We start from the raw sequence: 49,864 nt of genomic DNA, 5'->3' as shown, positions 1-49,864 counted from the left end.
CCGCGCCGCCGAATGGACCCCCCGCATGGACCCCCACACCCGCGACCGCGAATACAACAACTGGCTCAAAGCAGTCCAGCGCACCATGGGCTGGACCGAGGACACCCGGGCCGCGGACCCGCGGTGACCTCGGCGCCGTGCCGGAGCGCCGCGCACCGGGGGCAGCGCGTGCGCGGCGCGTAACATCGGTCCACGGCGGCGCCCCACGTCCTCGCGTCGACCACGGTTCGCGAGACGAGAGAGACCGAGCATGCCGCAGCCGGACGCCGCCCTGCCCGCCGACCGGACGACGGACGCCGGTCCGACCACCTCGGCCCGCTGGACGTTCATCCGCACCGAGAGCGGCAGCGCCACCTTCCTCGTCGCCGCCGCCGTCATCGCCCTCGTCTGGGCGAACGCCGCACCCGGCAGCTACGCGGACCTCTGGCACACCCACCTGTCGGTGGAGCTGGGCGACCGCAGTCTCGGCATGGACCTGCGCGAGTGGGTCAACACCGGGTTGATGACGCTGTTCTTCCTGGTCGTCGGGTTGGAGGCGCGGCGCGAGTTCGACATGGGGGAGCTGCGGGAACGGCACCGGATGACGCTGCCGTTCGTCGCCGGTGTGGCCGGGATGCTCGTACCGGTGCTCATCTACCTGGGCATCAACGCCGGCGACTCCTCCGCCTCCGGGTGGGGTGTCGCGATGTCCACCGACACCGCCTTCGCCCTCGGCGTGCTGGCCCTCCTCGGCAAGCGGTTCCCGCGGCGCCTCTACACCTTCGTCCTCACCATCACCGTCGTCGACGACTTCGTCGCCCTGGCCGTCATCGCCCTCGTGTACAGCAGCTCCGTCGTGTGGCCCGCGCTGCTCGCCGGCGTGGTGTTCTTCGCGGTGATCCTGGTCCTGCGCACCGCCGGCAGCAGGCGCGGCGCCGTCTACGCACTGCTCGGCGTCGCGATGTGGGTCGCCTTCGTCGAGTCCGGCATCGACCCGGTCGTCGTCGGGCTGCTCATCGGGCTCGCCACGTACGCCTATCCCGCGCCGCGCAGCGAGCTGGAGCGGGCCAGCGGGCTGTTCCGCTCGTTCCGGGAGCAGCCCACCTCGGAGCTGGAGCGGGAGGCGCGGCAGGGCATCGCCTCGGCGATCTCCCCGAACGAGCGGCTGCAGCGGATCTACCACCCGTGGAGCAGCTATCTGATCGTGCCGCTGTTCGCCCTGGCCAACACCGGTATCCAGCTCGACGGCGGGCTGCTGTCTCGCGCCTTCACCTCGCCCGTGACGCTGGGCATCCTGGCGGCGTACGTGCTCGGCAAGCCGATCGGCATCGTCGGCGCCACCGCGCTGACGGCGCGGCTGAGCCGCGGCCGGACGCGCCCGCCGGTCGGCTGGGCGGCGGTCGCCGGCGGCGGCACGATCGCCGGCGTCGGGTTCACGGTCGCGCTGCTGATCGCCACGAAGGCGTTCCACGGCGAGCAGCTCGCCCAGGCGAAGATCGGGATCCTCACCGCCGTCGTCTGCTCGGGTGCCGTGACCGCGCTCGTCGCCTTCGCCACCGCCCGGCTGCCGAAGGCGCGGCGCGTCCGCGCGCTCCTGGGCACGACGCCCGTCGTCGTGGACCTCGCGCTGCCCGTCGACCACGAGCGCGACCACATCCGCGGCCCGCTGGAGGCGCCCGTCACGGTCGTCGAGTACGGCGACTTCGAGTGCCCGTACTGCGGCAGGGCCGAGCCCGTCGTACGCGAACTCCTCGCCGACTTCGGCGACGTCCGCTACGTCTGGCGGCACCTGCCGCTGACCGACGTGCACCCGCGGGCCCAACTCGCCGCCGAGGCCGCGGAGGCGGCGGCAGAGCAGGACGCGTTCTGGCCCATGCACGACCGGCTGCTCGCCGCACAGGACCGGCTGACGCCGCGGGACCTGCTGGAGCACGCGGCGGACCTGGGGCTGGACGTCGCGCGGTTCCGCCGGTCGCTGCAGGCCGGCAGCGGCGCGGGCCGGGTCACCGCGGACACGGAGTCCGCCGACCTCAGCGGGGTCGCGGGGACGCCGACCTTCTTCGTCAACGGGCGCCGCCACCACGGCGCGTACGACATCGCCAGTCTCTCGGCCGCGGTACGGGCGGCGCGGGCGCGGGCGATGCTGGCGGAGGAGGACGCGGAGGAAGAGGAGTGACCGCCGGGCGCCGAGCGCCCCGGCGACCCGGTCGGCAAGCGAGGCCGCGCCCCGCCGGTACGCGGGGCGCGGCGTCCGGCACGGGCGGGGCGCGGAAGTGGGGGACCGGAGGCGGCGGGCGTCAGGTTCCGCCGCCCCCGGAGACTGCGGTGAGCAGCGCCAGCGGCGTGGCAGCCGCCCACGCCTGCGGGGAGCAGGCGTGTGGATACGGTACGGGTGCCGGGTGGTCGCTGCGTGCGTAACCGGCCAGCACCTCCGGCAGCCGCCAGCCGTGCGCCTCCGCGGTGGCCAGGAGCCCCCGGGTCAGCGTGCGGACCTCCGCGCCGAGCCCGTAGCGGGCCAGGCCGAGGGCGATGACGGCGTTGTCATGCGGCCAGCAGCTCCCGCGATGGTACGACAGCGGGTGGTAGGGCCGTTGACCGGCCGCCAGCGTACGCACGGCCCAGCCGGAGAAGAAGTCGCCGGCGAGCAGCCGCCGCCCGGTGCGCTCCCCGCGGTCCCGGTCCAGGATCCCGGACCACAGCAGGTGGCCGGCGTCCGAGGCGAGCGCGTCCGCCTGCCGCCCGCGGCCGTCGAGCGCCAGCGCCGGGAAGTCCTGGGCGGGAAGCCAGAAGTCGCGGTGGAAGCGGTCGCGCAACCCGGCGGCGAGGGCGTCGAGGCGGTCGGCGTAGGCCGCGTCGCCCCAGACGCCGCGGGCGAGCCGCGCGGTGCGGACGAGGGCGTCGTACGCGTAGCCCTGCGCCTCGGCGACGGCGATCGGCCCCTCGGCCTGGGTGCCGTCCGCGAAGCAGATCGCGCCCGCGGAGTCCTTCCAGTTCTGGTTGACCAGACCGCCGGGATCGGGCGTGTAGACCAGCCACCCCCGCTCGGCCAGCCCGCCGTCGCCCACCATCCACTCCACGGCGGCCCGCGCCTGCGGCTCCAGCCGCGCGGCGAGCGCGGTGTCCGCGGTGGCCCCGGCGTACGCCTGGAGCAGGACGAGGAAGAGGGGGGTGACGTCGACGGAGCCGTAGTAACGCCCGTACGGCACCTGCCGGAAGGCGGCCAGCTCACCGTGGCGCACCTCGTGCGCGAGGCGTCCCGGCTGCTCGGCGGAGAAGGCGTCGTGCCGGGTGCCCTGGGTGGCGGCGAGGGCGAGGAGGGTGTCGTGGGCGAGGGCGGGACGGTAGGGCAGCGCGAAGAGGGAGGTCAGCAGGGAGTCGCGGCCGAAGAGCGTGAGGAACCACGGAATCCCCGCGCCCGGCACGCGGAGTTCTTCGCCGCGGGGCCCGGCGGCGGGCACGCGCAGCAGCGCGAGGTCGGCGAGCCCCTGCGCGCAGGCGCGCCCGAGCGCGGCGCGCTCGGCGGGGGAGAGGGCGGCGGTGTCCGCTTCCACCGGCGGGTGGGCGAACGCGTCGGTGGCGGCACGGAGTCCGGCGGCGGCCTGCGCCGGGGTCGCCGCGTCCGCGACGGCCGGTGCGCCGTGCGGACGGGCCTCGACGCGCAGCACCAGCTCCGCGGCGCCGTGCGGCGGGAGGGTCAGCGTCCACCCGAGCCGCCGGGCGGTGCCGGTGCCGTGCTCCGCGGGCGTCACCTCGGCCGGCGGCGGGTCGCACCTCACCGTCGTACGGGACAGCCATCCCTCGCCGCGGCGGTACGTGAACTCCACGCCGTCCGGCCGCTCCCCGGCCTCCCGGGCCGCCTCCGGCAGGCGGGGGTACGTGCGGCCGTCCGACCGCAGCTCGAACTGGTCCGCGAAGTCCGCGTCCGCCAGCAGCTCAAGCCGGGCCGTCACCGGGTCCGGGCTGTTGCTGACCAGGCGGAGGCGTTCGAGCAGGAGGCCGGAGGCCACGGCCTGTTCGCGGAAGACCGTGTACGGGGCCGGGGCGTCGCGGCCGGCCGGCGGGGTGAGGACGCTCGTGGCCGGGACCGCGCTGTCGCGGGCCGGGGTGAGGACCGCGGGTTCCGCGCCGTCGACGGTCAGCCGCCAGCGGCTCAGGTGCCGGGCGTCGTGGCGGAACAGCCCGTCGGGGGACGCACCGCGGCTGCCGGTGACGCCGCCGCCCCGGGTGAGCGCCGCGAACGTACCGTCGCGTGCGAGCAGGACGCGTCCGTCGCTCATCGCGCGCCCGCCTCCGGCCACTGTCCGCCGGCCGACGCCAGGTCCAGCGCCAGCGCCGCCGTCCAACTGAAGCCCCGCGCGCCCCTGGCCGCGCCCGTCAGGGGGTCCACGTACTCCGCGAACCCCGACGCCGCCGCCCCGGTGAGCACCGCGTGCCGCAGCGCGTCCGCCGTCGCGGCGGCGCCGTGCCCGCGCAGGCCGCGCTCCAGCAGCCAGGCCGTGTTGAACCACGCCGGGCCGCGCCAGTACCGGGTGCGGTCGAACGCCCCGCCCTGAAGGTCGTACGACGCGACCAGCGGCAGCTCCCCGAGCCGGAAGTGCGCGCCCGCCAGGGTGTCCCGCAGCGTCCGCGCCACCGCGGGCGGCAGCCCGGAGGCGAGCAGCGGGGTCAGCCCGGCGACGCCGTACTCCTCGACGGCCCGGTCCGCCCGCAGGTCGCGGCTGCGGAAGATGCCCGCGTCCGCGTCCCACAGCCGGGCCACCAGCGCCTCCGTCAGCCGCGCGGCCCGCTCCCGGTGGCCGCCCGGGTCGGCGCCCAGCTCCGCCGCGATCTCCGCCATCGCCTCCTCCGAGGCGATCAGCAGCGCGTTCACGCACGGGTCCTCGACGGCGAAGCCGTGCCGCACCCCCGCGTCCGCGTAGCCCGCGTCGCGGTAGTCGGCGGCGAGCCGTACGTACCGCCCGTAGTCGAGGTCGGTCGGCCGGTCCGCCGGATCGCCGTGGTCGAGGTCGGCGCGGCGGAACGACGCCGCAGGGGCCGGCTCGATCCGGGCCAGCGGGCCGTCCCAGCAGGGGCTGTTGTCCATCCCGGACTCCCACGGGTGGACGATCGCGGCCAGCCCGGCGCCGCCCAGGTCGCGGTCCTCGGTGAGGTAGCGGTGCCAGGCGAGCAGCCGCGGGTACACGCGGGCCAGGAAGCCGCGGCGCGCGGAGGCCGCCGGGTCCGCCCGGTGCACCAGCAGCGCCGCGAGCGCGTGCACCGGCGGCTGCACGATGCCGGAGGTCTGGGTGTGCGCCGGGGCGCCGGCCCGGGCCCCCGCGCCCGGACCGGCGGCCCCGCCCCCGGCGCCGGCGGGGGAGCCCGCCGAGCGCCAGAAGTCCGGGCCGGGGAAGTAGGCGGCGTGCGGCACGGCCGGGTTGAAGACGATGTGCGGGATGCGGCCGTCGCCCCACTGGGCGCCGAGCAGCATCTCCAGTTCCCGCTGTGCCCGCCGCGGCGACAGGTGCCGCAGCCCGATCGCGACGAACGCCGAGTCCCAGCTCCACTGGTGCGGGTACAGCGTGCGCGAGGGCACGGTGGAGGTCCCGGTCCAGTTGCCCAGCAGCACCGCCGCCGCGGACCGCCACGGATCGTCCGCGCGTACGGGCCAGGACCCCCCGGCGCCCGTCCCGTCGCCCGGCGCCGCCGTCAGCGCCGTGGCGCCCCGCCCCTCCGCGGCCGCCGCCGTCATGCGCCGGCCCTGCGCAGGAACCCGGGCACGGCGGCGACGGCCGCCGCCGGGTCGCCGGTCAGCCGGCACTCGGCGGCGAGCCAGCCGGTGTAGCCGGCGGCACGGAGCGCGCCGAGCCAGGCGGGCCAGTCGAGATGGCCGGCGCCCGGCTGGAAGCGGTTGGAGTCGGAGACCTGCGCGTGCCCGATCCAGGGGGCGTTGTCGAGGATCGCGGCGGCGGGGTCGGTCTCCTCGATGTTCATGTGGTAGCTGTCGATGCCGATGCGCACGCTGTCCAGGCCGGCGGCGCGGATGAGTTCGGTGGCCTGCGCCAGCCGGTTGACCATGTGGTCCTCGTAGCGGTTCAGCGGCTCCAGGAAGAGCGCGACGCCCTCGCGGCGCGCGTGCTCGCCCAGTTCGGCCAGCCCGTCGAGCAGCACGGCGCGGTCGCCCGCCTCGTCGCGCGGCGGGGTGAAGGGCGGCAGCCGGCGGGAGAACATCCCGTACGACGCGGGCGTCTGCGCGCCGACGCCGCCGATCTCGGCGATCACCGAGAGCTGCGACTTCATCTGCGCCACCGCGTCGCGGCGCCGCCCGGCGTCGAAGTCGCCGAAGAAGTGCAGCATTTCCACGCAGACGGTGGGCATGACGACGCCGTCGGCGAGCGCGCGCTTCAGCTCGGGCAGCCGGGCGGCGAAGCGCAGGTCGCCCTGGGCGCGCAGCTCGATGCCGTCGTAGCCGGCGGCCTGCGCGAACTCCCACTTCTGCTGGAGGGTGTCGCCGGGCAGCAGTTGTTCCTGGGCCGCGAGGGAGAACATGGCGGGGCGGTCGGCCTTTCTGCCGGGGGGTGTGCGCGGGTGCGCGGAGCGGGGTGCGGGGTCGGGCACGGCGGTCTCAGAACTCCAGCACGACCTGGAGGGCGGCTTCTGGCCGCTCGTCGAGCAGGGCGTACGCGTCCGCCGCGTCCGCCGCCGGCACCACGTGGCTGACCAGCGGCAGCACCTCGACGCGGCCGTCGGCGACGAGCCGCAGGAACGTCTGCTGCAGCCGCTGCTGGTCCCACCGCCCGGCCAGCTCCGGCGGGACGCCGCCGATCTGGGAGCAGACGAGCCGGACCCGGTTGTGGTGGAACTCGTCGCCGAGCCGGAGCCCCACCGCGTCGCCCTGGTAGAAGCCGGCGGCCACCACCCGGCCGTCGGCGACGACGGAGCGGACGGCCTCGTGCAGCGCCGCGTACGCACCGCTGATCTCGATGGCCACGTCGGCGCCCCGTCCCTCGGTCGCCGCCCTGATCTCCTCGGCGACGGCGTCGGTGCGGGCGTTGAGCGTACGGGCCGCGCCGTGCTCCGCGGCCCGCTCCAGCCGGGTGCCGAGGGCGTCCACGGCGGTCACGGTGCCGCCGTTGAGCGCGGCGAGCCGGGTGGCGAGCAGCCCGATGACGCCCTGCCCGAAGACGGCGACGTCCTCGCCGACGTGGATGCCCGCGGCGAGGACCGCGTTGTATGCAATCGCTCCGACCCTGGCGAAGGACCCGGCGAGCGGGTCCAGCCCGGCGGGCAGCGTGTGCCCGGCCATCCGCTCCGCGGGGACGACGCCCTCGCTGCGGTGGCCCCAGATGCCCCAGACCAGGTCGCCTGCCGCGGGCAGGCCGGGGGTGCCGGCCAGTTCGGGGGAGACCTCGGTGACCTCGCCGACCTCGGAGTAGCCCCAGCCGGCGACCGGATACGAAAGCCCCGCCGCGTCCTCGCGGAACAGCCGGGCCGCCGGGTCCCAGGAGCGGGTCAGATACGGGTTCGTGCCCCGGTAGGCGGTGAGTTCGGTACCGGCGGAGATGCCGGAGTACCGGGTGCGGACCCGCAGGTGGCCCGGGGGCAGCGGGGCGCTCTCGTGCTCGGCGACCTCGACCTGGCGGGGGGCGGTGAACTGGACGACGCGTTCCACGGTGGGTGCTCCGGTTGGGCATATCGGGGGCACGGCTGTTAACGACTTGCGTCGAAGATATCTCAGACTTATGTCTTGTCAACATGAAAAAGTAGTGGTGAGATGCAGTCCGCCAACGCTTAAGTCGATCCAAGGAACAGTCAAAGGATCAGAACATGCGCACGTGGACCCGGCGGTCGCGGATCTCGGCCCTGCTCGCGGGCACCCTCGCCATGGGTGTGCTCGCCGGCTGCGCCACCGGCGCCTCCGGTCCGGGCAAGCCCGACCGGAAGATCACCGTGTGGTCGGAGGAGAGCCTGACCGACCGCATCGCCAGCACCCAGAAGGTCATCGACCGCTTCGAGGACGAAACCGGCGTCCAGGTCGAGCTGGTCGGCGTGGACGAGAACCAGCTCCCGCAGCTCATCATGTCGGCCGCCGCCGCCGGCGACCTGCCCGACGTGATCGGCGCCGTACCGCTCGGCCAGGCATGGCAGATGTACAGCAACGAACTGCTGAACACCCGCATCCCCGCCGAGGTCGTCGACCGGCTCGGCGAGGACACCTTCGACGCCAACGGGCTGCGCCTGACCGCCGACGGCGGCACCCGGCTCGGGGTGCCCTCCGACGCCTGGGTGCAGATCGTCGCGTACCGCCAGGACCTGTTCCGCGAGGCCGGTCTCGACGTCCCCGACGACTACGCGAGCCTGCTGAAGGCCGCCGAGACGCTGGACGTCAGGGGCCGCGACGGGATATCCGTCGCCACCGACCCCGCCGACGTCTTCACGCAGCAGAGCTTCGAGGACCTCGCCCTGGCCAACGGCTGCGACCTCGTCGACGGCGACGGCGGCATCGGCCTGGACTCCGACCGCTGCCGCACCGCCTTCGAGACGTACGACTCCCTCGCCCGCCGCTACGGCCCGCCCGGGCTGCAGACCGTCGACACCACCCGGGCCACCTACTTCGCCGGCCAGTCGAGCATGATCGTCTGGTCCTCGTTCCTCCTGGACGAGCTGGCCGGGCTGCGCAACGACGCCATGCCGAGCTGCGCCGAGTGCAAGGACGACCCCGGGTTCCTGGCCGCGAACAGCGGCATCGTCACCTCGCTCCAGGGCCCCGGCGGCAAGGACCCCGCCCAGTTCGGCGAGATCACCTCCTGGCTCGCCACCAAGACCGCCGAGACCGAAGCCTCCACCCAGTTCATCGAGTACATGATGAGCGCCGGCTACGAGGACTGGTTCGGCATGGCGCCCGAGGGCAAGATCCCGGTCCGCACCGGCACCCCCGGGCAGTCCGAGCGCTACCTCGACGCCTGGCGCGCCAGCGACATGGGCGTCGACACCAGGAAGTCCATGGAGGAGGTCTTCTCCCCCGAACTGCTCGACCAGCTCGTCGCCGGCGTCGGCGACATGAAGCGGTGGGGCATCGACCAGGGCGAGGGCGCGCTCGTCGGCGCCACCAACGGCGAGCTGCCCGTCGCCAAGGCCGTCGGCGCGATGACCTCGGGACAGACGAGTCCCGGGGAGGCCGCGCGCGAGGCGTACGAAGAGGTCGACGCGCTGAAGACGTCCCTTGACTGACCGGCCGGCCCCTCTCCCCCCGAGGAACCCTCACCGAGGAAACCGCACATGACCACGATCGACAGCCGTCCCGCGGCGAACTCCGCGGACCCCCGCCCGCCCGCGGGCGGCCGGCCGCGCGCCCGCCGCCCCATGACCGCGAGCCGCCGCGAGAACCGCGCCGGCCTGGCCTTCGTCAGCCCCACGTTCCTGGTGGTGCTGGTCGTCGTGATCGTCCCGATCCTCTGGACGGTCCTGCTGGCCTTCCAGGACGCCAAGCTCGTCGACATCCAGGGCATGGGGCTGTTCGGCAACTGGTCGCTGGAGAACTTCTCCGACGTCTTCGCCTCGGCCGGCTTCTGGTCCAGCCTCGGCACCACCCTCGTCTACACCGTCGGCGCCACCGCGGGCTCCGTGCTGCTCGGCCTCGTCGCCGCCCTCGCGCTGCGCCGCCCCTTCCGCGGCCGCGGCCTGCTGCGCGGCTCGATGCTGCTGCCGTACGTCGCGCCCGTCGTCGCCGTCGCGTTCGTCTGGGAGGTGGCGCTGAGCCCGCAGTACGGCGTGGTCAACGAGTGGGGCAGGGACGCCTTCGGCTGGGACGACCCGATCGCGTTCCTGTCCACCCGGCAGTACGAGGTCGGCCTGCTGGGCTGGCACTTCGACATACCCCTGGCCCTGCTCACCGTCATCGCCTTCGAGATATGGCGGTACTTCCCCTTCGCGTTCCTCTTCCTCCTCGCCCGGCTGCAGGCCGTGCCCGACACCCTGGAGGAGGCCGCCACCGTGGACGGCGCCACGGTCTCGCAGCGCTTCCGGCACGTCCTGCTGCCGCAGCTCATGCCCGTGATCGCGCTGCTGTGCGTGCTGCGCTTCATCATGACGTTCAACAAGTTCGACGACGTCTACCTGCTCACCGGCGGCGGCGCCGGCACCGACGTCGCCGCCGTGCGCGTCTACGACTTCCTCACCTCGCGCTTCGACGTGGGCGCCGCCGCGGCCCAGGCGCTCGTCCTGGCGGCCGTGCTGACGGTGCTGCTGGGCGTCTACTTCAAGTTCTTCGCCAAGCGGGTCCAGGAGGAGGCGTGATGACGCGCGCGCAGTTCGAGGACCGCCTCTTCGGCACGCTCCGCTGGGTGGTGATCGCGTTCCTGGCGCTGATCACGCTGGTCCCCTTCTACTACATGGTCGTGCTGTCGCTGAAGCCCATCGACTCCCTGCTGGTCGACCCCGGGTCGATGTGGGTGTCGGCCAAGGAGCTGACGACCGCGACGTACCGGGACGTGCTCAAGCCCACCGAGGACGGCGGCCAGGGCTTCCTGAAGCTGATGCTCAACTCGGCGCTGGTGTCGCTCGGCACCGTGGTCCTCACCCTCGCCGCCGCCGTGCCCGGTTCGTACGCCGTCAGCAGGCTGAAGTTCTTCGGCAGCCGCCAGGTCAGCGCCATGTTCCTGGCCGTCTACCTGTTCCCGGCCACGCTGCTCGCCGTCCCGCTGTTCGTGATGTTCGCGCGGATGGGCCTGTCCGGCAGCCTCGTGGGCCTGGCGATCGTGTACGTGGCCCAGACCGTGCCAGTCTCCATCTACATGCTGAAGAACTACCTCGTCACCATCCCGGCCTCCATCGAGGAGGCGGCGGCGCTCGACGGCTGCAGCAGGGTGCAGACGCTGCGCAAGGTGGTGCTGCCGCTGGCCGCGCCCTCGCTGATGGCCACCGGGCTGTACGTCTTCATGATCGCCTGGAACGAGTTCCTGTTCGCCCTGCTCTTCCTCGCCGCCGCGCCGGAGAGCTGGACCGTCTCCCTCGGCCTGGCGCAGCTCTCCAACGGCATCGAGGTCTCCAAGACCGTGCTCATGGCCGGTTCCGTGGTCCTCACCATCCCCGTGGTACTGCTGTTCTTCGCCGCGGAACGGCTCCTCACCGAGGGCCTGACCAGCGGCGCCGACAAGGGCTGAGCGGAGGGACGACGTATGCGCAACCAGGCCAGCGCGGGGCAGTTGCTCCAGCTCATCCGCACCGGCGAGGCCACGACCCGGGCCGCGCTCCAGGAGGCCACGGGACTGTCCCGCTCGACCGTCGCGGGCCGGCTCGACGCACTCCAGGCCGCCGGCTGGCTGCGCGGTGCCGCCGGCGTCTCGACCGGCGGCCGGCCCTCCGTGCAACTGGAGTTCGACACCGGGCACGCCGTCGTGCTCGCCGCCGACCTGCAGACCCGGCACGGCCGCGCCGCCGTCCTCGACCTCGCCGGCCGGCCGCTCGCCGAGCGCACCGGCGAACTGCGCGTCGGCGACGGGCCCGAGCCGGTCCTGGACGAGCTGGGGCGCTGGTTCGGCCCGCTGCTCGCCGAGGCCGGGCGCAGCGCGGACGAGGTGTGCGGCATCGGCATCTCGGTGCCGGGCCCGGTGGACTTCGACACCGGGCTCGTCGTGCAGCCGCCCATCATGCCCGGCTGGGACGGCTACCCGATCCAGGACCACATGCGCCGGTCCTTCGCCAAGCACGCGGAGGGCCCCGAGGACGTGCCGGTGCTCGTGGACAACGACGCCAACCTCCTGGCGTACGCGGAGCAGCGCGCCGGGTACGCCGGCTGCGCGGCCTTCGTGCTCGTCAAGGTCTCCACCGGCATCGGCGCCGGCGTCGTCGTCGACGGCCGCATCTACCGGGGCATCGACGGCGGCGCGGGCGACATCGGGCACGTACGGCTGCACGACGGGATGGACGCCCTCTGCGCCTGCGGCTCGTACGGCTGCCTCGCCGCCGTCGCCAGCGGCCGGGCGCTGGCCGGCCGGCTCACCGAGCTGGGCGTGCCCGCCACCTCCGGCTCCGACGTGCGCGACCTGCTGGCCGCCGGGCAGCCCGACGCGGTGCGGCTCGCGCGCGAGGCGGGGATGCGGGTGGGCGAGGTGCTGGCCACGGTCGTCACGCTGCTCAACCCCGGCGTGCTCATGATCGTCGGCGACCTCGCCGGCACGCCCTTCCTCACCGGCGTACGGGAGTTGCTGTACCAGCGCGCGATGCCGCGCACCACCGCGCACCTCCAGGTCGTCACGCCCGGACTGGGCGACGCCGCGGGGCTCGCGGGGGCGGGGGCGCTGGTGGTGGAGCACCTGTACGCGCCGGGACGCGCGGACGAACGGCTGGCGGCCCGCAGCGGAAGCCGGGCGCGATGACGGCCGGCGCGCAGGCTCCGGCGCCGCCGGTACGGGTCGGGCTCGCCGGCGCCGGACCCTGGGCCCGCGCCATGCACGCCCGGATGCTCGCCGCCGGGCCCGAGACCGAGCTGACCGCCGTCTGGGCCCGCCGCCCGGAGGCCGCCGCCGAGGCGGCCGCGCCGTACGGTGCCGCGGTCGCCGGCTCCTTCGCCGAACTGCTCGACGGCTGCGAGGCCGTCGCCTTCGCCGTGCCGCCCGCGGTCCAGGCCGGGCTGGCCGTACGTGCCGCCGCCGCGGGCAGGGCGCTGCTGCTGGAGAAGCCGCTCGGCAGCGACCTCGGCGCCGCCCGCGCCGTCGCCGCCGCGGTCGCCGAGCACGGCGTCGTCTCGCAGCTCGTCCTCACCAAGCGGTACCACCCCGCCACCCGCGACTTCCTGCGCCGCGCCGCCGCCGCGGACGTCACCGGCGCCCGCTCCTGTTACCTCCACGGCGCCTTCCTCGGCGGCGAGTTCGCCACCGCCTGGCGGCTGGAGCACGGCGCCCTGCTCGACCTCGGCCCGCACCTGCTCGACCTCCTCGACGCCGCCGTCGGCCCCGTCGCCGCCGTCCGCGGCACCGGCGACCCGCGCCGCTGGATCGAGCTGACCTGCGAGCACGAGAACGGCGCCGTCAGCCAGGCGTCGCTGTCCGGCAGCGTCCGGCTGCCCGCCGCCCGCACCCGCGTCGAGCTGTTCGGCCCCGGCGACGCACTCGTCTACGACACCGCGGGACTCGACCACGAGGAGTGCTGGCCCGTGCTGCGCCGCGAGTTCGCCGCCGCCGTCCGCGCCGGCCGCCCCGGCGCCCTCGACGCCCGCCGCGGCCTGCGCCTCCAGGAGCTGCTGCACCAGGCGCTGCCGGGCTGAACCACCGGCGGGCCGGGCCGGTTTCCCGCTTCGGGGACCGGTCCCCGGGCCGGGCGGGACACTGGTGGGGCACGTACCGTCACGAGCTCCGGAGGCCGGCGATGACCCTGCGAGAGAGCCTGGCGCGCGGCGCGGCGCCGTCGCCTCCCGGCACCCTGCACGCCCGCAGCGTCGCCGGCGGTATCCGGGTGCCGCCCGGCGCCGAGCGCGTCGTGCGCTTCGGGCGCGACAAGGACGAGGTCGACCTGTGCGTCGGCGAGGACGACCTGCGCGTCAGCCGCCGGCACGGCGAGCTGTCGTACCAGCGCAGCACCTGGTGGCTGCGGAACACCGGGCAGCAGCTCGTCCGGCTGCCCAGCGGCCGGCTCATGCACCTGAGCACCGAGCCGATCCCCCTCGCCCCCGGCTACACGCCGCTGTTCGTCAAGGGCTCGGGGCACCGCGAGCACCTCGTCGAGCTGTACGTCACCGACGCGGGCGAGGACGGCCGGGTGCCGCGGCACCGGGCCGAGACGCTGCCGCCCAAGCGCTGGAAGCTCTCCGGGGAGGAGCGGCTGGTGCTCGTCGTCCTCGGCCAGCAGTACCTGCAGTACGAGTCGGATCCGCGCCCGCTGTCGTACCGGCAGGCGGCCGAGCTGCTGGCCTTCCTGCCCGGCGCGGAGGGGATCACCAAGCGCGTCATCGAGCACCGGGTGGAGGACGTGCGCCGGCGGCTGGCGCGCGGCGGCTTCCCGTACCAGGTGACCCGGGGCGACGACGGCGGCGGCCCGAGCGACAGCGTCCTGAAGCACAACCTGCTGCGCGGACTGGTGGAATCCACCACCCTGGTGCCGCCCGATCTCGAACTCCTGGACGACTATTTCTCAAGCTGAGCGCGGTGTTCGCCGCTTCCGCGCGGCTGACGCGGGGAAGTCGTGAAGACGGCGTGCCGGCGCCGTGCGCAGCCGATAAATTTCGCCCTGCAGACGGGCGAAAGGAGTCGCGGTGCGCGTGGGTCAGCTTGTCGGCGACCGCTACCGGCTCGAAGAGCTGATCGGTGACGAGGGGCGCGGCGAGGTGTGGTTCGCCGCGGACGAGCAACTGGGCCGCACGGTCGTGCTCAAGCGCGGCGGGGCCATCGGCGAGCGCCCCCGGCTGCTCGGCGTGGCCCGGGCCCAGGCGAAGGCCACCCACCCGCACGTGGTCACGCTCTACGGCGTGGAGTTCATCGAGTCGGGTCCGGACGCCGGCTGCTGGCTGGTGATGGAGCACGTCACCGGCGGCAGCCTGGAGAAGCGGCCCAGGATGGCGCCGGAGAAGGCGGCCCGGATCGGGGCGCAGATCGCGTCGGCGCTCGCGGCGCTGCACGCCAACGGCGTCGTCCACTGCGACGTCAAGCCCGCCAACGTCGTCATCACCGACGACGGCACGCCCAAGCTCACGGACTTCGACTCCGCCCAGCGCACCGGCAGCAACGAGACCATCTCGCCCGACCGCCCGCTCAGTTACACCCCCGACTACGCCGCCCCCGAGGTCGTCAACGGCTCGCCCGTGCCCCGCTCGGACGTGTACTCCCTCGCGGCGATGCTCTACAAGGCCGTGACCGGCGTCCCCCACGACGAGGACGACGGCGAGGAGGACGAGTCCACCCTGCGGGAGTGGAAGGTCAGCCAGGGCGTGCTGCGCCGCGAGCGCGACACCGGGCCGCTCGCCGCGCCGCTCGAAGTGATGCTCCGCCGCCGGGCCGACCGGCGTCCCGACGCGGCCGAGGCACGCCGGTTGCTGGAGGAGGCCGCCGGGCAGCGCAGTCGGGCGCGCGGTTTCGGCTTCCCCGGCGCCCCGCGCCGGTACCCGCGGGCGACCGCCGCGGCCGGTACCGCGCTGGCGGCGGCGGCCGTGGCCGGCGCCCTGTTCTGGTGGCTCGTCCCCGACCGCGACGACGCGCCGGGCGGCACGCCGGGCGAGGGGAAACCGAACGCCGGCTCGGTCATCGGCGACCAGCGCACCATGGACCCCTGCGCGCTGACCGACCCCGGCGAGTTCGCCCGGTTCGGCACGTACGTGGAGCGGGACCGCGACTACGGCAACTTCGACCGCTGCGACGTGCTGGTCTACCCGCAGGGCGAGGAGGGCGAGCACATCGACGTCCAGGTCGAGTTCGACTCCGGGCCCGCGCCCGAGTCGCCGGCCCCGGTGCGTACCTTCGGCGGCATCGGCATCATCGAGGAGCCGCAGCAGGGCGACGAGTGCGCGCGGGCCCTCGTCCTGCCGGACGAGGCGGACCGCGACGTCAGCATCTGGATCTACGTCGACGGCGGGGCCGCCCGGGACTACGGCGGCCTCGGCACCCTGTGCGACATGGCCGACATCGCCGCCAGGACCGCCACCCAGACGCTGGGCAAGGCCCGCGCCGAGAAGCGCACCGTGCCGCGCCGCGACCCGCCGGCGCCGGACGTCTCGCTGCTGTGGCTGGACGCCTGCCGGCTCCTCGACGCCCGGGCGCTGGAGATCGTTCCCGGCATCGACGCCGGCGACCCCGACGTGGGCTTCGGCAACTGGGACTGCGACTGGTACAGCACCACGCGCGACATAGAGGTCCAGTTGCGCTACGACCGCGACCAGCCGCTCAGCGGCGAGGACGGCAGGGTGACCATGCTGGCGGGCCGCGACACGGTCGTCTCCCCGGAGTACGACGGCGAGGACACCTGCACCGTACGGGTCGAGTACCGCGAGTACCCCGACGAGAACGGCCAGAAGGCCGTCGAACTGCTCTACCTCACCCTCGACGGCGACGACGAGTCGCCTGACGAGCTGTGCGCGATGGCCACGCGGCTCGCCGAGACGGCCGCGGGAGAGCTGCCGAGGATCTGAGCCCGCCACGGCCCGCGCGCCACGCGGGGCCCGTGACCGGTGGCGGGGAGGGGTCCCCGGAGGCAGGGAGCACCGTGGGGCGTCGGCAGCAGCCGGCCGCGGCCGAGGGGACCTGCGATGGACCGTATCCGAGGACGCCGGGGATGAGCGGGCGCGACAGCCTGGCCCGCGGCGTGGCGCCCGGTCGGCCGGGCACGCTGCACGCGCGCTCGGCCACCGACGGCATAGAGGTGGCGCCGCTGCCCGGGCTGACCGTCAGGTTCGGGCGCGGTCCCGGGGACGAAGGCGCCGGCGGGGACGTCGAGTTGTCCGTGGGCGGGCGCGACCAGGGCGTGAGCCGGCGGCACGGCGAGCTGACATGCCTGGAGGGCGGCTGGACGCTGCGCAACACCGGGCAGCAGGCGCTGCGGCTGCCGCGCGGCCGGCTGCTGCCGCCGGGCTCGGACCGGTTGCCGCTGACCGCGGGGTACACGCCGGTGTTCGTCAAGGGCTCCGGCTTCCGCGAACACCTCGTGGAGCTGTACGTGGTCCGCCCGGAACCGGTGCGTCCGGGGGGTCTCGCGGGGGCGCCGCCGTCCGCGGCGTGGGCGCTGTCGGACGACGAGCGGCTGGTGCTGGTGGTGCTGGGGCAGCGGTATCTGCGCCACGAGCCGGACCCGCGCCCGCTGCCGTACCGGCAGACGGCCCAGGTGATGGCGTTCCTGCGGCCGGGGGAGCGCTGGGACGCGGCGGAGGTCGCCCGCCGGGTGGAGGACGTGCGCCGCCGGATGCCGCGCGCGGCCGGGCCGTTGCCGGCGGTACGGGACGGGGAGCCGCCGGAGCCGCAGGGCTGCCCTCCGGACCACCGGCTGCTGACGGACCTGGTGGCGGCGACGGCCCTGGTACCGCCGGACCTGGGGCTGCTGGACGCCGTGGAGGGCTGAGGCGATCCGCGGTCGCGGGCCTCCCGGCGGCGTGTTCCCCGGTCGGGTGGCGTACCGCGGGCTGCCCTCGAAGCCGCCGCCGTACGGCCCTTCGGGGATCACCGCCGGGTCGCGCGGAGTTCATCTTGCGGCCCGACCCTCGGCAGCAGCCGCCGCGTCAGGACGCGGCACCCGGCTCGACTGGGAGGGCGTCATGGGCCACGGACACCGTCACCGCGACCACCGCCGGCTGGGCGCACGGCCCGCCGCCCGTACCGCGACCCGCCGGCGCGCATGAGCGGCGCCTACGTCCTCGGCGCCGACCCCGGACTGACCGAGCTGCACGACGCGGACCACCTGCTGCACGCGCTCGCCGGCGAACTGCGGCTGCCGCGCACCGCGTACGGCTGCACCCACCTCGTCGCCGGCGAACAGCCCCGGATCGCCGTCTCCCTGGCGCTCGCCGGCGCCACCGAGGCGGCCGCCGCCTGGCGGTGGCTCACCGCGCGCGGCCACGCCGTCGCGGGGCTGCCCGGCGGCACCCGCCACGGCCCCGGCGAGGCCGCCGCGGCGGCGGCCCGCGCCGCGGCCGAGCACGCCTCGCGCAGCGTCGGCCGCGCGGTGCTGTACCCGGGGGCGGACGCGCTGACCGGGACCATGACGGTAGGGGAACTGCTGGGCGCCTCGGCGATCGAGCAGGTCGTGCTGCTCGGCGCGCCGCACGGGCCGCCGTGGGAGGCCCGGATGGTCACCCGCGGGCACGTGCGCCCGCAGTGGCTCGACGGGCGGCTGGTGCTCGCGGTGATCCCGGCGGCGGCGGAGACGCTGATCCCGTTCGAGGCCCCGGCCCCGACGCCGTGCTGCACGAGCCGCTGACGCACCGGATCCTTACGGTCCGCAGCCCGGCGCGGCGCGCCGGGCCGTCCCGGTCCGCCCGTCCGCCGGCCCGCCGGTCCATGGCAGCGGGCGGCGGGAGCCCTGCCCCCGCCGCCCGGACCGTCACTCGTCGGCGAAGATCTTGACCACGATCTCGCCGTCGGCGGTGGCGTAACCCCGGTACATGCCCGAGGTGTTGAAGGTGAACGCGAGGTTCTTGCGGGAGTCCAGCGCGATCACCCCGCCGGTGTCGTCGCCGCCCAGCGCTTCGGTCCTGTCGATCGCCGCCCCGGCCGCCCTGGACACCGACCGGCCCAGGTACTCGACCTGCGCCGAGATGGTGTGCGTGACGGCCTCGCGGATGAACAACTCGCCGGTGCCGGTCGCGGACGCGGCGATGTTGCCGTTCTTCGCGTACGTGCCCGCGCCGACGATCGGCGAGTCCCCGACGCGGCCGACGGGCTTGTTCGTCAGCCCGCCCGTCGACGTGCCGGCGGCCAGGTCGCCGTTGCCGTCGATGCCGACGGCGCCGACGGTGCCGGTCTCGCCGAAGTCGAAGTCCGACTCGCCCTTCTTGGCGGCCATCAGGGACTCCCAGCGCCGCTCGGTGAAGAAGTAGTCCTGGGTCACCAGGTCCATGCCGCGGTGCTGCGCGAAGCGCTCCGCGCCCTCGCCGCTCATCAGCACGTGCCGGGAGTGCTCCATCATCTCCCGTGCCAGCGAGATCGGGTTCTTGACGTGGGTCACGCCGGTGACCGCGCCGGTGTCGAGGGTGGCGCCGTCCATGATGGCGGCGTCCAGCTCGTTCTCCGCGTCGGTGGTGAACACCGCGCCCTTGCCGGCGTTGAACAGCGGCGAGTCCTCAAGCACGTTGATCGCCGCCTCGACGGCCGCGACGCTGGACTTCCCGTCCGCCAGCGCCCGCTGCCCGGTGCGGACCGCCTCGGTGAGCTTGGCGCGGTACTCCCGCTCCAGCTCCGGGGTCATGTCCTCGCGCCTGAGGGTGCCGGCGCCGCCGTGGATGGCGAAGACGACGTCGCGCGCCTTCTCGCTCGTGTTCGGATCGCCCGACTCCTTCGGGTCCTGGGTGGTGCGGGTACCGGCCGCGGCGGCCGGTGCCCGGTCGGCCGCCGCGCCCGGCTGCGGCGCGGCGGCCGCCCCGAGGGCGGTGACCGGGGTGATCACGACCGCCGCGGCAAGCAGCGCGGTGCGCGCGAGCGTCGATGTCCTGCGAAACATGAGCCGCTCCTCTCGCTGGTGCACATCACTCCTGGCGGCCGGGCCCGCGGCCCGGCCGCCGGAGGCGATCATGGCGCCGGACGGGCCGGCTGCCAAGGCGTCGCACACCGCGGAGCGGGCGGGGCGCACCCGTCAGCGGCGGGTGACCACGACGGCGTTCGCGGTCACGATCACGGCGATCGCCGCCCATTCGTACGGGCCCAGGCGCTGGTCGAGCACGGCCGTCCCGACGAGCGCCGCCAGCACCGGGTTGACGCTCATGAACGTGCCGAACAGCCGGGCCGGGACGCGCCGCAGCGTGAGCAGGTCGGTCAGGAACGGGACGGCGGAGGAGAGCACGCCCGCGGTGACGGCGTAGCCGAGGGCCGCGGCGGTCGGCGGGCGGTGGGCCAGCACGACCGCGCCCACGGGGACGTACGCGAGGCCGGAGACGGCCGCTGCCGCCGCCGGCCCCTGGACGCCGGGCAGCCGGCGGCCGACGGTGCGGCCCAGCAGGATGTAGCAGGCCCAGCAGACGGCGGCGAGCAGGGCGAGCGCGATGCCCGCGTAGTCGGCGGCGGGGCGCGGGCGGGTGAGGACGGCGACGGCCGCACCGGCGGCCAGCGCACACGCCAGGTCGGTGCGGCGGCGGGTGGCGGCCAGCGCCACGGCCAGCGGGCCGAGGAACTCCAGCGTCACCGCGAGGCCGAGGCCGATCCGGCCGATCGCGGTGTACAGGGACAGGTTCATGACCGCGAAGACCGCGGCGAGACCCAGCACCGGCCACCACTGCGCGCGCGTGAACGTACGCATCCGGGGCCGGCCCACCGCCAGCAGCACGGCACCGGCCACCCACTGCCGTACGGCGACCACCCCGGCCGGGCCGACGACGGGGAACGCCAGCGCGGCGACGGCGGCGCCGGTCTGGTTCGACAGCCCGCTGCCGAGCATCATCGCGACGCCCGCCGCACGTCCCGCGGGCCGGGCGTCCTCCCGCGGCACGGCGCGCGGGCGGACGGCGGCGGGCTGCGGTTCCACGGTCATGGCACGGAGCATGCGCGCCCGGTTCGTATGCGCAAAATGCATGCGCCGTGCGTTCTATACGCTGAAGTCATGGATCTGGAGCTACGCCACCTGCGCTGCCTGGTCGCCATCGTGGACACCGGCAGCTTCACCGACGCCGCCATCGAACTGGGCGTCTCCCAGGCCGCGGTCTCCCGCACCCTGCTGGCGCTGGAGCGGATCCTCGGCGTCAGGCTGCTCCACCGCACCAGCCGGAGCGTCACCCCGACCACCGCGGGCGTCCAGGTGCTCGCCCGCGCGCGGCACCTGCTCGCCGAGGCGGACGACCTCGTCGGCGAGGCCACCACCGGCCACACCCGGCTGCGCATCGGGCACGCCTGGTCGGCGGCGGGACGGCACACCGCGGAGTTCCAGCGCCGCTGGGCCGGCCGGCACCCGGACGTGGAACTGCATCTGATCCGGACCAACTCGGCCACCGGCGGCCTCGCGGAAGGGCTCTGCGACCTGGCCATCGTCCGCACCGGTGCCGACGAGCGGCGCTACGCCCACGCCGTCGTCGGCCACGAGCGCCGCTACTGCGCGATGGCCGCCGACGACCCCTTCGCCCGCCGCCGCAGCCTGCTGCTCGCCGACATCCGCGACCGCACCGTCCTGGTGGACCGCCGCACCGGCACCACCACCGCCGAGATGTGGCCGGAGGCGGACCGGCCGGCGGTGGAGCACACCCGGGACGTCGACGACTGGCTCGCGGACATCGCCACCGGCCGCCGCGTCGGCCTCACCCCGGAGAGCACCGTGGCGCAGTACCGCCGCGACGGCATCGTCTACCGGCCCGTACGCGACGCGCCGCCGGTCGCCGTGCGGTTCGTCTGGCGCCGCCACGACCCGCACCCGGCCACGCACGCCGCGGTGGCGCTCCTCCAGGACCTCTACCGCGAGCACGAGGCGCGCCGGGGCGGTAAGGCCCGCCGGGCGCGGGGGCGTTGACACCGGTGGGGTGAGCGCGGAGACTCGGCGGGTAGCCCCAAGTGAACACTCGTGCGCCAGGCGCACGCCGGACCCGGTGCCGGGAACCACGCCGGAGCCGCCTCGCCCCCGGGAGGTGCAGCACCCGTGGCCGCCGGACCACCCCTGACGCAGCGCCGGATATCGGACGAGATCGCCGCCGCCCAGCGCGCCACCGCCGAAGCGGTGGCCGCCGGCGCCCCCGCCCCGCACCACCCGGCCCGCGACTTCGCCCCGTACCGCAGCACCGTCCTGCGCCACCCGCGCAGGGCGCCGCTGCCCCTCGCCGACCCCGACGCCGCAGAACTGCACGGCCCGGTCTTCGGCAGCACCGACGTCACCGAGCTGGACGGCGACCTGACCCGGCAGCATGCGGGCGAGCCGCTGGGGGAGCGGATCACGGTGACCGGGCGGGTGCGGGACCGGCGGGGCAGGCCCGTACGGCGCCAGCTCGTGGAGCTGTGGCAGGCCAACGCCGCCGGCCGCTACGCGCACCTGCGCGATCGGCATCCGGCGCCGCTCGACCCGCACTTCACCGGCGTCGGCCGCTGCCTCACCGACGACGACGGCGGCTACCGCTTCACCACCGTCCGCCCCGGCGCGTACCCCTGGCGCAACCACGAGAACGCCTGGCGCCCCGCCCACCTCCACTTCTCCTTCTTCGGCAGCGCCTTCACCCAGCGCCTGGTGACCCAGATGTACTTCCCCGGCGATCCGCTCTTCCCCTACGACCCCATCCTGCAGTCCGTCACCGACCCCGCCGCCCGCGCGCGGCTGGTCGCGGCGTACGACCACGCGCTGTCCGTGCCCGAGTGGTCCCTCGGCTACCGCTGGGACGTCGTCCTCGACGGCCCCGCCGCCACCTGGGCGGAACCGGGGGAGGCCGGCCCCTGATGTCCGAGCCCACCCCCTCGCAGACCGTGGGCCCCTTCTACGGCTACGCGCTGCCCTTCCCCGGCGGCGGCGACGTCGCCCCGGCCGGGCATCCGGACACCGTCACCGTCCACGGCGTGGTCCACGACGGCGCCGGCGCGCCCGTGCCGGACGCGCTGCTGGAGTGCTGGCAGGCGGACCCCGGCGGCGGACTCGCCGGCCGGCCGGGCTCGCTCCGCCGCGACCCGGTGACCGGCGGCTTCCCGGGCCGCAACGGCGTGGACTTCACCGGCTTCGCGCGCGTGGCCACCGACGCGGACGGCCACTGGGCGGTACGGACGCTGCCGCCGCCGGCGGCGCGGCCGTACCTCGCCGTCTGCGTCTTCGCCCGCGGCCTGACCCACCACCTGTACACCCGCGCCTACCTCGCCCCGCCGCCCGAAGGGGACCCGGTCGCCGCGCTGCCCGGGGAGCTGCGCGCGACGCTGCTCGCCCGCGCCGGGGAGAACCGGACGTACCGCTTCGACGTGCATCTCCAGGGCGAGAAGGAGACGGTCTTCCTCGACATCAGCGCGCTTCCCGGGCCCCGTTGAGGACGGCCTGAGGTGACCGGGCCGAGGAGCGGCGGTGCGACCGGCCGCCGGGCGCGCGGGGCCGGGCGCCGCGACACCGCCGCGCCGCTGCTGCACCACCGCGTCGAGGGGCCCGAGGGGCGCCCCGTGCTGGTCCTCGGCCCGTCCCTCGGCACCACCACCGCCGTCTGGGACGCCCAAGTGCCCGCGCTCGCCCAGGTGTTCCGCGTGGTGCGCTGGGACCTGCCGGGGCACGGCCGGTCGCCGTCCTGGCTGCTCGGCGCCGGCGGCACCGTGGCGCACCTCGCCCGCCTCGTCCTCGACGTCGTGGACGCCCTCGGCGTCGCCCGGTTCCGCTACGCCGGCCTCTCGCTCGGCGGCGCCGTCGGCACCTGGCTCGCCGCCCGCCACCCCGGCCGCGTCGACGCGCTCGCCCTGGTGTGCACCTCGGCCCGCTTCGGCGCGCCCGTCCGGTGGCGCGAACGGGCCGCCCTGGTCCGGGCCGAGGGCACCGAGCCGGTCGCCGGCACCGCCGCGGAGCGCTGGTTCACCCCGGAGTTCACGGCCGGCGGCGACCCGGCCGTACGGGCCCTGACCGCCGGCCTGCGCGCCGCGGAACCGGCCGGGTACGCCGCCTGCTGCGACGTACTCGCCGCCCTCGACCTCCGCCCGGAGCTGGCCCGCGTCACCGCGCCCACCCTCGTCGTCGCCGGCCGGAACGACGTGGCCACCCCGCCCGGGCACGCCCGCGCCCTGGCCGACGGCATCGCCGACGCCGCCCTCGTCGAGCTGCCCCGCACCGGCCACCTCGCGCCCGTCGAGCGCCCGGAGGCCGTACTGGCCGCCCTGCTGGCCCACTTCGCGCCCGCCGCGCACGGCCCGGGCAACTGGTACAGCCCCGGCTGAACCCGGCGCCCGGCCACCCGCCCGCGGCCCGGCGCCCGTTGTCGTACAGGCGACATGTCGCAAGCCCGGCACGGCAGAGATCGTGACAGCCGGCCCATCAGGACCGAAAGCTTTCCCCGTGCATCTACGACGAGTAAAGCTGCCGGCGCTCGCCACCGCGGGCGCGCTCCTGGTCACGCTGGCGCCATCCGCGACCCACGCAGCCGCCTCACCAGGCGGAGCGAAGGTCGCGGACCCGGCGGCCGGCTCCTCGCTCAGCTCCGTCACGCTCGTCACCGGCGACCGTGTACGGCTCGAGCGCTTCCCCGACGGCCGGCAGGCCGCCACCGTGACGCCACGCGACGGCGCCGAAGGATCCGGCGGCTTCGAGCAGCTCGAAATCGACGGCGACCTGCACGTCATCCCCACCGACGCGGTGCCCTACGTCGGCTCGGGCGCCGTGGACCGCGACCTGTTCAACATCACGGAACTGGTCGAGCAGGGCTACGGCGACGGGCGCAGCAAGCGGATCCCGCTGATCGTGTCGTACGCGAAGGGCGCCCGCAGCGCCGACGCGGCGGAGCTGCCCGGGGCGAAGGCCGGCGCCGCGCTGCCGAGCCTGAACGCGCGTGCCGTCGAGGCCGGCAAGGACAAGGCCGGCCGCCTCTGGGAGGCCGTCGACGACGACCGCAAGAACGCCCGGACGGCGGCGGGGCCCAAGCTCGCCGGCGGCATCGAGCGCATCTGGCTGGACCGCAAGGTCAGCGCCTCGCTCGACCGCAGCGTGGCGCAGATCGGCGCGCCCGAGGTGTGGCAGGGCGGCCACGACGGCAAGGGCGTCAAGGTCGCCGTGCTGGACACCGGCATCGACGCGGAACACCCGGACCTGGCCGGCAAGGTCGACGAGGCCCGCAACTTCTCCGACAGCCCCACCACCGGCGACGCCTTCGGCCACGGCACGCACGTCGCGGCCACCGTCGCCGGCACCGGCGCCGGCTCCGGCGGCTCCCGCAAGGGCGTCGCGCCCGGCGCCCGGCTGCTGATCGGCAAGGTGCTCGGCGACGACGGCTTCGGCTCCGAGTCGCAGGTGCTCGCCGGCATGGAGTGGGCCGCGGGCGCCGGGGCCGACGTGGTCAACATGAGCCTCGGCACCGACGGGGCCACCGACGGCACCGACGCGCTGAGCCTCGGCCTGAACCGGCTGACCGCCGAGACCGGCACCCTCTTCGTCGCCTCGGCCGGCAACAACGGCCCCAGTTCGGCCACCGTCGGCTCGCCCGGCGCCGCCGACGCCGCGCTCACCGTGGGCGCCGTCGACCGCGACGAGTCGCTGGCAGGCTTCTCCAGCCGCGGCCCGCGCGTCGGCGACCTCGCCGTCAAGCCCGACATCACCGCGCCCGGCGTGGACATCGTCGCCGCCCGCGCGGCCGGCACCGCCATGGGCACGCCCGTCGACGACCTCTACACGGCCGCCTCCGGCACCTCCATGGCCGCGCCGCACGTCGCCGGCGCCGCCGCGCTGATCGCGCAGCGCCACCCCGGCTGGACCGCGCAGCAGCTCAAGGACGCGCTGGTCAGCACCGCCAAGCGGCACGACGACCTGACGGTGTACGAGCAGGGCGGCGGCCGCGTCGACGCGGCCCGCGCCGACGCGCAGCAGGTGTACGCCACCGGCACCCTCGGCTTCGGCGGTGTCGACGAGGGCGGCGAGCCGGTGCGGCGCGAGGTCACGTACACCAACGCCTCCGACGCGCCCGTGACGCTCGAGCTGGCGGCCTCGCTGCGGGCCGCGAACGGCGAGCCGGTCCCGGCCGACGCCGTGGGGCTGCCGGACGGCGACACCGTCGAGATCGCCGCGGGCGGCACCGCGACCGTCCCGGTCACCCTCGACCCGGCGGGGCTGCGCCCCGGCCGCTACGGCGGGTACGTCACCGCCACCGCGGGCGACACCGTCGCGCACACCACCATCGGCGCCGTCCGCGAGGCACCCACCCGCACCGTGACCCTGCGCGGCATCGACCGCGCCGGGCAGCCCGCCTTCGTCAACCCCGTCACGCTCTTCGGCGAGGACGACCGCTACGACGTCGTCACGTACATCCCGAACGGCAGGACGCTGACCGTCGAGGTGCCGGAGGGCGAGTACTTCCTGCACGCGGTGGTCTCCGACAAGATCCCGGGCGGCAGCGTCGACAGCCTCATCGTCGACCCGCAGCTCAAGGTCGACGGCGACCTGGACGTCGTGCTCGACGCCCGCAAGGCCAACGAGGTGAAGATCGAGACCCCGAAGCCCGCGGTGCAGGAAGCCGTCATGAGCTTCTACAGCCACCGCGAGTTCGGCAACCGCAGCATCTCCCACGGGCACATGGAGTTCAGCGTCGACGGCCGCAAGCTGTACGTGACGCCGACCGCCAAGGCCCGCGAGGGCGTCTTCGAGGTCTCCTCCCGCTGGCAGTTGGAGGCCCCGATGCTCACCGGCACGGTCCGCGGGCCCGGGACGCAGGGCCGCGCCGACATCGAGGCCGTACGCCTGATGGGCCGCTCCCCGGCCCTGGACGGCACCCGGCAACTGCCGCTGGTCGACGCCGGCGCGGGCACGGAGGCGGACTTCGCCGCCCTCGCGGACCGCGGCGCCGACCTCGCCCGCTCGGCCGTGCTGGTCGACGGCGAGACCCCGCAGGACGAGGACGCGGTCCGCCGCGCCGCGGCGGCCGGGGCGAAGTACGTCATCGTCGTCTGCCCGGAGGGCTCGCCCGGCTGGAGCGTGTGGCGGCCCGGCGGCGACCGGCTGCCCGCGGTGGGCGCGATGGTCAGGTACGACGTGGGCGAGCGGCTGCGCGCGGCGCTGGCCGGGGGCCGGGCGACCGTCGACCTGCGCGGCACGCCCGCCAGCCCGTACATGTACGACGTGATGCAGGTGGCGAAGCAGCAGGTGCCCGAGCGCGTGGTGCACCGGGTGAACGGCTCGAACACCGCCACCGTGCAGACCAGCTACGGCGACTCCGGCGGCAACCCCTGGGCCAAGGAGCAGCGCTTCGGCTGGCGCCCGTGGATGGGGACGGCCGTCAACCAGTACCAGCGGCACGTGCCCACCCCGCACGAGCGCACCGAGTACGTGAGCGCCGGCGACACCCTCTGGCGCCACAACGTCCACCACCGCTACACCTTCGACACCTTCAACCCGCTGGCCGGCGGCATGATCCAGGAGGCCCGCAGCTACCGGGCGGGCGAGCGGGTCGAGGAGAGCTGGTTCGCGCCGGTGGTACGGCCCGCGATCCCGCGCGGCGTGGAGGGGCTGACCTCGTACCGCGAGGGCGACCAGCTCACCCTCCGCATCCCGGAGTTCGCCGACTCCCAGGAGGGCCACTACAGCCGCCTGGACGGCGGCGACTGGGACGGCACCCCGGCGGACAAGTCGTCGGCGGCGCTGTACCGGGACGGCGAGAAGCTGGCCGAGGGCCGCACGGCCTGGGGCGCGTTCCCCGCGGGCGGCACCGGCGGGAAGGGCACGTACCGCCTGGACCTCGCGGTCGACAGGACCACCCCCGAGTGGCGCACGGGCGTGAGCACGCGCACCAGTTGGTCGTTCGCGGCCGGCCGCCCCGCGGCGGGCGAGCAGGACCTGCTGCCGCTGGTGCAGTTGGACTACGACGTGCCGACCGACGCGCGGGGCGCGGCGCCCGGCGGGCGGCTGGTGCCGCTCGGCATCACGGCGCGGCACCAGGACGGGCTCGACGGGCGGCGGATCAAGGGGATGGAGGTCTCCGCCTCCTTCGACGACGGTGCCACCTGGAAGGACGCCGTGGCGATGTCCTGGTGGGACGGCAGTTACCGCGTCTTGCTGCGGCACCCCCCGGTGGGTGACGACGGCGGCTTCGTCTCCCTGCGCGTGAAGGCGTGGGACGACGCGGGCAACAGCGTCGAGCAGACGGTGAAGCGGGCCTACGCGCTGAAGTGACACCCTCCGTCACCGGTGCGGCCGGAGCGATCCGGCCGCACCGGTGCGGGTGCGCCGCCCCGCCGGGACATTCCCCTGCGGGGCGTCCGGGCACGCCCGTGGTCCGGGCACGCCTGCCCTACGGGCGCACCTCGTCGTGCGTCCGCCGTACGGACACGGGTCGTGCCCCCGCGCTCAGCCGGGCACGGCCGTCCTCGCCGCAGCCGTCACGGCAGCCAGTCCCGGCGGGCCGCCTGCCACACCAACTGCGCCCGGGTGTCGGCGCCCACGCGGCCCATCATGTCCCGCAGCCGGCGCTGGACCGTGCGCTGGCTGATGCCGAGCTGCGTCGCGATCGCCTTGTCCGCCAGCCCGGCCACCACCAGCGACAGCAGATAGCGCTCGTCCTCCGCCAGCGCGGGCCCGGCCGCACCGGGGCCCTCGCCGAGCCCGGCCAGCTCGCCCGCCCCGGTGACGTGCAGCGGCGACGCCGCCGCCCACTGGCTCTCGAAGAGCGCGATCAGCGCGTCCAGCAGGGCGCTGCTGCGTACCACCGCCACCGTCGGCTCGCCGAACCTGCTGTCCGCGCTCGGCACCAGCGGGCACAGCGCCAGCGTCCCGTCCGCGATCATCAGCCGCACCGGCAGCGCGCTCGCCGCCCGCGCCGCCTCGCCCGCGCGGACGCCCAGGGCGACGTTGCCCAGCATCCCGGGCTGCTCCAGCAGGGCGCGCTCGTAGATCACGCGGTAGCGCACCCCCTTGGCGAGCATCTCGAACTCCTCGTCGTTGTCCTCCGACGGCATCGCCACGTGCCCCGCCTTGCACAGCGCAAGTACCTCCGTGCGCGAGCCGTACGCGAGGTCCCGTATCTGCTGCCGGATCGCCGCCACGCCCGTGACGACCTCGACGAGTTGCCGCGCGTCGCGGCGGCGGCCGCCCGCCCGGAACTCCTCGGCCAGCTCGGTCACCCCGCGCCTGGCCCGCTCCAGCGCCTCCTGCCCGCGCAGCAGCCGCGGCCCGAGCGCCACGTCCGGCGCCACGGGCACGAAGCGCCCCGCGCTGCCCGGGCGTTGCTCAGGGCCGCTGACCAGTCCCTTCTCCTGCAGCGAGGTCAGCAGCGACTCGGCGCGCCGCCGGTCGAGGCCCAGCTCCGCGGCCACCGTCTCCGCGTCCGCGCCGTGCAGCCCGACCAGCAGCCGGTACACCCGTTCCTCCGTCGGTTCGACGCCTGCCGGCTCCAGCATCGTCACTCACGCTCCTTCCGCACGGGTCCCCGCCGCCGTGCGCCCTGTCTGGCCAATGGCCGACATGGCGACAAGTCGCCAACGGAAACCGCTTCCTAGGCGCCGGACGAGCGGGTTACAACCCGAGTCATGCATCGTTCGCCCCGGCGTTACCTGCCCGTCCGCGCCGCCGTGCTCGGCTGCCTCGCCTCGTTGCTGGCCTCCGTGCCTTCTCTAGCCACAGCGCTGCCGGAATCGTCAGTGTCACACCCGGCGGCATTCGCCACCGCAACCACCGCCGCCCCAGGTGCCCCAGCCGCCGCGTCGTCCGGCCCGGACGCGCGCGCCGCGCCGGCGGCGGAACCGGGCACCGGCATCACCCTCGTGACGGGCGACACCGTCACGCTCGGCCCCGTCGCCGACGGCCGGCCGACCGTCTCCGTGACCCCCGCGGAAGGCACCGGGGGGAGCACGTCGTTCACGACCCTGCACGAGGGACGCGACGTGTACGTCATCCCCGACGCCGTGGCCCGGCTGGTGCCCGGCGTCCTGGACGCCGAACTGTTCAACGTCACCGCCCTGGCAGCGATGGACTACGACGACGGCGCCACCGGCACCCTCCCGCTGATCGTCCGCGGCCCCCGCCCGCTGGCCGCGCTCGACGCGGCGGCCGGCAGCCGCAGGCTGCCCAGCATCGGCGCCACCGCCGTCGAGGTGCCCAAGGACGCCGCCGCCGGCTTCACCGAACGGCTCACCGCCCCCGAAGGACCCAGGGCCGCGGCCGGGGTGACGAAGGTGTGGCTCGACCGCGAGGTCCGGGCCGCCGAACTCGACTGGAACCTCGGCATGATCGGCGCCCCCGAGGCGTGGGAGAGCGGCCTGAGCGGCGCCGGCGTGGACGTCGCGGTGCTCGACACCGGGATCGACGCCGACCACCCCGACCTGCGCGGACAGGTCGCCGCCGCCGAGGACTTCACCGGCAGCGGCTCCACCGGCGACCCCGAAGGACACGGGACGCACGTGGCCTCGATCGTCGCCGGCACCGGTGCGGCGGCGGGCGGCGCCCGGCGCGGCGTCGCCCACGGCGCCCGGCTGCTCGACGCCCGGGTGCTGGACGACGAGGGCCGCGGGCAGTCGTCCTGGGTCATCGCGGGCATGGAGTGGGCCACCGAGCAGGGCGCCGAGGTCGCGAACCTCAGCCTCGGCGCGCAGCCGGGGGACGGCGACGACCCGGTCGCCCTCGCGCTGGACGCCCTCACCGCCGACACCGGCACCCTCTTCGTCGCCGCGGCGGGCAACATGGGCCCGTTCGGCGGCTCCATCCAGTCGCCGGGCATCGCGCGCAGCGCGCTGACCGTCGGCGCCGCGGTGGAGAGCGGCAAGACGGCGTTCTACTCCAGCGTCGGGCCGACGCGCGCCACGTTCCGCGCCAAGCCCGACCTGATCGCCCCCGGCACCGGCATCACCGGCGCCCGCTCCGGCGGCGGCACCGCGGACCCGTACACGATGATGAACGGCACCTCGCAGGCCGCGCCGCATGTCGCGGGCGCCGCCGCGCTGCTGCTGGAGAAGCACCCCGGCTGGAGCTGGGAGCGGGTGAAGACCGCGCTCATGACCACCGCGGACGGGGAGGCGGACAGGACGCAGTCGCAGTACGCGGGGGCCGGCATGCTCGACGTGCCGGGCGCCGTCTCCGACACCCTCGCCTTCGACCGCGGCAACGTCGACTTCGGCTACCTCCGCTACCCCGGCGGCAGCGAGCCGCGCACCGTCGAGTTCTCCGTCACCAACAACGGCACCGAGCCCGAGATCCTGGACCTCTCCGACAACGCCCGCGACGTCTACGGCGACGACGCCCCCGGCGACCTCCTGACCGTCAGCCCGGCCCAGGTCACCGTGGCACCGGGGGAGAAGGAGACGATCACGGCCAGGCTCGACCCCGGCGCGGCGCCGCCGCGCGTCTACGCCGGCGGGGTCGTGGTGGAGCGCGACGGCCGCGACACCGTCACCCTGCCGTTCAACGCCTACCTCGAAGCGCCCCGGCACGACATCCGGCTGACCGTGCTCGACCGCGACGGCGAGCCCTGGGCGGGCGGCACCGTCTACCTCGCCAACATGGACGACTACCGCCCCGTCAGCGGCGGCGGCTCCCAGACCGTGCACCTGGACGAGAAAGGCCGGGGCACCGCCCGGATGCTGCCCGGGTCGCTCAGCGTGATGGCGAAGGTCGAGACCCCGGCGCGCGACGGCTCCCCGGCCACGGTCGCCTTCGCCGGCTCGCCCGAGGTCATGCTCGACCGGGACATGGAGTACACCATCGACGCGCGCAAGGCGAAGCAACTGCGGCCGGCGCGGGTCGAGGGCGCGCAGACCGAGGTCGGGCACGTCACCATCCACTACCAGCGCGGTGACGCCAAGCGGGGCTCGGGCATCGGCGACGGCATCTACGCCAGCGGCGAAGAGGTCACCGAGGGCCGGGTGTTCCTGCAGCCGACCGGCGGGGTCGAGAGCGGCACCGTGGCGTTCGAGACCCGCTGGCGGCTGGACGCGACGGGCCCGGCGCACGGCCGGCAGGCGGACGCGTACGAGCTGGTGCTCGGCGGCGAGAAGGTCGCCGATCCGCCGGTCTACGACGTCTCCCGCGCCGAGGCCCGCGACCTCGCCAGGAGGACGTCCGACTACCGCTCGCTGCGCGGGAGTTCCGACACCTACACCGAGACGCGCTTCGCCTATTCCGACCGGATCCATGCCGCGTACGCGATGAGCGAGCCGCTGGACGTGCCGCGGCGCAGGACCGAACTGGTCACCGCGGGACCGGAGGTGCGCTGGCAGCACTGCGTGCGCGCGCCGTCCGCGGGCGGCCTCTCGATGTGCGGGCCGACGGGAGCGTACGAGCGCGGGGAGCGGGCAGAGCCCGTGTGGTTCCGCGGACTGGCACCGGCCGTCGTCGCCGGCAACCACTACGACGGCAGCCTGGCCGTGCCCGTCGACCTCAGCGACGGCGAGCACAACGGTCAGGACCCGGCCGGCGTGTTCGGCGAGCAGAGCCTGCGGCTGTACCGCGACGGCACCGAGGTGCAGCCGCGCCAGCCGGGCAGCTCCTACTTCGACGTGCCGTCCGAGCCCGCGACGTACCGCCTGGAGCACAGGGCGCGCCCGGACACCGGGCGGCTGCCGCTCGGCAGCCGCACGGAGACCAGTTGGACCTTCCCGTCCCGCGGGCCCGCGCCCGGCGGGCCGGCCGTCAAGCCGCGGCTGCTCACCGTCGACCACCGGCCGCCGACCCGCGACGACGGCACGCTGCGGGCAGGTCTCCCGCTGCTGCTGGGGGCCCGGCTGGTGTCCTCCGAGAGCCCGAGCGACTTGCGCGAGGAGAAGGGCACGCTGCGGATGTGGGTGTCCACCGACTCCGGCGGCCGCTGGCACCGCATGCTGGTCGTGCCCATGCCGGACGGGTCCGTGCTGGCCACGGCGCCCGGGGTGCGGCCGCGCGCGGGTGACTCCGTCTCCGTACGGGTCGAGGGCTCGGCCGCCGAGGGCAGGACCGTCGACCAGACCATCGTCGACGCCTACCCGGTGCGCTGAGGCGCACCGGGGGCGGCGACGGTGACGGGGGCCGCTGCGTGACCGGCGGGCGCAGCGGCCCCCGATCCCGCCGAGGCGATCCGCAGGGCCTCCACCAGGTCGCGGTAGAGCATGTCGGCGGCGAGCAGCTCGCCGTGCGTGCCGCGGGCGCGGATCCGGCCGGACTCCATCACCACGATGGTGTCCGCGTCGATCACGGTCGACAGCCGATGGGCGATCGTGACGACGGCGCCGGTCCGCGCCCGCGTGCGTATGCACTCGTGCACCGCGGCCTCGGTGAGCGCGTCGAGCTGGGCAGTCGCCTCGTCCAGCAGCAGCACGTCGGGGTCGCGCAGCAGCGCGCGGGCCAGCGCGATGCGCTGGCGCTCGCCGCCGGAGACGGCGGTGGCGGACAGCTCGGTGTCCAGCCCGTCGTCGAGCCCGTCGACCTTCCCGGCCAGCCGCACGTCGCGCAGCACGCGGCGCAGGTCCTCCTCCGCGGCGTCGGGGCGGGAGAACAGCAGGTTGTCCCGGATGGTGCCCGGGACGACCGGGGTGTCCTGCTCCACGTACGCCAGCCGGGAGCGGATCGCGGCGTGGCTCAGCCCGCGGTACGGCCGCCCGTCCAGCGCCAGTTCGCCCTCCTGGGGCTCAAGGAAGCGCAGGATCAGTGACATGAGCGTCGTCTTGCCGGCGCCGGAGGGGCCGACGATGGCGAGGTGCCCGCGGCGCGGCACGGCGAGGTCGATGCCGCGCACCGCGGGTTCGAGGCCCGGTCCGTACGCGGCGGTGACGTCCCGCAGTTCGAGCACGGCACCGCCGCCGGAGGCGCCGTGCGCCGGGCCGCCCGGCCGGTCGCCCGGCTGTTCGTCCCCCTGTGCGCCCGCCCGTTCGTCCGCCGCGCCGGGGGGCGCGGCGGCCTGCTCCGCCGGCGCACCCGCCGCCGCACCCGCCGACTCCTCTTCGGTGACCAGCTCGTCCACCGCGCGGATCCGCTTGGCCGCGGCGATCCCCGACTGCAGCTCCGAGGTGTGCTGGCTCAGCTCGGTCACGGGCCCCATCAGCCCGAAGGCGTAGAGCAGGAAGGCGATGAGCCCGGAGACCTCCAGGGACCCGGCGTCCACGCGCCATGCGCCGATGCCGAGGATCAGGATGATCGCCAGCTCGATGCCCGTCCAGGCGATCACCCAGACCGCGGCCTCCAGCCGGATCGCCTTGAGCCCGTGGTCGGCCGCGGACCTGGCCTCCTGCGCTATCCGGTCGGCCTGGCGCTCCTCCGCGCCGCTGGCCTTGACCGTGCGCACCGCGCGCAGCGCGCCTTCGAGCCGCCCGCCGAGCCTGCCGACGTGCTCCTGCGCCTGCTCCTCCGCCCGCGCGATGCCGGGCATCAGGGTGGCGAAGAGGACCACGACGACGATCACCGACGCGACGGTGGTCGCGAGCAGCACGAGGTCCAGCAGGGCCATCATCGCCAGCGTGCCGACCAGCATGACCACGCCGTTGACCAGGCCGACGATCGCGCCCGAGGCCGACGAGTGCAGCAGCGTCGTGTCCGAGACGGCGCGGGAGACCAGCTCGCCGGGCGGCCGGGCGGTCACGCCCGGCACCGTGGCACGGAAGAAGCGGCGCACCATCGACTCGCGCGCGTCCAGCACCACCCGCTCGCCGACCGCGCCGAGGAGCACCCACTGCCGGTGCCCGAGCACCGCGCCGACGACCATCAGCACCAGCAGCGTGACGACCGGGCCGGCGAGCGAGGCGTCGTCGGCGAGGGAGTCCAGCACCCACTTCGTCACCATCGGGGACGCGAGGCCGAGGGCGGAGCCGGCCAGGGCCATCAGCAGCCCGAGCGCCAGCACCCGCCGGTAGGGCCTGGCGAACGACCAGAGGATGCGCACGCTTTCCGGAACACTCATGCCCGGCAGTAGAACATCGATGTTCCATTCTCGTCAAACGAGTTCCATTCTGGGGGTGGCGGTACGGTATGGGCATGGACACCGCAGTGAGCAGCACCGGTGCGCGGGCCAGGACACGGCGCGCCATCCTCGACGCCGGCACCGCCGTGCTCGCCAAGAACCCGACGGCCTCGCTGGCCGACGTGGCGGCGGCGGCGGGCGTCGGGCGCACCACGGTGCACCGCTACTTCGCCGAGCGCTCCGACCTGGTCGCCGCCATCGGCACGGACGTCCTCGACAAGATCGCCGCCGCGACCGACCGCGCCCGCCCCGACGACGGCCCCGCGCTCACCGCGCTGGAGCGGATCTGCCAGGAGTACTTCGAGCTGGGCGAGAGCCTGGCGATCGCCTTCGACGACTCGCTGGCCGGCACGTGGAACTGGGAGGACTGGGAGGAGGAGACGGAGGCGGACCAGGCGCTGGCCAGGCTCGTCGACCGCGGCCGCGAGGAAGGCACCCTGGACGGCCGGCTGGACACCGACTGGATCGTCCAGCTCCTCTGGTCGCTGCTGTACGTCGCCTGGCAGCGCAAGCGCGGCGGTGACACCACGCACCACGCGCTCAGCCTCTGCCTCTACACGCTGCGGAAGTCCGTGGGCGCCCCGTCCTAGCCCCCGTCAGAGATCCGATCAATTCCTGCCGGGTGGGCGGATCTTCGCTCCGCGGGGTGTCGCAGACGTCGACCGGTCTGGTAAATATGCAGATCGTGCTACGTGTTCGTGTGCGCCGCGCCTGACGGGTTCGCGCTCGCCGGGGCAATCGTCGGATGACAGGAGGCCATTTCAGGATGAAGGACTTCGACGGGCTCAAGGCCGTGGTGACCGGCGGGGCTTCGGGGATCGGGCTGGCCACCGCGCGGCTGCTCACCGAGCGCGGCGCCCAGGTCGCCGTCCTCGACCTCCGCCCCGGCGACGTACCGCCGCCCCTGCGCGGCTACCGCGCGGACGTCTCCGACGACGCCTCCGTCACCGCCGCGGTCAGCGACGCGGCCGGCGCGCTGCGCGGCATCGACGTCCTGGTGAACAACGCCGGCATCGGCGCCGCCGGCACCGTCGAGGACAACGACGACGCCGAGTGGCACCGGGTACTGGACGTCAACCTGCTGGGCGTCGTCCGCACCACCCGCGCCGCCCTTCGCCACCTGCGCCGCTCCGCGCACCCCGCGATCGTCAACACCTGCTCCGTCGCCGCCACCGCCGGCCTCCCGCAGCGCGCGCTGTACTCCGCCACCAAGGGCGCCGTGCAGTCCCTGACGCTGGCGATGGCCGCCGACCACGTACGCGAGGGCATCCGGGTCAACTGCGTGAACCCCGGCACGGCGGACACCCCGTGGGTCAGCCGGCTCCTGGACCAGGCCCCCGACCCCGCCGCGGAACGCGCCGCGCTCCAGGCCCGCCAGCCGATGGGCCGCCTGGTCACCGCCGACGAAGTCGCCGCCGCCATCGCCTACCTGGCGAGCCCGGCCGCGGCCTCCGTCACCGGCACCGCCCTGGCCGTCGACGGCGGCATGCAGGGACTGCGCCTGCGCGCCCCGGAGCCCGGCGCATGAGGATCGCGCTGCGCACGCAGGTCCGCGCCGACCGCATCGAGGAGTACGAGGCCGCCCACCGCGAGGTCCCCGGGGAGCTGACGGCGGCCATCCGGCGCGCCGGCGCCACCTCCTGGACCATCTGGCGCAGCGGCACGGACCTCTTCCACCTCATCGAGTGCGAGGACTACGCCCGCCTCCTCGCCGAGCTGGAACACCTTCCGGTGAACGTCGCCTGGCAGGCCCGCATGGCCGAACTCCTGGACGTGGTCCACGACTACACCGACGAGGGCACCAGCGCGGGCCTGCCCGTCGTCTGGGAACTCTGACCCCTCCCGCACCGGCGCGACGGCCGACCCGGCCGCACGGCGGGCCCGACCGGCCCTCCTCCCCGAGTCCGCACTCAGGCGGTCGCCTCCTCGATGGCGTCCGGCGTCGTCGTCCACTCCACGCCGCCCCCGACCGGGACCAGCCAGGCCATCCGCGGACCGGCGACCTGGCGCAGGACGGGCGTGGACCACACCGTGTGGGTCTCGGGCTCGGGGCAGATGGCGCGGAGCACGCCGGTGCGGCCGGAGGTACGGTCCAGCACCAGCTTGCCCAGCAACGGATGGCGTTCGTGCCCCAGGCCGAGGCCCAGTCTGCTGCTCACGATGCGCTCCTCGGAGGTTCGTACGCGGTCGAGGATGTGCCCCCTCCCCGCGGTGGTCGGCCGCCGGGTTCCTGGAGTCGCCAACTGCCGTGCGACCGGACCGCGGTGGGGGCGTGAGCACGGTCGGCGTGGTCGGCAGGTCCCCTCACTATGGCTGTCGACAACAGCAGTCCGCAAGCATCGCCCTGATAATTTCAGAATGTGTGCGGACCCCCTGTCAGCCTCATGCCGTCCGTGACACACTCCCGGGGTAGCAGTGCCGGGAGGTCAGGACGTGAGCGAAACACGCTCGGGTGGCGGCAGCGCCCCGACCGTGCTGCGCATGGTCCTGGGCAAACGGCTGCGGCACCTGCGTGAGCAGGCCAAGATCAGCTTCGACCGGGCCGCGGAGGCCATCGACGTCACGCCGTTGACCGTGCGGCGGATGGAGAAGGCGGAAGTCGGCCTGCGCATCCCGTACGTGCGCGAGCTGCTGCGCCTCTACGGCGTCGGCGGCGCCGAGACCGACGACTTCCTCCGGATGGCGAAGGAGGCCAACCAGCCAGGGTGGTGGTACAAGTACCGCAACGTCCTTCCCGACTGGTTCCGGGCGTACGTGAGCCTGGAGACCGACGCCACCGTCATCCGCATCTACGAGCCGCACTACGTCCCCGGGCTGCTGCAGACCGCGGACTACGCCAGGACCCTCTTCCGCGTCGGCTTCCCCCACGACGCGGACGAGGACGTCGAACGGCGGGTGACGCTGCGCACGACCCGCGCCGACCTGCTGACCGCCCCCAGGGCGCCCGCGATGTGGGCCGTGCTGGAGGAGTCGGTGCTGCGCCGGCCCGTCGGCGGTCCCGAGGTGATGCGGGCCCAGATAGACCGGCTGATCGAAGCCATCGAGCTGCCGAACGTGAAGATGCAGATCATGCCGTTCTCGGCCGGGCCGCACCCGGGCGCGTTCGGACCGTTCCACTACTTCCGGTTCGGCTTCACCGAACTGCCCGACATCGTCTACACGGAGAACCTGACCGGCGCGGTCTACGTCGACCAGCCCGAGGACGTCGTCGGGTATCTGGAAACACTCGACCGGATGGCCGTCCAGGCCGATCCGGTGGACCGGACCAGGTCACGCCTGGTGGAGATGCGTAAGGAGTACTGACCATGCGAGCCGACCCCCCAACCTTCCGCAACGGCATCCCGGCTACCGAACTCGGCACCGAGGGCTGGCAGAAGCCCTGGAGCGGCACCAACGGCGGTAGTTGCGTCGAGGCCAAGCGCCTGCCCGACGGCAGCGTCGCGCTCCGCCAGTCCACCGACCCGACAGGACCGGCCCTCGTCTACACCAGAGAAGAGATGGTCGCCTTCCTCCAGGGCGCCAAGGACGGCCAGGCCGACTACCTCGTCGACTGACGGACCGGCCGCCACCCGCCGACTGCGGCCGCGGATCGCGGGCGGATGCCGGGAGGGCACCGTCCCTCCGCCGTGATCCGCCCCGGTCCGCCCCGCGGAGTCCGGCAGCACACCCCCCCGTACGACCGCGAAGTGACAGCATGCCGGCCGGCAGTGAAGCGCGCGCCGCAGGGCAGGAGACACCCCGATGGCAGAAGGCGAGTCCACCTCCTCCGAGGGGGCGCTCTCCAGGATCGACACCACCGTGCCGCACTCGGCCCGGATCTGGAACTACTGGATGGGCGGGAAGGACAACTACGCGGTCGACCGCCAGGCGGGCGACGATTACCGCCAGATCGCCCCCAACATCCAGACGATGGCCCGGGCGTCGCGCGACTACCTGATCCGTACCGTGACCCATGTGGCGGGCGAGGCCGGCATCCGCCAGTTCCTCGACATCGGCACCGGCCTGCCGACCTACGACAACACCCACCAGGTCGCCCAGCGGCTGGCGCGCGAATCGCGCATCGTCTACGTCGACAACGACCCACTGGTGCTGCGGCACGCCCAGGCCCTGCTGACCAGCACCCGCGAGGGTGTGACCACGTATGTCGACGCCGACCTGCACGAGCCCGAGACGATACTGGAACAGGCGGGGAAGACCCTCGACTTCTCCCGGCCGGTGGCCCTGATGCTCATGGGGATCCTCGGCCACGTCCAGGACTACGAAGAGGCCAGGTCCATCGTCCGCCGGCTGCAGGCCGCGCTGCCCGCGGGCAGTTACCTCGTGCACTACGACAGCACGGCGACGGACAAGGCGCTCCAGGAAGCCCAGCAGGGGTACGACGACACCGGCGCCATCCCGTACGTGCTGCGCACCCCGGACGAGATCAGCGCGTACTACGACGGCCTGGAGCTGATCGAGCCGGGGATCGTCTCCTGCCCGCTGTGGCGCCCCGAGCCCGGCACGGACCCGGAGCCCACCGACGTCTACGGCGGCGTCGCGCACAAGTCCTGACCCGGGCCCGGCCGTTCGCGCCGCCGCCCGCCGTGCCCCCGCCGCTCCGCCCGCCGTGCTGTGCCCGCCGCGTCGCGTACCGCCGCGCTACGGGCGCTGCCCGGCGGCCAGCATCTCGACGGCCCGGGCCAGTTGGACCGCCCGGTTCTCCTCCGTCCGCGCCCGCAGCAGGCGCAGGATCACCAGGTAGCGGTCCGTCTTCCCGAGCCCGTCGAAGAACGCGGCCGCCCGCGGGCTGGCCGCCAGCGCCTCCGCGAGGTCCGGCGGCACCTCGGCGTTCTTCTGCGACTCGTACGCCGCCTCCCACCGCCCGTCCGCCTGCGCGGCCCGTACCGCCGCGAGCCCCGGCTCGCGCATCCGCCCGGCCGCGGTCAGGGCCTCGACCCGGTCCACGTTCACCTGCGACCACTGGCTGCGGGGCCGGCGGGGCGTGATCTTCTGCAGGAAGCGGTCGTCGTCGTACCGGCGGCGCAGGCCGGTGATCCAGCCGTAGCAGAGCACGACGTCGTCGACCTCGGCCATGGTGACGGAGGCGATCCCCGACCCCTTCTTGGCGACCTTGAGCCACATCCCGGACTGCAGGCCGTGGTGCTCGTCGAGCCAGGACTCCAGCCCGGCGGGGCCGTCGAAGGCGCGGACGGGGGCGCCGTCGGGGGAGTCCGCGCCGGACTCGGAGGTCTCGCTGCCGGGGGATGCCATGTCGTGCCGTCCTTTCGCCGCCGGTACGGCCACCGTACGTCGCGCCGGCGATCTCCGGGGCGGGCCGCGGAGGCGGATGTCACAGGCCGCGGATAGCGTGGGGGCATGACGACGCACGACGAGAAGCCGACGCTGCGGCCCGCCCGCCCCGGGGACGCGGCGGCGGTGGCGCGCCTCTGGGAGAGCGCGTGGCGGGACGCCCACCTGGGCCATGTCTCGGAAGCGCTGGTGGCGATGCGCACGCCGGAGTCGTTCGCGGCCCGGGCGGCGGCGCGGGTGCCTCAGACGGCGGTCGCCGAAGTCGGCGGCGAGATCGCCGGGTTCGTCACCGCGGGAGGGGACGAGGTGGAGCAGCTCTTCGTCGCGGCGGAGCACCGCGGCACCGGCGTCGCCGCGCTGCTGCTCGCGGAGGGGGAGCGGCGGGTGGCCGCGCGCGGCCACGACCGGGTGTGGCTGGCGGTCGTGACGGGCAACGCGCGGGCGCGCCGGTTCTACGCCCGGCAGGGCTGGCAGGACGAGGGGCCGTTCGACTACCAGGCGGAGGGCGAGGACGGCCCGGTGACGGTGCCCTGCCACCGGTACGCGAAGCCGGTGACGGGCGCGGGGGTACGCGGGGCGTAACGGCCGCCGAGCGCGCGGGCCCCGGGCTTCCGGGCAGCCGCCCGCGGACGGCTGCCCGCCGGGCCGCGCCCCGGAGCAGGGCCGGTCACGGCTCGCGGTGGGGGACCACCAGCATCGCGCCGGTGCGCGGGTGTTCGAGGATCTCGACCGGGTGCCGGTAGACCTTGCTGAGCAGCGCGCCGTCGAAGACCTCCGCCGGCGGGCCCGAGGCCGCCACCCGGCCGCCGTCCAGCACCGTGACCTCGTCCGCGTACGCCGCCGCGAGCCCCAGGTCGTGCAGGACGACCACGACGGCGTCGCCCGCGGCGGCCCGCTCCCGGGCCAGCCGCAGCACCAGTTCCTGGTGGCGCAGGTCGAGCGCGGCGGTCGGCTCGTCGAGCAGCAGCAGCCCCGCCCGCTGGGCCAGGACGCGCGCGAGGGCGACGCGGGCGCGCTCGCCGCCGGACAGCTCGGCGAAGGGGCGCGCGGCGAACTCCGCGGTCTCCGTCACCGCCAGCGCCCACGCCACCGCCTCGTCGTCGGCGTCCTCCGCGGGGGTGCCGGACCAGGGTGCGCGGCCCATCCGTAGAAGGGGGCCGGGTGGGGGTTGGTGGTCTGGACTTTGCGTTGCTAGTCGGCAACATTCGTCGGTTGATTACACAGACGGCCCTCCTGTCGCTACGATCCCCTCGACCCCATCATGAACATCCGCTGGAAAGCCGCGCACCAGTACCACGCACCTCCCCCGTGCGCGTGCCCGAGGTTTCGATGAACATCGCCTGGCAGTCGCCGCGGTGCGCCCGCTTAGCCGGTCCGCCCCGCCCCCTGTCGCCCGGTCCCGGGCGTAGCGTGCCCCGCCGCGTGCAGCGCGGGGGGTGGTGATGGCCCGCGGTTCCGGGCGTGGCGGGGAGTTCCGGCCCGTCTACCATCTCGCCGGTCTCGACGACGACTTACGCGCCGTCGTCGACGACGTGCGCGTCGGCCGGTGGATGTCCATGCGCGCGCTGCTGGGCAGGACCGGTGCCGACTGGGCGGTGCGTACCGCCCGGTCGCAGGTGCTCGGGGTGGTGGCCGCCAGGTCGGCGGTGGTGCAGATCTGGCTGGACGAGGAGCCGGAGAGCCCCGACGCGCGGATGATGCTGGCCCGGGTCGCCGTCGGGCGGGCCGTGCAGGCGCACCGGCAGCGGCATCCCAGCGCCGGGCAGTTGGAGGAGGACGCGCGGCAGGTGTGCCGGGAGGCGGCGCTGCTGCACCCCGGGGATCCGGTGCCGTGGGTGTGCCTGCTGGCGCTGGCCACGGTCGACGCGCGGCAGCAGCGGCCCGAGCACCGGGCGGCGCCGCCGGAGAACCTGCTGCCGTACGGGCCGTGGGGGCTGCTCGACGAGGTGGTCAAGCGGGACCGGTACAACCGCGAGGCGTACCACCGCGTGCTGCAGATCTGTTCGGCCGCCGGCGGCTCCCAGGCGTACGCGATGGACTTCGCCCGCTGGGTCGGCTCCTGGGCCCCGCTCGCCTCCCCGCTCCTGGTGCTGCCGCTCTTCGCGCACGCCGAGCACTACCACTTCGAGCGCCGCCGCGGCCGCGGCGACGCGCTCGTGCACCGGCAGTGGTCCCGCGAGGACATCCTGCGCGACACGCTGCGCGCCCTCGACGGCTGGTTCGACGTCACCAACGCCGACGTGCGCTCCGTGCTGGACCTCAACCACCTGGCCCACGCGCTCAGCGCCGCCCGCGAGTTCACCGAGGCCGCCCGGGTCTTCACCGGCCTCGGCCCGTACGCCACCCTCCTGCCCTGGGCCTACGTGACCGAGGACCCCGACCGGCAGGACCTGGCCGAGGCCGAGTTCTTACGCGCCCGGTCGACGGCCCTCGGCAGCGGGTGACCCGGCACGTCCGTCCCTTTTGCCTGTCATGCCCCTGCCATTCCCCATCGGAGGTCACTCCATGTCACAAGCGCCGGTCAGCACCGCCGGCACGTCCCGGCGCAAGGACGACGACGCCCATCTCCGCGACCTCGGCTACGAGCCGGAACTCGCGCGGCGGATGGGCCCGTTCGGCAACTTCGCCATCTCCTTCTCGGTCATCTCGATCCTCTCCGGCTGTATGACGCTGTACGGCTTCGGGCTCAGCACCGGCGGCCCGGCCGTCATGATGTGGGGCTGGGTCGCCGTCGGCCTCTTCGTGCTCTGCGTCGGCATGGGCCTGGCCGAGGTGACCAGCGCGTACCCCACCTCCGGCGCGCTCTACTACATGGCCCACCAGCTCGGCGGCCCCCGCTGGGGCTGGTACACCGGCTGGCTCAACCTGCTCGGCCTGCTCGGCGCCATCGCCGGCATCGACTACGGCTGCGCCCTGTTCATCGGCGCCTTCTTCAACCTCCAGTGGGGCTTCGAGCCCACCGCGGAGAAGACGCTGCTGATCTTCGCGGTCATCCTGGTGCTGCACATGACGCTGAACCTGCTGCGGGTGCGCGTCGTCAGCATCCTCAACTCCATCAGCGTCTGGTGGCACCTGGCCGGCGTCGCCATCATCGTCGGCGTCCTGATCGTCGTCCCCGACCACCACCAGTCGGCCGGCTTCGTCTTCGGCGAGTTCAACAACGACACCGGCTGGAACAACCCGTTCTACGTCACCGCCATCGGCCTGCTCCTCGCCCAGTACACCTTCTCCGGCTACGACGCCTCCGCGCACCTCTCGGAGGAGACCACCCAGGCGCAGGTCAGCTCCGCCAAGGGCATCGTCCGGGCGATCTGGGTCTCCTGGGTCGCCGGCTTCGTGCTGCTGGCCGGGCTGACCTTCGCCATCCAGGACTACGTCGGCGCCCAGAACTCCGAAACCGGCGTGCCGCCCGCGCAGATCTTCATCGACGCCATCGGCGAAGGCGGCGCCAAAGCCCTGCTGCTCATCGTCATCTGCGCCCAGCTCTTCTGCGGCAACGCCGAGACCGCCGCCACCGCGCGGATGGTCTTCGCCTTCTCCCGCGACGGCGCGCTGCCCGGCTCGAAGATGTGGCGCCGCGTCTCGCCGCGCACCGGCGTGCCCACCCGGGCGGTCGTGCTGTCGGTGGCCGTCGCGTTCTGCCTGGCGCTGCCGTCGCTGTACTCGGCGACCGCGTACGGCGCGGTCACCGCCATCAACGTCATCGGCATCACCCCCGCCTACGCGATCCCCATCTATCTGCGGCTGCGCGCGAAGGACCGCTTCGTGCCGGGACCGTGGAACCTGGGCAGGTGGAGCTCGCTGATCGGGTGGGTCGCGGTGTGCTGGGTGGCCGTGATCACGGTGGTCTTCTGCCTGCCGCAGGCGTCGCCGGTGACCGCGGACACGTTCAACTACGCCTCCGTGGCTCTCGCCGCCGTCCTGCTGCTGGCCACCGTCTCGTGGTGGGCGGCCGGCCGGCGCTCGTACAAGACACCCGTCTACACCGCCGACGCCGAGATGGCAGAGCTCGGCAAGGACCTGGTGTGACGCCGCGCCGGGCCGCCGCGAACGACCGGCGGCGGCCCGGCGCACCGTACCGACCGCAAACGACCAGCGCTCCGTGAGGTCCGATGTCCGCAACCACCCACCCCGCCCACGCCGGGCGCCCCATGCGCCTGCGTACGCTCCTTCGCATCCTGGCCGCGGTCGTCACGGCGGCGCTCGCGGCCCTCGCCGCGGTCGGCGCCGTCCGGGAGCTGAACCGGGCCGGGGCCGTGCAGGACTACGCCGACACCCTCGACCGGCTCCAGCAGCCGTCGTTCGCGCTCGTCACCGAGCTGCAGGCGGAGCGCCGGATGACCGCGCTGCACTGGGCCCGCGGCCCGGTCAACGCCGCCCAGCTCGGCAACCAGCAGGCCCTGACCGACGAGGCCGCCTTCGCGCTGGGCGAGCTGGCCGACGAGGCCCCCGACACGGCCGTCCGCCCACCGCTCGAGGCCGCCCTGCGGGGCGTCGCCGGCCTCGCCGGGGTACGGGAGCGCGCCGCCGAGCGCTCCGGGAACCGGGACCAGGCCCTGGAGGCGTACACCCGCGCCATCGAGCAGACCATCGCCGTGCACATCCGGGTGCGCGCCCACAACGGCAGCCTGGCCCAGGGCTCCCGCCCGCTGACCGCCCTCCTCCAGGCCGGCGATTCGCTGGCGCTTGAGGACACCCTGCTGGCGGGCGCGAAGGACGGCCGGCTGTCCGCGGCCGACCACGCCCGCTTCGCCGAAGCCGTCGGCGTGCAGCGGTTCGCGTACGGGACGCTGGCCGGCCCGCTGCTGGCGGGCGGGGAGAAGGACCGGTACGACGCCGTCACCGACTCGAAGGAGTGGGCGGAGAAGACCCGGATCGAGGACGCGGTGCTCGGCGTGAGCCGGGAGTCCGGCAGACCTGTGACGCTGCCCGCCGCGACCGCCGGGTGGCAGGAGACGTACGAGCACCTCGGCCCGGGCCTCGCCGGGCTGGCCACCGCCCGGATCCAGGCGCTGGCCGACGACGCGGAGGACCGGGCAGGCGAGCTGCGCATGACGGCGTACGCCATCGCCGCCGGCGGCGTCGTGCTGGTCGCGATCGTGCTCGGCACCGTGCTGTGGATCAGCCGCACCATCGTGCGCCGGGCCGAGCAGGTGCGCTCCAGCGCGCTGGCGGTCGCCCGGCGGCAGTTGCCGCAGATGATCGTCAGGCTGCAGCGCGGCGAGGAGGTCGACCTGTCGGCGCTGCCCACGCAGGTCGCCGCCGCCGACGAGTTCGGCGAGATCTCCAATGTCGTCGCCCGGCTGGCGGAGGAGGTGGTCGAGGCGGCGCGGGTGGTGCACGAGGAGCGGTACGGCTTCGAGAAGTTCGCCGAGGGCGTCACCATGCGGTCCGTCACCCTCATCTTCGCCGTGCTGCGCACGCTGGACGAACTGCAGCACCGCTACGCCGACACCGACCCCGCGCTGCTCTCCGAGCTGTACGAGCTGGACCACCTCACCGTGCGGGTGCGCCGCCAGTTGGAGAACCTGCTGGTGCTCTCCGGCGGCGCGGTCACCAACCCGCACACCGAACCCGTGCACATCGCCAACCTGATCGTCGACGCCGCCGGCGAGTCCCGCGGCTTCGCCCAGGTCACCAAGGAGTTCCAGGCCGAGGCGTGGGTGGTGCCGGAGGTGGCGGGGGAGCTGACCCACCTGATCGCCGAGCTGATCGAGAACGCCACCACCTACTCGCCCAGCGGCTACGAGGTCTTCGTCCGCGCCACCCACACCGCCACCGGCGTCGCCATCGAGGTCGAGGACAAGGGGCGGGCGCCGGAGAGCTGGTACTTCGAGGCGCTCAACGGGCGGCTGCTGGACGTGCCCCCGTACGCGGTGCTCGCCAAGTCCTCCGACCAGCTCGGCCTGTTCGTGGTCGGGCAGTTGGCGCAGCGCCACGGGGTACGGGTCACGCTCCAGCAGGGCCGCTTCGGCGGCGTGCTTGCGGTGGTGCTGGTGCCGTCCGCGCTGCTGACGGGCGCGCCCGAGCAGTTGGCGGACCGCACCCCGGTACGCAAGCCGCTGCCGGGGCGCTCCGGACCGCGGCCCGCGAAGCGGCGCGAGCCGACGGCGGCCGGCCTGGTACGCCGCGAGCCGGCGCGCGCCGGCGGGCCCACCGGTCCGGTACGCCCCATCGACCCGGCGCCCGGCCTCGCACCGGCCCGCCCGGCGGACGACGGCGCACCGGCCCCGGAGCACCGCCCGGCGGCGCCCGCCGAGCCCGCACCCGCGCCCGAGCCCGCACCCGCGCCCGAGCCCGCACCCGCGCCCGAGCCCGCACCCGCGACCGTGGCTGTCCCCGCGGCGCCCGCCGCCCCCGAGCACGTACGGGCCGAGGAACCCCTGCCCGTACGCACCAAGAAGCCCCACCCGGAACCGGCCGCCGAGCCGGCCCCGCGACCGGAACCGCGACCCGTGTACGAACCGACCGAGGAGCCGCCTGTCCCCGCCACCCCCCAGACCGCGACCGAGCCGCCCCCCGGGGCCGAGCCGGCGCCCGCGCGTCCCGCCGCCCGCGCCGGCGGGCTGCCCCAGCGCGTACCCGGCACCAGCATGGCCGGCCAACTGCGCGGCGGCAGGCGCCGGCCCGCCACCGCCATGGACCGACGCCCGCTCGACAGCATCGAGTCGGCGTTCACCCAGCTTCAGGAAGCCCTGACCGACCCGGAGGAAGACAGCGACCGATGAGCAGCCTCAGGCACGTGAAGAACGCCATCCCCGCGAGCCCCGAGGACGCGGCCGTCTTCGACAACCTCCGCGACAACCTGCAACTCGTGCCGGACCTCACCGGCTTCGTGCTGCTCGCCGACGACGGCCTCGCCCTCTGCGGCTACGGCCTGGACTGGACCCGCGAGGACGTCCAGACCATCGCCGCCGCCTGCTCCGGCCTCGCCAGCCTCGCCGACGGGCTGTCGATGCCGGTCGACGGCGGGTCCGTCCTGCATCTGAACATCACGATGGAGCACAGCCACCTCATCCTCACCGCCTGCGGCAACGGCAGCACCCTGGTCGTCTACACCTCGGGCCCCGAGTCCATCGGCCTCGCCATGCGCGAGACCGTCCGCGTCGCCCGCGCCTTCAATCACCAGCTCGGCGTCGGGGCCCGCAGGGCTCGTATCCGGTAATGAGCGCGCCACGGGGAACGCGCAGGACACGGACGTTCGCGCTCACCGGATCGCGCACCGACCGGGCGCCCGGTGAGCAGTTCACCATGCACTCCACGGTCCGCGCCGCCGTGCCGCCCGACGACGCGCGCAGCATCCCGGAGGAGTGGCAGACGATCCTGCGGCTGTGCGCGGGCCCCGGCATCGCCGTGGCCGAGCTGGCGGCCCGGATCGGGATGCGGCTGACGCCCGCCGCCGTCCTCCTCGCCCAGCTCCTGGAACAGGGGCTCATCGAGCACAGACCGCCGATGAGCGATCCGGACGCCATGAACATCGACTTCCTCCGACGAATCAGGAGCGGCCTTGAGCGAGCCTGACACCGGGGCCCCGGACGCCGTCTGGGACGCCTACCTCCCGCCCGTGAAGATCCTCGTGGCCGGCGGGTTCGGGGTGGGCAAGACCACGGCGGTCGGCGCCGTCAGCGAGATCACGCCGCTGCGCACGGAGGAGCGGCTGAGCGCGGCCGGGGTGGGCGTGGACGACCTGTCCGGCATCGAGCAGAAGTCGGCCACCACCGTGGCCATGGACTTCGGCCGGATCACCCTGGACGTGGCGGTGCTGATGCTGTTCGGCACCCCGGGCCAGGAGCGGTTCTGGTTCATGTGGGACGACCTGCTGCGCGGCGCGCTCGGCGCGGTGGTGCTCGTCGACACCCGGCGGCTGGACCGCTCGTTCGCCGCCGTCGACTTCTTCGAGAGCCGCGACCTGCCGTTCGTCGTGGCCGCCAACTGCTTCCACGGCGAGCAGGACTACGATCCCGAGGAGATCCGCCACGCGCTCACCCTGAAGGAGCCGACCACCCCGATCGTCCTGTTCGACGCCCGCGAGCGCGAGTCGGTACGCGGCGTGCTGCTCGCCCTGATGGACCATCTGATCGCTGCCGCGGAACCCGCCCACGCCCGGTGACCACAAGGAGGCCCGCCCCGCCATGACGACCGTGCTCGCCATCGACCAGGGCACCTCGGGCACCAAGGCCCTCGTCGTCGATCCGGAGGCACCGGACGGCGGCGACGGCGGCGGCGTGGTCGCCGTCGCCGAGGTGCCGGTGACGCCCGACTACCTGCCGGGCGGCGGGGTGGAGCAGGACCCGGCGCAGTTGCTCGCCTCGGTGCTGACCGCCGGGCGGCAGGCCGTGGCGGCCGCGGGCCGGCCGGTGCACGCCGTGGCGCTCGCCAACCAGGGTGAGACCGTGCTGGCCTGGGACCGCACCACCGGCAAGCCGCTGTCCCGTGCCGTGAGCTGGCAGGACTCCAGGTCGCAGCGGCAGTGCGACGCGCGCGCGGACGCCGCCGAGTGGGTCGCCCGGCGCACCGGGCTGGTCCTCGACCCGTACTTTTCCGCCCCGAAGATGGCCTGGCTGCGGGAGAACGGCGTCCGCGAGGGCGTCGTCACCACCACCGACACCTGGCTGCTGCACCACCTCACCGGCGCGTACGTCACCGACGCGGCCACCGCGAGCCGTTCGCTGCTGCTCGACCTCGACGCCGTCGACTGGGACCCCGAGCTGGTCGCCCTCTTCGGTCTCGATCCCGCCGAGCTGCCGCGGATCACCGCCTGCGACGAGGTGGCCGGCACGACCGCCGCCTTCGGCGCCGAGGTGCCGGTCGCCGGGCTCGTGGTGGACCAGCAGGCGGCGCTGTTCGGCGAGGGCTGCCTGACCGCGGGCACCGCCAAGTGCACGTACGGGACCGGGGCGTTCCTGCTCGCCAACACCGGCGAGGCCGCGGTGCGCTCCGGCTCCGGGCTGACCACGTCGGTCGCCTGGCGGGCCCGCGGCGCCACGCCGTACTGCGTGGACGGCCAGGTGTACGCGGCGGCCTCGGCGGTGCGCTGGCTGACCGAGCTGGGCCTGGTCGGCTCGGCGGCGGAGCTGGACGAGGTGGCGGCGGCGGACGCCGAAGGGGTGGTGTGCGTGCCGTCGTTCGCGGGCCTCGCCGCGCCCTGGTGGCGCTCGGAGGCCACCGCGTCGTTCGCCGGGCTGACGCTGGCCAGCCGCCGCGAGCATCTGGTGCTCGCCGTGCTGCAGGGCGTCGCCGCCCAGGTCGCGGAGGTCACCGGGCTGGTCGCCGCCGATCTCGGCGGCCCGCTCACCCGGCTGCGGGTGGACGGCGGGCTGACCCGCAGCCGCACGCTGATGCAGGCGCAGGCCGACCTCGCGCAGGTGCCCGTCGACGTCTACCCCTCGCCGCACGCCACCGCCCTCGGGGCGGCGGCGCTGGCCCGGATGGCGCTGGAGCCGGAGCTGCCGGCCGCGGACGCGGTGCCGCGGTGGACGCCGGGCAGGACGTACGAGCCGCGCTGGCCGCGGGCACGCGCGGAGGAGTTCCTCGACCGCTGGCGTACGGCCGCGGGCGCGGTGCTGCCGCGGCAGGAGGCGCCGGAGGCGGGGACCGTGCAGCAGGACGCCGTGCAGCAGGACGCCGTGCAGCAGGACGCCGGGCCGGAGGACGCCCCGCGGGAGGACGGCCGCGGCTGAGACGCCGGCCGCCGCCGTCTACCGCCCGCCGAGCCGCAGTTCGGCGACCACCCCCGCGTGGTCCGACGGCCAGAACCCCGTCGGCGCCGAGCGGTCCGCCTCCCGGTCGCCGACCACCTCCGCCGCGACCGCCCGCACGCCGTCCGGGGCGTACAGCACGTGGTCGATGCGGTGGGAGAGTTCGTTCCCGGCCAGCAGCGATCCGCTCTGCCCCGCCGTCCAGCCGCCCTCCGGGCCGCCGCCCGCCGCGGTCCAGGCGTCCGCGTACCCGGCTTCCGCGAGGATCCCGTAGGCGCCGGAGGCGTCGGTGGGGCGGGAGTTGAAGTCGCCGGTCAGGACGACGGGGTGCGGCGAGACGGCGAGCGCGGCGGCCAGCTCGCGGGCCTGGGCCGCGCGCACCTCGGGGGTGCCGAACGCCTCCAGGTGGGTGGTGGCGAAGCGGAACGTGCCGCCGCGCACCGTGACGTCCACGGACGACCAGCCGCGCGGCACCTCGAAGGAGAGGCCGGGGATCCGGGAGGGCAGGGTGGCCTTCGCGTCGTACGCCGCGGAGGTGGCGCGCGAGGTACGCGGCCGGGAGGCGGGCGGCCCATCGCGTACGACGATCACGTCCCGGTCGGTGAACCGCGCCTCCTCGGTGGCCGAGACGGGCATCCGGCCGGTGAAGTTGTCGTTCGCGGCGACGGCCCGGTAGGGGGTGCCGCGGGCCGCCAACTCGTCGAGCAGCAGCCGCAGGAAGTCGTAGCGGACCGTCAGTTCGCCGCCCGCGGGCCCC

General features: G+C 74.8%; 41 protein-coding genes and 1 pseudogene (1 of these 42 running past the window's edge). 30 read left to right on the top strand and 12 right to left on the bottom strand.

Going from position 1 to position 49,864, the window contains the following annotated elements; genetic code table 11:
* Positions 1-250 precede the first annotated feature (250 nt).
* The gene (gene nhaA, locus ACFYVJ_RS30885; RefSeq protein WP_388898488.1) at positions 251-2,155 is read left to right on the top strand and encodes a Na+/H+ antiporter NhaA; all 1,905 of its coding nucleotides are present in this window, start codon (positions 251-253) and stop codon (positions 2,153-2,155) included.
* Positions 2,156-2,276: 121 nt separating this feature from the next.
* On the opposite strand, the gene ACFYVJ_RS30880 is transcribed toward nhaA, so the two are convergent.
* From ACFYVJ_RS30880 to ACFYVJ_RS30865, 4 genes are all read right to left on the bottom strand, one after another.
* Positions 2,277-4,256, bottom strand: a complete 1,980-nt coding sequence (locus ACFYVJ_RS30880) for a glycogen debranching N-terminal domain-containing protein (RefSeq protein WP_388898485.1) — start codon at positions 4,254-4,256, stop codon at positions 2,277-2,279.
* Complete coding sequence (locus ACFYVJ_RS30875; protein ID WP_388898483.1) at positions 4,253-5,707, bottom strand: hypothetical protein; 1,455 nt, start codon at positions 5,705-5,707, stop codon at positions 4,253-4,255. Before ACFYVJ_RS30875 ends, ACFYVJ_RS30880 begins: the two co-directional genes overlap by 4 nt.
* On the bottom strand, positions 5,704-6,504 hold the full coding sequence (locus tag ACFYVJ_RS30870) for a sugar phosphate isomerase/epimerase family protein (RefSeq protein ID WP_388898480.1): 801 nt from the start codon (positions 6,502-6,504) through the stop codon (positions 5,704-5,706). Before ACFYVJ_RS30870 ends, ACFYVJ_RS30875 begins: the two co-directional genes overlap by 4 nt.
* Positions 6,505-6,580: 76 nt before the next feature.
* The gene (locus tag ACFYVJ_RS30865) at positions 6,581-7,627 is read right to left on the bottom strand and encodes a zinc-binding alcohol dehydrogenase (RefSeq protein ID WP_388898477.1); all 1,047 of its coding nucleotides are present in this window, start codon (positions 7,625-7,627) and stop codon (positions 6,581-6,583) included.
* Between the two features lie 155 nt (positions 7,628-7,782).
* Between ACFYVJ_RS30865 and ACFYVJ_RS30860 the strand changes: the two genes are divergently transcribed.
* The 9 genes from ACFYVJ_RS30860 (at position 7,783) to ACFYVJ_RS30820 (ending at position 17,847) form a co-directional block, all read left to right on the top strand.
* Positions 7,783-9,186, top strand: a complete 1,404-nt coding sequence (locus ACFYVJ_RS30860) for an ABC transporter substrate-binding protein (RefSeq protein ID WP_388898474.1) — start codon at positions 7,783-7,785, stop codon at positions 9,184-9,186.
* Between the two features lie 48 nt (positions 9,187-9,234).
* Positions 9,235-10,251: a carbohydrate ABC transporter permease gene (locus ACFYVJ_RS30855; protein WP_388898471.1), complete on the top strand. Its 1,017-nt coding sequence runs from the start codon at positions 9,235-9,237 to the stop codon at positions 10,249-10,251.
* On the top strand, positions 10,251-11,117 hold the full coding sequence (locus ACFYVJ_RS30850) for a carbohydrate ABC transporter permease (RefSeq protein WP_388898469.1): 867 nt from the start codon (positions 10,251-10,253) through the stop codon (positions 11,115-11,117). The genes ACFYVJ_RS30855 and ACFYVJ_RS30850 overlap by 1 nt, the downstream gene beginning before the upstream one ends.
* A gap of 15 nt (positions 11,118-11,132) precedes the next feature.
* Positions 11,133-12,332, top strand: a complete 1,200-nt coding sequence (locus ACFYVJ_RS30845) for an ROK family protein (RefSeq protein ID WP_388898466.1) — start codon at positions 11,133-11,135, stop codon at positions 12,330-12,332.
* Positions 12,329-13,219 carry a Gfo/Idh/MocA family protein gene (locus tag ACFYVJ_RS30840; protein WP_388898464.1) on the top strand — a complete coding sequence of 297 codons (891 nt, stop codon included), beginning with the start codon at positions 12,329-12,331 and terminating at the stop codon, positions 13,217-13,219. Before ACFYVJ_RS30845 ends, ACFYVJ_RS30840 begins: the two co-directional genes overlap by 4 nt.
* Before the next feature lie 101 nt (positions 13,220-13,320).
* Entirely contained in the window at positions 13,321-14,091 is a 771-nt protein-coding gene (locus tag ACFYVJ_RS30835) for an FHA domain-containing protein (protein ID WP_388898461.1), read from the top strand.
* Positions 14,092-14,209: 118 nt separating this feature from the next.
* The gene (locus tag ACFYVJ_RS30830; protein WP_388898459.1) at positions 14,210-16,069 is read left to right on the top strand and encodes a serine/threonine-protein kinase; all 1,860 of its coding nucleotides are present in this window, start codon (positions 14,210-14,212) and stop codon (positions 16,067-16,069) included.
* A 143-nt stretch (positions 16,070-16,212) separates the two neighbouring features.
* Positions 16,213-16,992, top strand: a complete 780-nt coding sequence (locus ACFYVJ_RS30825) for an FHA domain-containing protein (RefSeq protein WP_388898456.1) — start codon at positions 16,213-16,215, stop codon at positions 16,990-16,992.
* Positions 16,993-17,265: 273 nt separating this feature from the next.
* The gene (locus ACFYVJ_RS30820) at positions 17,266-17,847 is read left to right on the top strand and encodes a hypothetical protein (protein ID WP_388898453.1); all 582 of its coding nucleotides are present in this window, start codon (positions 17,266-17,268) and stop codon (positions 17,845-17,847) included.
* Positions 17,848-17,970: 123 nt separating this feature from the next.
* On the opposite strand, the gene ACFYVJ_RS30815 is transcribed toward ACFYVJ_RS30820, so the two are convergent.
* Both ACFYVJ_RS30815 and ACFYVJ_RS30810 read right to left on the bottom strand, forming a co-directional pair.
* Positions 17,971-19,086 (bottom strand): isoaspartyl peptidase/L-asparaginase family protein, encoded by a 1,116-nt coding sequence (locus ACFYVJ_RS30815; protein WP_388898450.1) that lies wholly within the window; start codon positions 19,084-19,086, stop codon positions 17,971-17,973.
* 132 nt (positions 19,087-19,218) lie between these two features.
* A complete protein-coding gene (locus ACFYVJ_RS30810; protein ID WP_388898447.1) occupies positions 19,219-20,121 on the bottom strand; it encodes a DMT family transporter in 903 nt (300 codons plus the stop codon).
* A 57-nt stretch (positions 20,122-20,178) separates the two neighbouring features.
* On the opposite strand from ACFYVJ_RS30810, the gene ACFYVJ_RS30805 reads away from it, so the two are divergent.
* The 5 genes from ACFYVJ_RS30805 to ACFYVJ_RS30785 all read left to right on the top strand — a co-directional run bounded on the left by ACFYVJ_RS30805 (position 20,179) and on the right by ACFYVJ_RS30785 (position 27,378).
* Positions 20,179-21,075 (top strand): LysR family transcriptional regulator, encoded by an 897-nt coding sequence (locus ACFYVJ_RS30805; RefSeq protein WP_388898444.1) that lies wholly within the window; start codon positions 20,179-20,181, stop codon positions 21,073-21,075.
* 126 nt (positions 21,076-21,201) lie between these two features.
* Positions 21,202-21,987 (top strand): protocatechuate 3,4-dioxygenase subunit beta, encoded by a 786-nt coding sequence (gene pcaH / locus ACFYVJ_RS30800; protein WP_388898441.1) that lies wholly within the window; start codon positions 21,202-21,204, stop codon positions 21,985-21,987.
* Positions 21,987-22,559, top strand: a complete 573-nt coding sequence (pcaG, locus tag ACFYVJ_RS30795; RefSeq protein ID WP_388898438.1) for a protocatechuate 3,4-dioxygenase subunit alpha — start codon at positions 21,987-21,989, stop codon at positions 22,557-22,559. Before pcaH ends, pcaG begins: the two co-directional genes overlap by 1 nt.
* Positions 22,560-22,571: 12 nt before the next feature.
* Complete coding sequence (gene pcaD, locus ACFYVJ_RS30790) at positions 22,572-23,444, top strand: 3-oxoadipate enol-lactonase (RefSeq protein ID WP_388898435.1); 873 nt, start codon at positions 22,572-22,574, stop codon at positions 23,442-23,444.
* A gap of 118 nt (positions 23,445-23,562) precedes the next feature.
* Positions 23,563-27,378: a S8 family serine peptidase gene (locus ACFYVJ_RS30785; RefSeq protein ID WP_388898432.1), complete on the top strand. Its 3,816-nt coding sequence runs from the start codon at positions 23,563-23,565 to the stop codon at positions 27,376-27,378.
* A gap of 206 nt (positions 27,379-27,584) precedes the next feature.
* On the opposite strand, the gene ACFYVJ_RS30780 is transcribed toward ACFYVJ_RS30785, so the two are convergent.
* Complete coding sequence (locus ACFYVJ_RS30780) at positions 27,585-28,601, bottom strand: helix-turn-helix domain-containing protein (protein WP_388898503.1); 1,017 nt, start codon at positions 28,599-28,601, stop codon at positions 27,585-27,587.
* Positions 28,602-28,730: 129 nt separating this feature from the next.
* Between ACFYVJ_RS30780 and ACFYVJ_RS30775 the strand changes: the two genes are divergently transcribed.
* Positions 28,731-32,165 (top strand): S8 family serine peptidase, encoded by a 3,435-nt coding sequence (locus ACFYVJ_RS30775; RefSeq protein WP_388898429.1) that lies wholly within the window; start codon positions 28,731-28,733, stop codon positions 32,163-32,165.
* On the opposite strand, the gene ACFYVJ_RS30770 is transcribed toward ACFYVJ_RS30775, so the two are convergent.
* Positions 32,150-34,060, bottom strand: coding sequence for an ABC transporter ATP-binding protein (locus ACFYVJ_RS30770; protein WP_388898427.1), 1,911 nt, complete (start codon positions 34,058-34,060; stop codon positions 32,150-32,152). The two genes, ACFYVJ_RS30775 and ACFYVJ_RS30770, sit on opposite strands and share 16 nt — an antisense overlap.
* Before the next feature lie 74 nt (positions 34,061-34,134).
* On the opposite strand from ACFYVJ_RS30770, the gene ACFYVJ_RS30765 reads away from it, so the two are divergent.
* The 3 genes from ACFYVJ_RS30765 (at position 34,135) to ACFYVJ_RS30755 (ending at position 35,956) form a co-directional block, all read left to right on the top strand.
* Positions 34,135-34,710, top strand: coding sequence for a TetR/AcrR family transcriptional regulator (locus tag ACFYVJ_RS30765; protein ID WP_388898424.1), 576 nt, complete (start codon positions 34,135-34,137; stop codon positions 34,708-34,710).
* A 176-nt stretch (positions 34,711-34,886) separates the two neighbouring features.
* Positions 34,887-35,648, top strand: a complete 762-nt coding sequence (locus ACFYVJ_RS30760; RefSeq protein WP_388898422.1) for an SDR family NAD(P)-dependent oxidoreductase — start codon at positions 34,887-34,889, stop codon at positions 35,646-35,648.
* The gene (locus tag ACFYVJ_RS30755; protein WP_388898419.1) at positions 35,645-35,956 is read left to right on the top strand and encodes an L-rhamnose mutarotase; all 312 of its coding nucleotides are present in this window, start codon (positions 35,645-35,647) and stop codon (positions 35,954-35,956) included. Before ACFYVJ_RS30760 ends, ACFYVJ_RS30755 begins: the two co-directional genes overlap by 4 nt.
* A 74-nt stretch (positions 35,957-36,030) precedes the next feature.
* On the opposite strand, the gene ACFYVJ_RS30750 is transcribed toward ACFYVJ_RS30755, so the two are convergent.
* Positions 36,031-36,279 (bottom strand): hypothetical protein, encoded by a 249-nt coding sequence (locus tag ACFYVJ_RS30750; RefSeq protein WP_125938320.1) that lies wholly within the window; start codon positions 36,277-36,279, stop codon positions 36,031-36,033.
* A 322-nt stretch (positions 36,280-36,601) separates the two neighbouring features.
* Here ACFYVJ_RS30750 and ACFYVJ_RS30745 point away from each other — a divergent pair, with 322 nt between their 5' ends.
* The 3 genes from ACFYVJ_RS30745 (at position 36,602) to ACFYVJ_RS30735 (ending at position 38,671) form a co-directional block, all read left to right on the top strand.
* Positions 36,602-37,423 (top strand): helix-turn-helix domain-containing protein, encoded by an 822-nt coding sequence (locus ACFYVJ_RS30745; RefSeq protein WP_388898500.1) that lies wholly within the window; start codon positions 36,602-36,604, stop codon positions 37,421-37,423.
* Positions 37,424-37,425: 2 nt separating this feature from the next.
* Positions 37,426-37,674: a DUF397 domain-containing protein gene (locus ACFYVJ_RS30740; protein WP_388898416.1), complete on the top strand. Its 249-nt coding sequence runs from the start codon at positions 37,426-37,428 to the stop codon at positions 37,672-37,674.
* A gap of 187 nt (positions 37,675-37,861) precedes the next feature.
* Complete coding sequence (locus ACFYVJ_RS30735; protein WP_388898413.1) at positions 37,862-38,671, top strand: SAM-dependent methyltransferase; 810 nt, start codon at positions 37,862-37,864, stop codon at positions 38,669-38,671.
* Positions 38,672-38,758: 87 nt separating this feature from the next.
* On the opposite strand, the gene ACFYVJ_RS30730 is transcribed toward ACFYVJ_RS30735, so the two are convergent.
* Positions 38,759-39,370, bottom strand: a complete 612-nt coding sequence (locus ACFYVJ_RS30730; protein ID WP_388898409.1) for a YdeI family protein — start codon at positions 39,368-39,370, stop codon at positions 38,759-38,761.
* 105 nt (positions 39,371-39,475) lie between these two features.
* Between ACFYVJ_RS30730 and ACFYVJ_RS30725 the strand changes: the two genes are divergently transcribed.
* Entirely contained in the window at positions 39,476-39,991 is a 516-nt protein-coding gene (locus ACFYVJ_RS30725) for a GNAT family N-acetyltransferase (protein ID WP_388898406.1), read from the top strand.
* A gap of 85 nt (positions 39,992-40,076) precedes the next feature.
* Here ACFYVJ_RS30725 and ACFYVJ_RS30720 read toward each other — a convergent pair.
* Positions 40,077-40,559, bottom strand: a pseudogene (locus tag ACFYVJ_RS30720) (ABC transporter ATP-binding protein); the annotation flags it as partial.
* A 292-nt stretch (positions 40,560-40,851) separates the two neighbouring features.
* Here ACFYVJ_RS30720 and ACFYVJ_RS30715 point away from each other — a divergent pair.
* The 7 genes from ACFYVJ_RS30715 (at position 40,852) to ACFYVJ_RS30685 (ending at position 49,089) form a co-directional block, all read left to right on the top strand.
* Positions 40,852-41,853 (top strand): hypothetical protein, encoded by a 1,002-nt coding sequence (locus ACFYVJ_RS30715; protein WP_388898403.1) that lies wholly within the window; start codon positions 40,852-40,854, stop codon positions 41,851-41,853.
* A 61-nt stretch (positions 41,854-41,914) separates the two neighbouring features.
* Positions 41,915-43,438, top strand: coding sequence for an amino acid permease (locus ACFYVJ_RS30710; RefSeq protein ID WP_388898400.1), 1,524 nt, complete (start codon positions 41,915-41,917; stop codon positions 43,436-43,438).
* A gap of 83 nt (positions 43,439-43,521) precedes the next feature.
* Positions 43,522-46,137, top strand: a complete 2,616-nt coding sequence (locus tag ACFYVJ_RS30705; RefSeq protein ID WP_388898397.1) for a nitrate- and nitrite sensing domain-containing protein — start codon at positions 43,522-43,524, stop codon at positions 46,135-46,137.
* On the top strand, positions 46,134-46,574 hold the full coding sequence (locus ACFYVJ_RS30700; protein WP_388898394.1) for a roadblock/LC7 domain-containing protein: 441 nt from the start codon (positions 46,134-46,136) through the stop codon (positions 46,572-46,574). Before ACFYVJ_RS30705 ends, ACFYVJ_RS30700 begins: the two co-directional genes overlap by 4 nt.
* On the top strand, positions 46,574-46,930 hold the full coding sequence (locus ACFYVJ_RS30695; RefSeq protein ID WP_101420304.1) for a DUF742 domain-containing protein: 357 nt from the start codon (positions 46,574-46,576) through the stop codon (positions 46,928-46,930). The genes ACFYVJ_RS30700 and ACFYVJ_RS30695 overlap by 1 nt, the downstream gene beginning before the upstream one ends.
* Positions 46,917-47,519 (top strand): ATP/GTP-binding protein, encoded by a 603-nt coding sequence (locus tag ACFYVJ_RS30690; RefSeq protein WP_388898391.1) that lies wholly within the window; start codon positions 46,917-46,919, stop codon positions 47,517-47,519. The genes ACFYVJ_RS30695 and ACFYVJ_RS30690 overlap by 14 nt, the downstream gene beginning before the upstream one ends.
* A 22-nt stretch (positions 47,520-47,541) precedes the next feature.
* Positions 47,542-49,089, top strand: a complete 1,548-nt coding sequence (locus ACFYVJ_RS30685) for an FGGY family carbohydrate kinase (protein WP_388898390.1) — start codon at positions 47,542-47,544, stop codon at positions 49,087-49,089.
* Between the two features lie 18 nt (positions 49,090-49,107).
* Here the strand turns inward: ACFYVJ_RS30685 and ACFYVJ_RS30680 are convergent, their stop codons facing one another.
* A protein-coding gene (locus tag ACFYVJ_RS30680; protein WP_388898388.1) for an endonuclease/exonuclease/phosphatase family protein crosses the window boundary here: on the bottom strand, positions 49,108-49,864 show its 3' portion. Its footprint extends 419 nt past the window's final position; only the last 757 of its 1,176 coding nucleotides appear in the window; its start codon lies off the right edge, out of view; its stop codon occupies positions 49,108-49,110.

Origin of the sequence: Streptomyces sp. NPDC004134 (assembly GCF_042874195.1) — a bacterium.
Taxonomy (GTDB): domain Bacteria; phylum Actinomycetota; class Actinomycetes; order Streptomycetales; family Streptomycetaceae; genus Streptomyces.
This window is presented reverse-complemented; position numbering and strand designations above follow the sequence as displayed.

Bases quoted from the DNA above. Each gene is read 5' to 3' on its own strand.
- ACFYVJ_RS30755 (WP_388898419.1), top strand. From the start codon at position 35,645: ATGAGGATCGCGCTGCGCACGCAGGTCCGCGCCGACCGCATCGAGGAG.
- pcaG (WP_388898438.1), top strand. From the start codon at position 21,987: ATGTCCGAGCCCACCCCCTCGCAGACCGTGGGCCCCTTCTACGGCTAC.
- ACFYVJ_RS30695 (WP_101420304.1), top strand. From the start codon at position 46,574: ATGAGCGCGCCACGGGGAACGCGCAGGACACGGACGTTCGCGCTCACC.
- ACFYVJ_RS30770 (WP_388898427.1), bottom strand. From the start codon at position 34,060: ATGAGTGTTCCGGAAAGCGTGCGCATCCTCTGGTCGTTCGCCAGGCCC.
- ACFYVJ_RS30775 (WP_388898429.1), top strand. From the start codon at position 28,731: ATGCATCGTTCGCCCCGGCGTTACCTGCCCGTCCGCGCCGCCGTGCTC.
- ACFYVJ_RS30855 (WP_388898471.1), top strand. From the start codon at position 9,235: ATGACCACGATCGACAGCCGTCCCGCGGCGAACTCCGCGGACCCCCGC.
- ACFYVJ_RS30760 (WP_388898422.1), top strand. From the start codon at position 34,887: ATGAAGGACTTCGACGGGCTCAAGGCCGTGGTGACCGGCGGGGCTTCG.
- ACFYVJ_RS30840 (WP_388898464.1), top strand. From the start codon at position 12,329: ATGACGGCCGGCGCGCAGGCTCCGGCGCCGCCGGTACGGGTCGGGCTC.
- ACFYVJ_RS30880 (WP_388898485.1), bottom strand. From the start codon at position 4,256: ATGAGCGACGGACGCGTCCTGCTCGCACGCGACGGTACGTTCGCGGCG.
- ACFYVJ_RS30845 (WP_388898466.1), top strand. From the start codon at position 11,133: ATGCGCAACCAGGCCAGCGCGGGGCAGTTGCTCCAGCTCATCCGCACC.
- ACFYVJ_RS30700 (WP_388898394.1), top strand. From the start codon at position 46,134: ATGAGCAGCCTCAGGCACGTGAAGAACGCCATCCCCGCGAGCCCCGAG.
- ACFYVJ_RS30735 (WP_388898413.1), top strand. From the start codon at position 37,862: ATGGCAGAAGGCGAGTCCACCTCCTCCGAGGGGGCGCTCTCCAGGATC.
- ACFYVJ_RS30715 (WP_388898403.1), top strand. From the start codon at position 40,852: ATGGCCCGCGGTTCCGGGCGTGGCGGGGAGTTCCGGCCCGTCTACCAT.
- ACFYVJ_RS30710 (WP_388898400.1), top strand. From the start codon at position 41,915: ATGTCACAAGCGCCGGTCAGCACCGCCGGCACGTCCCGGCGCAAGGAC.
- ACFYVJ_RS30730 (WP_388898409.1), bottom strand. From the start codon at position 39,370: ATGGCATCCCCCGGCAGCGAGACCTCCGAGTCCGGCGCGGACTCCCCC.
- ACFYVJ_RS30875 (WP_388898483.1), bottom strand. From the start codon at position 5,707: ATGACGGCGGCGGCCGCGGAGGGGCGGGGCGCCACGGCGCTGACGGCG.
- ACFYVJ_RS30745 (WP_388898500.1), top strand. From the start codon at position 36,602: ATGGTCCTGGGCAAACGGCTGCGGCACCTGCGTGAGCAGGCCAAGATC.
- ACFYVJ_RS30810 (WP_388898447.1), bottom strand. From the start codon at position 20,121: ATGCTCCGTGCCATGACCGTGGAACCGCAGCCCGCCGCCGTCCGCCCG.
- ACFYVJ_RS30815 (WP_388898450.1), bottom strand. From the start codon at position 19,086: ATGTTTCGCAGGACATCGACGCTCGCGCGCACCGCGCTGCTTGCCGCG.
- ACFYVJ_RS30780 (WP_388898503.1), bottom strand. From the start codon at position 28,601: ATGCTGGAGCCGGCAGGCGTCGAACCGACGGAGGAACGGGTGTACCGG.
- ACFYVJ_RS30825 (WP_388898456.1), top strand. From the start codon at position 16,213: ATGAGCGGGCGCGACAGCCTGGCCCGCGGCGTGGCGCCCGGTCGGCCG.
- ACFYVJ_RS30860 (WP_388898474.1), top strand. From the start codon at position 7,783: ATGCGCACGTGGACCCGGCGGTCGCGGATCTCGGCCCTGCTCGCGGGC.
- ACFYVJ_RS30850 (WP_388898469.1), top strand. From the start codon at position 10,251: ATGACGCGCGCGCAGTTCGAGGACCGCCTCTTCGGCACGCTCCGCTGG.
- ACFYVJ_RS30725 (WP_388898406.1), top strand. From the start codon at position 39,476: ATGACGACGCACGACGAGAAGCCGACGCTGCGGCCCGCCCGCCCCGGG.
- ACFYVJ_RS30705 (WP_388898397.1), top strand. From the start codon at position 43,522: ATGTCCGCAACCACCCACCCCGCCCACGCCGGGCGCCCCATGCGCCTG.
- nhaA (WP_388898488.1), top strand. From the start codon at position 251: ATGCCGCAGCCGGACGCCGCCCTGCCCGCCGACCGGACGACGGACGCC.
- ACFYVJ_RS30765 (WP_388898424.1), top strand. From the start codon at position 34,135: ATGGACACCGCAGTGAGCAGCACCGGTGCGCGGGCCAGGACACGGCGC.
- ACFYVJ_RS30805 (WP_388898444.1), top strand. From the start codon at position 20,179: ATGGATCTGGAGCTACGCCACCTGCGCTGCCTGGTCGCCATCGTGGAC.
- ACFYVJ_RS30685 (WP_388898390.1), top strand. From the start codon at position 47,542: ATGACGACCGTGCTCGCCATCGACCAGGGCACCTCGGGCACCAAGGCC.
- ACFYVJ_RS30870 (WP_388898480.1), bottom strand. From the start codon at position 6,504: ATGTTCTCCCTCGCGGCCCAGGAACAACTGCTGCCCGGCGACACCCTC.
- ACFYVJ_RS30820 (WP_388898453.1), top strand. From the start codon at position 17,266: ATGAGCGGCGCCTACGTCCTCGGCGCCGACCCCGGACTGACCGAGCTG.
- ACFYVJ_RS30740 (WP_388898416.1), top strand. From the start codon at position 37,426: ATGCGAGCCGACCCCCCAACCTTCCGCAACGGCATCCCGGCTACCGAA.
- ACFYVJ_RS30835 (WP_388898461.1), top strand. From the start codon at position 13,321: ATGACCCTGCGAGAGAGCCTGGCGCGCGGCGCGGCGCCGTCGCCTCCC.